The sequence below is a fragment of the Kocuria sp. PD6 genome, from assembly GCF_031844145.1.
Classification (GTDB): Bacteria; Actinomycetota; Actinomycetes; order Actinomycetales; family Micrococcaceae; genus Kocuria; species Kocuria marina.
On sequence record NZ_JAUZUS010000009.1, the window covers coordinates 1 to 57,671 of the forward strand.

Genomic DNA, 57,671 nt, shown 5'->3' on the forward strand with positions numbered 1-57,671 from the left:
CGCTCTTCTAGGCGGCAAGCTGAGCCTCGACACGGTCACTCATACGATTGGCCAGTTCCCGATCACGAGTCATCGTGGAATGCTGGTCGCGCAGCACAACCCGCATATCGGCATGGCCGCCTCGGCGCATCAACTCGGCCAGGGTCGCGCCCTCTTGCGCAAAGAGGGTCAGGCCGGTGTGCCGAAGAGCATGGAATCGGAATCCCAGCGGCACGCTCTTGGCCGTATCGCGGGCGTCACCCCAGAGATGCCCCCACTTGGTGTGTGACAGCGGCACGCTGCCACGGACGCTGGAAGGAACCACGGGAGCCTTCGCCTCGGACGCGACGTTGTCTCGCAGATGCTCCTTGAGACGCTCCACCATGATCCGCGGAACGCTCAGTGCTCGCTTGCCAGCCTCGCTCTTCGGGTCCGACATAGCGCCCGTGTTCGCGTTGAACTGCCGGCGCACATGCAAAGTGGCAGTGCCGTCGTTATGCCACTGGATGTCCCGGCGCTGCAGTCCGAGGCACTCACCACGACGCAACTGGCACCAAGCGGCAAGCAGGACCATGATCGAGTACAGATCCGGCGTCGCCTCATAGAGGGCTTCGACCTGCTCCGGAGTCGCAACGTCATCCTCTGGATCATGATCGTGATCATGCCGCACCGATTCCTGCTTGGGGATCGAAATGGGAGGTGCCGCCGGGATGATCCCGTCTCGAGCTGCCTGTCGCAGGATCATCATGAGCACGATCAGCACCGGACGGGTGATGCCGTTGAACTTCGACTTCGGATTCAGCGGCGCCGGAATCTGATCCAGACGACGGGTCATGACCCGAATGCGAGCCATGTCAATGCGTTGGATCTCCGTGTCGCCGAACTCGGGAATCAGGTATCCGGTGACCTTGCTCTTGTAGGAACGCACCGTGGCGACCGCCCGCTTCTTTCCCCCGCGTGTCGGTTCGAGGCGAATGAACTCGATCCAGCGCTCGGCGTACTCGGCGAAACCGATCGACCTCGCCTCCTCGGCTTCCGCTTCCGCTCGACGCCGAGCCGCGACGACCGAGGGTGGCTCCCATTCTCCCTGCGCGATCTTCGTGTGCACGCTGGCGAGCCACGTGCGAGCGTCGGTCTTGGTGAGGAACGTCAACGGCTTGTCGTCCTCCGTGCGGGCCGAGTGCATCTGCCCGTCTGGGGCCGGGTAGCGCGCCTGCCACCGTCCTGAGGGGAGCTTCCGCAGGCTCCCCCAGGTCTCTCTCTTCGCCGCCGTCTCAAGCTTCTTCGTGGTGCTCATCGTGCCCTCCAGGTGCCGCGAATGGACTCACGCGGACCGTCGTGCCACTCCGTGCCACTAGGTCGTGCAGTCCCTTCGAACCGGCCTCTCACCTGGCCTTTTACGAGCTCCGACGCGAGCCCAATGGCACGCTGTGGCACGCAGCCGGTGGCAGGCTGCCCCCAAATTTCGGGCTGCGAGCCACCCCGCGCTTGGCTGGAAGGTGCGCTCGTGCCACCCCCGTGCCATACCGAACGGATACTGATGTTCATCTGTGCTCTCCTCTGTCCTTCGGATGGACGCACGAAAAAAGGCCCGGACCTGCAGAAACCTGCGGGTCCGGGCCTCCCATCAGCCCTTTCGGGCCTCAAGCAAGCTCTGGGGTCTCAGAAGTCCCAGTCCTCATCCTCCGTGTTCACGGCCTTGCCGATCACGTAGGAGGAGCCGGAACCGGAGAAGAAGTCGTGGTTCTCATCCGCGTTCGGGGACAGCGAGGAGAGGATGGCCGGGGACACGTCCGTCATTTCCCGCGGGAACAGGGCCTCGTAGCCCAGATTGTTCAGTGCCTTGTTGGCGTTGTAGTGCAGGAACTTCTTGACGTCCTCGGTCCAGCCGACCGAGTCGTAGAGCGCCTCGGCGTAGGCCACCTCGTTGTCGTAGAGCTCGTCCAGCAGCTCGTACGTGTACGCCTTGAGCTCCTCCTGACGCTCCGGGGTCTCCTGCAGCAGACCACGCTGGTACTTGTAGCCGATGTAATACCCGTGCACGGCCTCGTCGCGAATGATCAAACGGATCAGGTCCGCGGTGTTGGTCAGCTTGGCGTGCGAGGAGAAGTACATGGGCAGGTAGAACCCGGAGTAGAACAGGAAGGACTCCAGCAAGGTGGAGGCCACCTTCTTTTTCAGCGGGTCGTCACCCTTGTAGTACGTCAGCACGATGTCGGCCTTGCGCTGCAGGTGCTCGTTCTCGCGCGACCAGCGGAACGCCTCGTCGATCTGCTTCATGGACGACAGCGTGGAGAAGATAGACGAGTAGGACTTCGCATGCACGGATTCCATGAACGCGATGTTCGTGTACACGGCTTCCTCGTGCAGGGTCTTGGCGTCCGGGATCAAGGAGACCGCGCCCACGGTGCCCTGGATGGTGTCCAGCAGGGTCAGGCCCGTGAACACCTTCATGGTGAGGTCCTGCTCCTCGGCCGTGAGCGTCTTCCACGACTGGACGTCATTGGACAGCGGGACCTTCTCGGGGAGCCAGAAATTGGACGTCAGACGGTCCCAGACTTCGGTGTCCTTCTCGTCCTGGACGCGATTCCAGTTGATGGCCTCCGCCGGGTGGCGGAGCAGTTCGACCTTCTCGGTGGTCATGGCGCGCACTGGCTCCTTCGTGGATGGGGGTTCCCGCCCCGCTGGATGACGCCGACGGCGCTCGGCGGGCGAGCGCTGCACACCGGTTCTCGCGGGGTCGGCTGGCGCGCGGGACGACTTCCCAGGGTACTCCACTTCAGGCGGGAACGAACGGGGCCCGATTCCTTCCACCCCGGACCCATCGCGTCATGTTCCCTCAGGGTGAACCCCGTGTCGGGGTCCTTCCGTATGTGACGGAAGCCGTGCAGGATGAACGTACCGACCCGACACCGGGCTGGTTCACCTACCGGAAGGACACAGATCATGCCGGATCTCGGAGGACTCGCGGACAAGGCCAAGGACGCCGCCGGAAACCACCAGGACAAGGTCGACCAGGGCATCGACAAGGCGGGCGACGCCGTGGACGAGAAGACCGGTCACAAGTTCGAGGGCCAGGTCGATCAAGGCCAGGACGCCGCGCGCAATCGGCTCAGCGGCAACGAGTGATCTGCACCGCCGACGTGAGAACGGGGTCCCTTCCGATCGGAAGGGACCCCGTTCTCACGTCGGCTCGAGGGTGCGCCCCACGGGCTCGAGGGCTCCTCTCACGAACCGGTCACCCGCGCGGTGGCGACGCCGCGGCGTCGCCACCGCTCTCGCGGGTCTCAGGCCTCGTCCGCCTCCCGGGCGAGTGCCGTAAGGCGGGAGACCGCTCGGTAGTACTTCTTCTGGTAGCCGCCGGCCATCATCTCCTCCGTGAAGACGCGGTCGAACGGCACGCCCGTGGAGAGGATGGGCAGGTCCCGGTCGTACAACCGGTCCGCGAGCACCACGAACCGCAGCGCTACCGCTTGCTGGTCGATCGTGCGCACCCCGCGCCACGCGATCGCGTCCAGGCCCTCGATCAGCGCACGGTAGCGCGAGGGGTGCACGCGGGAAAGGTGTTCCACGAGCGCGTCGAAGTCGTCGATCGCCACACGCCGACCCGCGAAGTGCTGTTCGACGGCGGCGTCGAGCGCGGCGTCGTCGGGCAGGGGCGACGGCGCGTTCGGCAGTCCGCGGTGACGGTAGTCCTCGCCGTCGATGCGCACGACCTCGAACTGGGAGGACAGCACCTGGATCTCACGCTGGAAGTCCTGCGCCGCGAACCGGCCTTCGCCCAGGGAACCGGGCAAGGTATTGGACGTGGCCGCGAGCTTGACGCCCGCGTCCGCGAGTTCGCGCATGAGCCGGGACATCAGCACGGTGTCCCCGGGGTCGTCGAGCTCGAACTCGTCGATGCACACGAGGGTGTATTCCTTCAGGGCGTCCACGGTGCGGCGGAACGTGAGCGCACCCACCAGGTTGGTGTACTCCACGAACGTGCCGAACGCCTTGGGCCCGGGCACGGCGTGCCACAGGGACGCGAGCAGGTGGGTCTTGCCCACGCCGAACCCGCCGTCCAGGTAGATCCCCTGCGCCGCGCCGGAACTCTTCTGCCCGCCGAAGAGTTTGGAGAAGAACCCGCCACCGGAGGCGCCGCCCCCGGACGCGCCCGCCGCGAAGGTCTTGAGCTTCTCGACCGCCTGTGCCTGCGAGGGCTGGGACGGATCCGGGCGGTACGTGTCGAACGACACCTCCCCGAAGCGTTCGGACGGGGTGAAACCGGCCAGCAGTTCATCGGCCGAGACGCGTGGATCGCGCTCCACGAGGTGTTCGATCTGAGTGCTCACGTGACAGGGCCTCCCGACCGGTTCCGGATCGCGCGCCGCGGCGGGCGCGCACCGGGACCGGTCCTGCGGTAAACGGACAGTACGTGGGACGCGCCGGGCGTCCCGTTCTCCCCCGATGCTACCGGTCAGCCCGTGGTGAACACGGCGACCGCGTATGACGGCGCACGCGGGCCGGCATGCGCCGGGTGCGCGCGCACCACTACGCTGGAGAACGAGACGCGCACGGCACGTGCGTGCGCAGCGCCCACGACAGCACAAGGACAAGGACAAGGAGAAGTCTCATGGCTGTAGAAGCAGAGCAGAACGACGCGTTCGCGCAGTACGCGCACCCGGAACGTCTGGTGTCCACGCAGTGGGTGGCCGATCACGTCGGCACGCCCGGCGTCGTCGTCGTCGAATCGGACGAGGACGTCCTGCTGTACGAGACCGGGCACATCCCCGGGGCCGTCAAGGTGGACTGGCACACGGACCTCAACGAACCGGACACCCGCGACTACGTGAACGGGGAGCAGTTCGCCGAGGTGATGTCCCGCAAGGGGATCTCCCGCGACGACACCGTGGTGATCTACGGCGACAAGTCCAACTGGTGGGCCGCCTACGCCCTGTGGGTCTTCACGCTGTTCGGTCACCGGGACGTGCGCCTGATGAACGGCGGGCGCGACAAGTGGATCGCCGAGGGCCGCGAACTGACCACGGACGCGACCCCCGTGACCCCCACCGAGTACCCCGCGGTGGAGCGGGACGACTCCGTGATCCGCGCGTACCGCGAGGACGTGCTGGCCGCGCTGGGCACCACTCCCCTGATCGACGTGCGCTCCCCCCAGGAGTACACGGGCGAGCGCACCCACATGCCCGACTACCCGCAGGAGGGCACGCTGCGCGGCGGACACATCCCCACCGCGGCGTCCGTGCCGTGGGCCCGGGCCGCCGCCGAGGACGGGACGTTCAAGTCCCGCGAGGATCTCGACGCCATCTACCGCGACGAGGTCGGGCTCGGGCAGGACGACGACGTGATCGCGTACTGCCGCATCGGCGAGCGTTCCTCGCACACGTGGTTCGTGCTGACCCACCTGCTCGGCTTCGACAACGTGCGCAACTACGACGGGTCCTGGACCGAGTGGGGCAACGCCGTGCGCGTGCCCGTGGCGCAGGGTGAGGAACGCGGCGAGGCCCCCGGGGCCGCGCGGTGAGCACCCAGGACCTGCCCGAACAGTTGCGGGAGCTGGTGACCGAGTTCCACGAGGTCCCGGAACCCGACAAGCTGCAGTTGCTGCTCGAGTTCTCCCGTTCGCTGCCCGCGCTGCCCGCGCGGCTCGGCGAGCACCCGGAGGAACTCGAGCAGGTCACCGAGTGTCAGTCGCCGTTGTTCCTGACCGTGGAACTGGACGGGTCCGATGCGGACGCACCGGTCGCCCTGTTCTTCTCCGCGCCGGCGGAAGCGCCCACCACGCGCGGTTTCGCATCCATCCTGCACGAGGGGCTCAACGGCCTGCCGGCGTCCCAGGTGCTGGACGTACCCGACGACCTGCCGGAACGCTTCGGGCTGACCAAGCTGGTGTCCCCGCTGCGCATGCGCGGGATGTCCGCAATGCTCGGTCGGATCAAACGCCAGATCCACGCCCGGCTCGGCGAGTGAGCGCCGCGGGCAACCAGTCACGGATGGCCCGCTCGTAGCGTTTGCGGTCGATGTTCCATTCCTTGGTGTGCCGGGCCCCGGAGAACCCCACGAAGTCCACGTAGGGACTGCGATTGGCGAGTTCCACGGACCCGGCCACCGGGACCACCTCGTCGTCCGTGGAGTGAAGGATCAGGGTGGGCGTAGTGATGTCCTCCCAGCGGGAGAGCCAGTCCAGGGCATGCAGGTCCAGGGGCGCGGCCAGCCCGGTGATCCGCGGGCCCATCCGGTGGGAGATCAGGTCCGCCGCCATGCGACCCACGCGCCGCGGGATGCGGTGGATCCGGGTCTGGTGAGCCAGTAGCTCGTACCAGTCCACGACCGGTCCCGTGAGCACCAGCGCTCGGATGCGGTCGCGGTACTCGGTCAGTTCGGTCGTGCGCAACACAATGGCCCCGCCCATGGACCACCCGAACAGCACGATGTCCGACGCTCCGTGGTCCAGCGCATAGCCGATTCCCGCCTGGATGTCCTCCCATTCGGTGAACCCGAGCCCGTAGCGCTGATCCGGGGTGGAGGGTGCCTCCTGGTCGTTGCGGTAGGACAGGATGAGGGAGTGCAACCCCAGTTCGTGGGCCACCCTGGCCCCGCGGATGCATTCCGGGCGCTGGGCGCCGCGGCCGTGCACCATGACCGCCCACGTGCCGGTGTGGTGTGCGGTGGCCGTGTCCCCGTCCCTGGGGATGACCCACGCGGGCGCGGGCCCCAGCGGCGTCTCCACGTGGATCTTGCCGTAGGCCAACCCGGCGTCCGACGGCCGCGCGTACACAGTCCCGGTCCACCACCCGCGCTTGCCCACCGCGAGTTCCCCGCGGTACACGCGCTCCACGAGCCGCGTGACGGTGCCCCCGGTCTGGCGCACGATGAAGCCGATCCGCGCGAGGCCGCGACCGTCGTCGAACCGTAGGGCGTACGTCCCGGCGACCCGGGTGTCCGGGTTCGCGGGCAGCGTGATCAGTTCCTGTCCCGAGTTGGGGTCCTTCTCGAGCTTGAGCACCTGGACGTTGCCGGGCCGGGTGGACGGGGTGACCACGTGGCGCGCGACGAGCGCCGCCAGACCTCCCGACAACGCGAACGTCGCCGACGCCGCTCCGATACTCGCTGCGGCGCCCACCACCGCGCCGCGGCGCCACGAGCGCGCGTTCGAATCCTGCCCGGGGGTGATCAGGGTAGTCATGTCGTCATTCTGGCACGCGCCGATCACGGGGACCTGGATGGCGGGCCGGTCACCGCAGGCACCCCGAATACACGGTGCGCGCGAGCGTCGAACGGCGGCTACGCGACGTCGTACGGGCATAACCGGCGCGAACGCATGGTTGAACAGGGAGGAAGTCACATGACGACGAGAAGGAGGCGCCCCGTGACCACGGAGCCGAACCACGAGACGAGCGCCCGCACCGGCGGAGCCCTGAGCCCGGAGGCCGCCGCGGCGCGCACGGACGCGCAGTGGCGTGAACAACTGAACCCGCTCGAGTACCAGGTGCTGCGCCAGGCGGGGACCGAACGCCCCTTCACGGGCGAGTACGTGGACACCACCACGCAGGGCGTGTACGAGTGTCGCGCGTGCGGGGCCGAGCTGTTCCGCTCGGACACGAAGTTTTCGTCCCACTGCGGGTGGCCGTCCTTCTTCGCGCCGCTCGCGGAGGACCGGGTGCGCTACATCGAGGACACAACCATGGGGATGAAGCGCGTGGAGGTGCGCTGCGCGAACTGCGACTCGCACATGGGCCACGTGTTCGAGGGCGAGGGGTACGACACTCCCACGGATCTGCGCTACTGCATGAACTCGGTGTCCCTGCGTCTGGTTCCCGCGACGCAGGACTGAAGCGTCGATCCGACCCACCCCAGAACGACGCACGGCGATACGCACGAGCGACACGATGTCAAACGCGCGGTGAAGGATAACGGTGTGGTTACTGTGACCTTGTGGGAGCGGTAACCGAGCTGAACAGCACTCCGGACGTGTTTCGCGCAGTCGTGCAAGCCCTGGAGACTGCCCGCTTCCGCCCGGAGATCGCACTGCGCCATATCGTCCCCCCGCACGGACTTGCTCCGCACGCGATCTCCTTCGCCGCGGAAGTCGTCCGGGGTCCCCATCGGCGCGACACCGCACCCGACCGGCCCCGCACCGCGGACGACGCACCGGCGGCCGGGCGTTTCGTGGTGTTGTACGACGAGTCCTGCCCGCAGCCCTGGGAAGGTCCCTTCCGGATCGTGAGCTGGTTCCGGTCCCGCACGGACACCGCCATGGGCCGGGACGACCTGCTGACCGACGTCGGTTGGTCCTGGCTCACGGACACGCTCACCGAGCACGGTGCGCAGTTCACCGCCGAGGGCGGTACGGCCTCCCGCACGGTGGAGCGCCACTTCGGCAGCCTGACCGAACATGCAGACTCCGCCCAGGTGGAGGTGCGTGCGTCCTGGACCCCGGTGCCCCACATCGGCCCGCCGCACTGGGCCCTGACCCACCTGGGTGCGTGGGCCCAGGTGTTGTGCACCGCCGCCGGTCTGCCACCCCATCACGAGGGCGTGACCTACCTGTAACCGGCCCCGTCATCCGTCCCGTCCGGCGGTGCGGATCACCTGCACCGCCGCCGATCCACCCTCCGAGGAACATCCCATCAACAGCAACGCCAAGGACCCCAGGCCCCCTCGAGCTCCGGAGCCACCCGAGATCGTGGTCCCCGGATTCGAGCATCTGCACATTCCCGCGACCGTGCATCTCAACGGCCCCGCAGAGGGGCTCCCCCGCGTGGTGGACACCGCCCGCGGCCTCACGCGCGCCGCGGAGCAACTGGCCGCGGCCACGGGTCCGGTGGCGATCGACACCGAACGCGCCTCGGGGTTCCGCTACGGGCAGCGCGCGTTCCTCGTGCAGTTGCGCCGCGAGGGCGCGGGCACGATCCTGATCGATTCCGAGGCCGTGGGGTCCCTGGCGGTCGTGAACGAGGCCCTGCGCGACGTCGAGTGGGTGCTGCATGCGGCCACGCAGGACATGCCTTGCCTCGCCGAACTGGACATGCACCCGGACCGGCTCTTCGACACCGAACTGGGCGGTCGGTTGCTCGGGCTGCGCAAGGTGGGCCTCGCCTCCATGACGGAGGAGCTGCTGGGATTCACGCTGTCCAAGGAGCACTCGGCGGTGGACTGGTCCCAGCGCCCGCTGCCCGTGGACTGGCTCAACTACGCCGCACTGGACGTCGAAGTGCTCGTGCAGCTGCGCTGGGCCACGGAGGATCGCCTGGTCCAGGCGGGCAAGCTCGACTGGGCTCTCGAAGAATTCGACCACATCCGCACCCTGCCCCCGCCCGCACCGCGCCAGGATCCGTGGCGGCGCACCCACGGCGTGGGCAACGTCCGTGGCCGGCGCAAGCTGACCGCGGTGCGCAATCTGTGGCAGGCGCGGGAGTCGCTCGCGCGGCACAAGGACCTCGCGCCCACACGGTTGCTCCCGGACTCGGCGATCGTGGCGGCCGCCAACGCGATGCCCCGCACCGTGCCGCAGCTCATGGCCACCCCGGGCTTCCACGGTCGCCTGGCCTCGCGCGAGGCCACCCGGTGGCTCACCGCGGTCCAGGACGCCCGCAACACCGAGGAGCCCGTCCCCGCCACGATCCCCTCCAACGCCCTCCCGCCGGTCAAGGGCTGGGATGCCAAGCGCCCGGAGGCAGCGGCGCGGCTAAAGGTCCTCAAACCCGCCGTGGCGGAACTCGCCGAGCACCTGGAGTTACCCACCGAGAACCTCCTGACGCCCGAACTGTTGCGCCGGTTCTGCTGGCAGCCCCCGCGTTCCACCGCCGACGACGCCGTGGCCGCCCGGCTGCGCGAGCTCGGCGCCCGCTCGTGGCAGGTCGAGCACGTGACGCCCGTGATCGGGGCCACGTGGCGTGAACTGCGCTCGCGGCGTCGGGCGGAGAAGACCACTGAGGGGCACGAGTAGATCGAGGGCGCGGAACCGGCCGTGCGCCGGACCGCTCCGGCCACGACACGACAGTGGCCGTGCACCCACGAAGGTGCACGGCCACTGTCACGCGGCGGCGCGGTCACATGACCCGTGCCGCCCGTCGCATCAGTTCTTCATATCCTTGGCGTCCGGACCCGGGTGCGCGGGCTTCATGTCCACCTCGTCCTCGGTCACGGCGGGCTCGGGCAGCTCGGCGCCCGAGTGCTTCGCGGGCGTACCGGAATCCTGACCGCCCTGGGAGGCCTTCTGCTTCACGGCCTCGGCACCGCCCTGCGCCTTGTCCTTGACGGACGCGGCACCCTGGGCGGCCTTGTCCTTGACGGCGGCCGCGCCCTCGGAGGCCTTGGCGCCCACGGTGCCGGCGGCCTTCTGCGCGCCCTCGGCGAGCTTCTCGCCCACCACGGGGACCTCGGACTTGACCCAGTCCGTACCCTCGGAGACCTTGGCCTGGACCTTGGGGTCGTTCCAGGTGTTCAGCGCGCTCTCGCGCAGGGACTCGTAGCTCTTGCGACCGGACGCGGAGCCGACCACGAAGCCGATTCCGAAACCGGCGACGAATGCAAGACGTTTGATCATGGTGCCTTCCTTCCTGTACCGCGGACCGGGATCCACCCGTCCGCTCCTGGTCCCATCGTACTGAGGAAACACCCCGCCCCCGCGCCCCACGCCGCGCCGTGACCGGTCCTAGGATTGGAGCCACCGCGTCGAAAGGATCGCACCGCCATGACCGTCCCACCCCTGCCCGAGGACCCCGCCGCCCGGACCAAGACCCCCTCCCCCGCGTTGTTCACGCGCCGACGCGCCGTGGGTGCCGCTGGGATCGCCACTGTGGGCGCGGTCGGGTTGAGCGCATGCAGTTCGGGCGGCGGATCGGACGACGACGCCACGGCCATCCCCACCGCGCCGGCCACCCCCGTGGACGTGGCCGCCGCCGCGGACATCCCCGTGGGGTCGGGGCTCAAGGTGGACTCCGGGGGTGTGCAGGCCGTGGTGGGACAGCCCACCAAGGGCACGTTCACCGCGTTCTCTCCCGTGTGCCCGCACGAGGGGTGCATCGTCAATCCCGCCAACCGGCAGTACGTGTGCCCGTGCCACAGCTCGGCGTTCGACATGGCCACGGGCGAGGTCACGGGCGGGCCCGCACCCAGGGGACTCACTGAGTACCCGGTCACGGTGCGCGACGGGCGCGTCATCGTGGGCTGAACCGCGCGGATCCGTTCGCCACGCACCACATCGGCCCGGCGGCAAACGGTCCGTGGGTCAGCGCTGGTGGTTCAGCGTCCGTCGCGCGGTCGCTCCCCGGAGCGCGGTACGGTGAGCTGCGCGGCGTCTTCGGCCGCGGGGCGCGCGTACGGGACCTTAGTGCCCAGGACGGACGCGAGCGTGTCCTGGGCGATGCGCTGGGCGGTCAACCCCGTGTGCTGCAGGATCTGCTCGCGGCTCGCGTGCTCGAGGAACTCGGTGGGTAACCCCACCTCGTTGAGCGCGGTGTCCACGCCCTGGGCGCGCATCTCCTGGCGGATGAGCGAACCGATGCCCCCGGCGCGCACACCGTCCTCGATCACCACCACGATCCGGTGCGTCGCTGCCTGCTCCACGACCGCCTGCGGCACGGGCAGCACCCAGCGGGGGTCCACCACGGTGGAGGAGACACCGTGGGCGGCGAGGCGTTCGGAGACGTCCAGCGCGGTGACGCACATGGCGCCCACGCCCACGATCAGCACGTCGCGGTGATCCACGCCCTTGCCGGAGGCCTCGCCGTTGCGGGCGAGGACGTCCACCCCGCCGCTCAGTCGCTCGAGGGCGGGCAGCGGCGCACCCACCGCGCCCTTGGGGTAGCGCACCACGGTGGGTGCGTCGGAGACGGCGACCGCCTCGCGCAGCTCCTCGACCATGGTGGCCTCGTCCCGCGGGGCCGCGAGGTGCAGCCCCGGCACGATCTGCAACAGTGCGAGGTCCCACATCCCGTGGTGGCTCGGCCCGTCCGGGCCGGTGACGCCCGCGCGGTCCAGCACGACCGTGACGCCCGCGTGATGCAGGGCCACGTCCATGAGCAGCTGGTCGAAGCCGCGGTTGAGGAACGTCGCGTACAGGCCCACGACCGGGTGCAGCCCGCTGAACGCCATGCCCGCGGCCATGGTCAGCGCGTGCTGTTCGGCGATCCCCACGTCCACGACGCGCTGCGGGTGTGCCGTCTGCATCTTCTGCAGTCCCATGGGGATCAACATGGCGCCGGTGATGCCCACGATGTCCTCGCGCTCATCCGCGATCGCGGCGATCTCGTCGCGGAAGACGTGCGTCCACGAGCGGGCCGAGGCGGTGCTCGTGGGTTTGCCCGTGGTGGGGTCGATCACGGGCACGGAGTGGAACTGGTCGTTCGCGTCCAGGCGGGCGGGCAAGTAGCCGTGGCCCTTCTCGGTGATGGCGTGGACGATGACCGGGCCGCCGAAGTTGCGGGCATTCGTGAGCGCTTGTTCCATCGCGGCGAGGTCATGGCCGTCCACCGGACCCACGTACTTCATGCCGAGGTCCTCGAAGATCCCCTGCTGGACCACCACGTCCTTGATGCCCTGCTTCATCCCGTGCAGACCGCGGTACACGGCCTGGCCCAGGTGGCCCGAGGACGTCAGCAGGCGCTTAGCCTTCGCGAGGGTCTGCTCGTAGCGGCGGTCCGTGCGCACGGCGTCCACGCCCTGCTGCACGCTGGCCTGCAGCTCGCGCAGGTGGTTCGCGAACCCGCCCACGGTGGGCGCGTAGGAGCGGCCGTTGTCGTTGACCACGATCACGACTTTGCGGTCCCGGTCCGAGGCGATGTTGTTCACGGCCTCCCACGCCATGCCACCGGTCAGGGCCCCGTCCCCGATCACCGCGACGGTGTGCCGGTCGTCCTGGCCCGTGAGCGCGTAACCGCGCGAGATCCCGTCCGCCCAGGACAGGGACGACGACGCGTGGGAGGACTCCACGATGTCGTGTTCGGACTCCGCGCGGGACGGGTAGCCCGCGAGGCCACCCTCCTGGCGCAGGGTGTCGAAGTCCTGGCGACCCGTGACGAGCTTGTGCACGTAGGACTGGTGTCCGGTGTCGAAGACGATCGAGTCCTGGGGCGAGTCGAACACGCGGTGCACCGCGAGGGTGAGCTCCACGACACCCAGGTTCGGCCCCAGGTGACCCCCGGTCGCGGAGACGTGGGTGATCAGGAAGGAACGGATCTCGGCGGCCAACTGCTCCATGGCCGCGGCGTCCAGCCCCCGTAGGTCTTCGGGTCCCTCGATGGTCTCCAGAAGCGTCATAGCCTGCTCTCCGTGGATGTCTCGTCCTCTTCGGGCCCGCACCGGACGGGTGCTCGTCCGGCGGGGGGATCATGATGCGCCCGAATGCTCCGTCCGATCTTACTCGCCCTGGCCGGGGCCCCGTCCCGTCGCATGGCCTGGGCCACGGCGAACGACGCCCGCAACGCCGTCGGCCGGTGACCCCCCGAGCGGGGATCACCGGCCGACGGTACGATCCGAGGATCTATTACTTGGCGATCTGACGCAGCACGTACTGCAGGATGCCGCCGTTACGGTAGTAGTCGGCCTCACCCGGGGTGTCAATGCGTAGCACGGCGTCGAACTCCACGGTGGAACCGTCTTCCTTGGTGGCCGTGACCTTCAGGGTCTTGGGGGTCTGGCCGTCGTTGAGCGCGGTGACCCCTTCGATCGAGAACGTCTCGGTGCCGTCCAACCCCAGGGAGTCCGCGGACTCGCCCTCGGGGAACTGCAGGGGCAGCACGCCCATGCCGATCAGGTTGGAACGGTGGATGCGCTCGTAGGACTGTGCGATGACCGCGCGCACACCCAGCAGGGACGTGCCCTTGGCCGCCCAGTCACGCGAGGAACCGGAGCCGTACTCCTTGCCGCCCAGCACCACCAGGGGAACACCGGCCTCCTGGTATTTCATCGCGGCGTCGTACACGGCGGCCTGCGGGCCACCCTCCTGAGTGAAGTCGCGGGTGAAACCGCCCTCCACGCCGTCGAGCAGCTGGTTCTTGATGCGGATGTTCGCGAACGTACCGCGGATCATGACCTCGTGGTTACCACGGCGGGAACCGTAGGAGTTGAAGTCCTTGCGCTGCACGCCGTGATCCGTGAGGTACTTGCCCGCGGGCGTGTCGCTCTTGAACGAACCGGCCGGGGAGATGTGGTCCGTGGTCACGGAATCGCCCAGCTTGAGCAGCACGCGCGCACCCTCGATGTCCTCCACCGGAGTGGTCTCCATGGTCATGCCCTCGAAGTACGGTGGCTTGCGCACGTAGGTGGACTCGGGGTCCCACTCGAACACGTCACCCGTGGGGGTGTCCAGGTTCTGCCAGCGCTCATCACCGTCGAAGATGGTGCCGTACTCGCGGTCGAACATATCGGTGTCGATCGAAGCATCGATGATCTTCTGGACCTCGGTGGGGTCCGGCCAGATGTCCTTGAGGAACACGTCCTGACCGTTCGAGTCCTGGCCCAAAGGCTCGTTCTCGAAGTCAAAGTCCATGGTCCCGGCCAGCGCGTACGCGATGACCAGCGGCGGGGACGCGAGGTAGTTCATCTTCACGTCCGGGTTGATTCGGCCCTCGAAGTTGCGGTTACCGGAGAGCACCGAGGTCACGGCGAGGTCGTTTTCCTGCACGGCCTGGGAGATCTCGGGCTCCAGAGGACCGGAGTTGCCGATGCACGTGGTGCAGCCGTAACCCACGATGTAGAAGCCGAGCTCCTCGAGTGCCGGGACCAGACCGGACTTCTCGTAGTACTCGGTGACCACGCGCGAACCCGGCGCGATCGAGGTCTTGACCCACGGCTTGGCCTTGAGGCCCTTCTCCGTGGCGTTGCGCGCGAGCACGGCCGCGGCCATCATCACCGAGGGGTTGGACGTGTTGGTGCAGGACGTGATCGAGGCGATCGACACGGCACCGTGGTCCAGCTCGAAGTGACGGCCGTCCTCCATGGAGACCTCCACTCGGTGCTCGGGGCGCTCCCTCATGTCGTCCGCGGAGCTCTCGCGCGGCGCGTCCTGGGGGTCCTGCTCATCGGTCGCGTCGTGGGAGGGGGCGTCGGAGGCCGGGAAGGACTCGACGACGTCCGGGTCCACGTCCACGGACTTGTCCTCGGCCACGTAGTTCACGAGGTCGTCGCGGAACTGTTCCTTGGAGCGGGTCAGCTCGATGCGGTCCTGGGGACGCTTGGGCCCGGAGATCGAGGGGACCACGGTGGACAGGTCCAACTCGAGGTACTCGGAGTAGGCGACCTCGTGCTCGGGGTCGTGCCACATGCCCTGTTCCTTGGTGTACGCCTCGATCAGGGCGATCTGCTCCTCGGAGCGGCCCGTGAGCGCCAGGTAGTCCAGGGTCACCTGGTCGATCGGGAAGATCGCCGCGGTGGAACCGAACTCCGGGGACATGTTGCCGATCGTGGCGCGGTTGGCCAGCGGCACCGCTGCCACGCCCTCACCGTAGAACTCCACGAACTTGCCCACGACACCGTGCTCACGCAGCATCTCCGTGATGGTCAGCACCACGTCCGTGGCGGTCGCACCGGAGGGGATCTCGCCGGTGAGCTTGAAGCCCACCACGCGCGGGATCAGCATGGAGATGGGCTGACCGAGCATCGCGGCCTCGGCCTCGATGCCGCCCACACCCCAACCGAGCACGCCGATGCCGTTCTCCATGGTGGTGTGGGAGTCGGTGCCCACACAGGTGTCCGGGTAGGCGCGCAGCGTGCCGTCAACCTCGCGGGTCATGACCACGCGGGCCAGGTTCTCGATGTTGACCTGGTGGACGATGCCCATCCCGGGCGGGACCACCTTGAAGTCATCGAACGCGGTCTGGCCCCAGCGCAGGAACTGGTAGCGCTCGCCGTTGCGCTGGTACTCGATGTCCATGTTGCGCTCGATCGCGTCCGCGGAACCGAACGCGTCGATCTGCACGGAGTGGTCGATGACCAGCTCGGCCGGGGCGAGCGGGTTCACGCGGGAGGGGTCGCCGCCGAGATCTGCCACGGCCTCACGCATGGTGGCCAGGTCCACGATGCAGGGAACGCCGGTAAAGTCCTGCATGATCACGCGACCAGGGGTGAACTGGATCTCCGTGTCGGGCTGGGCCTCGGGGTCCCAGTTGCCCAGGGCTTCAATGTGCTTGCTCGTCACGTTGGCACCGTCCTCGGTGCGCAGCAGGTTCTCGAGCAGGACCTTCAAGCTGTAGGGGAGCTTCTGGGCTCCCTCCACGGCGTCCAGTCGGAAAATTTCGTAGTCGGTGCCCTTGACGTTGAGAACGTCCTTGGCTCCAAAGCTGTCCACAGTCATGGTGTGGAACTCCTCTCGCCACCGTCGGTTGCGTTCGGCGCGCGCGGCACACTACAGGTGTCCCCCGCGCGTGGAACAGTCCCTGTCAGTGTAGCCCGTGCGCTCCGTCACTCCGGGGATTCCCGGGCGTCCGCGTCACGATGACGTGGGCCGTCGTTCGGCCGCCCGGTTCAGCCCTCGCAGTTGAGCACCGCGACGGCTTCCACGTGGTGCGTGTTCGGGTACAGATCGAATGCCTCGACGCCCTCGATCCGCCAGCCCCGGCGCCGCAACCGCCCCAGGTCCCGGCCGAGCGCGGCGGGATCGCACGCGACGTACACGATCGTGCGCGGTGCGGCACGGTCCACCGCGGCCAGCACCTCCTTGGCCGCACCGGCGCGCGGCGGGTCCAGGACGACGACGTCCGGGCGCGGTGGCCGCGGTGTGGAACCACGACCCCGCCGGGACGACGCCGCTGCGGCACCCCGGCCCCGGTGCCCACCCCGCCCGCCCGGTCCAGTGAGCACGCGCGCCACGTCCCCGCGCACGCTCGTGACGTGCGGGGCGCGGGCGAGGTTGTGGGCGGCGTCCGCGGAGGTCACGGGCGAGCCCTCGACCGCGAAGACGCACCCCGTGGGGCCCACGGCGCGCGCGGCCACCGCGGTGAACAGACCGGCGCCGCTGTACAGGTCCCACACGCTGTCCCCGGGGCGCAGACCGGCGCCGTCCAGTACCGCGCGCGCGAGGGTCCCGGGAGCGCCGCGATGGATCTGCCAGAAGCCCGTGGGACTTATGCGCCAGCGCAGCGGCTCGGGATCGGTAGCGCCGGGCAACTCGAGGGTCTCCTGGACGTGGTCGGTGCCCGCCCACAACTGGGTGTCCCGCTCGTGCGGCGAGCGCGCGGTGACGCTCACCCCGCGGTCCCCCGCCCATGCGCTCAACCGATCCCGCAGGGCGGTGACCTGCTCCGGCGCGGCATCCGGGCGCAGCCCCACGTGCAGCAGCGGTGCCGCTCCCCCTGCCGGCGCGGCGACGTCCACGCGGGCCGCACCGGGGTACTCCAGCGACCACGGGGCCAGGGCGCGGATCGCGTCCGTGGCCAGGGGCATGTCCGTGACGGGACCGAGCTCGGTGCTGCGGTGGGGGTACATCCCGGGTGTGCCGTCGGGGGCCACGTCCAGGTGCAACCGGGTGCGCCACCCGGTGCCGTCGGGGCTCTCCCCTGCGACGGGCTGCACCTCGCCGTCCCAGTCGTGGCCGGCCAGGTGGCCCAGTTGCTCGGCGATCACGTGGCGTTTGAGTTCGCGCTGGGTCGTCAGATCCGCGTGCCCGAACTCGGCCCCGCCCAGCGGTGACCGGTCCGCGCCCGCTGCGACGAGCGCGTCCGCCTGCTCCCACGGGTGTACCTCCCGGCGCCCGGGGACGGGTTCGAGCACGTCCGTGACGTCAGCGCGCCAGAACGACGCCGCGGGGTCCCGGTCGGTGAGCCGCACCCGAACCAGCTCCCCCGGCAGCCCGTGGCGCACGAAGACCACGCGCCCCTCGTCCGTGCGGGCCACCACGTGGCCGCCGTGGGCCACGGCGCCCAGGCGCAGCTCGAGGTGATCGGGGGACTCGGTCATTCGTTGTTCTCCGTGAGTCGTAGTTCGCGCACCGATTCGAGGTGCCAGGGTACGGAGGCGATCATGACTCCGCGTTCGTAGTGCAGCCGCGTCCGCAACGGGCGGATGGCCTGGTTGTGCAGGAAGCGTTCCCATCCGCGGCCCACCACGTACTCGGGCAGGTACACGATCACGAGGTCCCGCGGGGACTTGCGGCGGATGCCGCGGATGTGGGCGACGACGGGTCCCACGGTATCGCGGTAGGGCGAGGCGAGGACCGTGATGGGTACGGGGATCTCCAGGGCCTCCCACTGCTTCACGATCTGTTCGGTGCGCGCGCGGTCCGTGTCCACCACCACGGCCTCGAGGCTGGACGGACGGGAGGCCCGCGCATAGGTCAGGGCGTGCACCACGGGCTTGCGCACCGAGGTGACCACGATGATCGAGTGCACGCGGGACGGCAGGGCCCGCACCCCCGAGTTTTGGTGCACCTCGAGTTCGGTGTCCACCGAGCGGTAGTGGTGCCCGATGGCGCGCATCAACACGGTGATCAGGGCGATCGCGACGATCGTGAGCCACGCGCCCTGGGCGAACTTGGTCACGAGTACCACCACGAACACCGCCGCGCACGCGATCAGGGCGATCACCGCCACGGCCCAGCGCCCGGCGATCCGGCGGTGCGGACTCTGCGACGTGCTCGTGCGGCGCACCCTGGCCCAGTGCCGCACCATGCCCGCCTGGGTCAGCGTGAACGCGAAGAACGCCCCCACCACGTAGAGCTGGATGAGCCCGTTGACGTTCGCGCCGAACACGATCGTGAAGACCGCCGCGACCACGGACAACAGGATGATGCCGTTCGTGAACGCGAAGCGGTCGCCCCGGCTCTGCAACTGCCGGGGCAGCAATGCGGCGGACGCGAGGCGTGAGGCCAGCACGGGGAAGCCCGAGTACGCCGTGTTCGCGGCCATGAACAGCACGCCCACGGTCACGAGAACGAGGATCACGAACCACACGGAATCCGCCCCCGCCACGGCCTGCGCGATCTGGCCCAGGATGGGCACCTGGTAGAAGTCGGGCTCCGGTGCGCGGCCGTCGATCAACAGTTGCCGCGCGGGGTCCATCACGACCACCGCGCCCGTGCGCCGGGTCAGGTAGAGCACCCCGAGCAGCAACACAGCGGACAGCGCTCCGAGCACCGCGAGCGTGCGCGCCGCGTTGAGGGCCTTGGGCTTGCGGAAGAACGGCACGGAGTGCGTGATGGTCTCCACGCCCGTCAGGGCCACGGCACCCGAGGAGAACGCGCGCAGCACGAGCATGGCCCCGGCCAGGCCCATGAGCCCGCCGTCCATGCCCGCGGCCGGGACGACGTCGTAGTCCGCCGACGGCGCGCGCTGCAGTGTTCCCGTGACGTCCTGGACGAAGCCCACGAGCACGAGGATCAGCACGACCCCCACGAACGCGTACGTGGGCACCGAGGACGCGCGACCCATGAATTTGAGTCCGCGCAGGTTGAGCAAGCCCACGAGCGCGATCCCCGCGACGGCCACGACCGTCTGGTGACCCACGAGCCACGGGACGGCCGCGGCGAGGTACTGCGCGGCGGCGGCCATGGACACGGCCACGACGAGCGTGTAGTCCACCATCAGAGCGGCACCCACCGCGGCGCCGGCGGGCCGGCCGAGGTTCTTGGACGCGATCTCGAAGTCCGCCCCGCCCGAGGGGTACGCGCGCACGTTCTGCCGGTACGCGGTGATGATCACCGCGAGCACGGCGAGAACCGCGAGGCCCACCCACGGGGACAGCAGGATCGCCGCGGAACCCGCGAGGGCAAGCGTCAGGACGATCTCATCCGGGGCGTACGCGACCGAGGACAGGGCGTCGGACGCGAACACCGGCAGGGCGGTGCCCTTGGAGAGCACCGTGCCCGCGGCGCGCTCGTTGTGGATCGGTTTGCCCACGAGCGCGCGGCGCAGCATTTGGGACACATACACGTGGGAACACGCTAGTCCCTCGGCCGGGCCTTGTCCCGTGCCGCGGGCCCTATGCTGTGGCTCATGGCGCATTTCGTGATCATGGGCGTGGGCCGGGTGGGGATCACCCTCGCGCACGCCCTCGAGGACTCAGGGCACACGGTTGCCGTGATCGACCAGGACGACCGGGCGTTCCGCAAACTGCGACCCTCGTTCAGCGGCAAAAAGGTCACGGGCCACGGCTTCGACCGCGAGGTGCTGCAACGCGCGGGGATCGCGGACGCCTACGCGTTCGCCGCGGTCTCCTCGGGGGACAATTCCAACATCATCGCCGCGCGCGTGGCGCGGGAGACCTTCAAGGTCAAGCACGTGGTCGCCCGGATCTACGACCCCACCCGCGCGGAGTTCTACCAGCGCATGGGCATTCCCACGGTCGCGTCCGTGCGCTGGAGCGCGGACCAGGTGCTGCGCCGCATCCTGCCCGAACACGCCATCACGGGTGACTTCCGGGAGGCCTCCGGTCGCCTGCAGCTCGGGGAACTGCCCCTGGACGACGCGTGGTCGGGACTGCACCTGGACCGGATCGAGGAGGCCGCCGGTGTGCGGGTCGCGTTCGTCACCCGGTTCGGGGAGGGCATCCTGCCCGCGAGCGACACGAGCTACCAGCAGGGGGACATCGTGCACGCCATGATGCGCGTGGAGGACGTGGAACGCGTGGCCCGGGTGCTGTCCCGACCGCCGTCGGACGAGGTCATGGAGGCCGTGGCGCTCGCCGCGACCCCTGGGACGCGGGGGCGTGACTGATGCACGTGGTGATCGTAGGCGGAGGGTCCGTGGGATCCTCGATCGCTCGGGAACTGGTGTCGCACGGCCACGACGTGGTCGTGGTGGACGCCACCGCGGAGGTGATCGGGCGCTCCAACCTGCGCGGTGCGCAGTGGGTCGTGGGGGACGCGTGCGATCTCCAAGTCCTGCAACGGGCGCGCGCGGAGGAGGCGGACGTGGTCGTGGCCGCGACCGGTGACGACAAGGCCAACCTGGTCGTCTCGTTGCTCGCGCGCAGCGAGTTCGGGGTGCCCCGCACCGTGGGGCGTGTCAACCACCCCAAGAACGAGTGGCTCTTCGACGACGCGTGGGGCGTGGACGTGGCCGTATCCACCCCGCGGTTGATGACGGCGCTCGTGGAGGAAGCCGTGGAGGTGGGCGACGTCGTGCGCCTGCTGAGCTTCCAGACCGGCTCGGCCACGCTGTCCGCCTACACGGTGCCCCGGGAACACCCCGTGGTCGCGAGCACCGTGACCCAGGTGCCGTGGCCCCAGGACGTGGCGCTCGTGGCGATCCTGCGCGACGGCGTGCCGATCGCACCGTCCGGCGACGACGTCCTGGAGAGCGGGGACGAGCTGTTCTTCATCACCACGGCGGAGGGTGAGGACCAGTTGCGGGCCATGTTCACCACGGCCCGGGACGTCAACCTGCAGGCTGCTCGCGGCGAGGGCGGCTCCACAGCCATGCCACCCACAGCACAGCGGCGTACAGCGGGGCCCCCATGACCAAGCGCGCGATCCCGAGCGCCGTGACGTTCTCCGCGACGTACAGCGGGACCTGCACGAGCAACCGGGTCGCGAACATCGCGATGAGCAGACCGTTGACCCGCTGATAGGCCACGCGCCGCAGCGGGTCGCGGCGCCATTCCACGGATTCACCGCGCACGTAGCCGAAGACGACGCCCAGCAGCGGCCACCCAACAGCCGCCGAGATGCTCAACAGGACCAGCGCCGCGACGTTCGTGATGAACCCGGGCACGTAGTAGTCCAGCGCCTGCCCGCCCGCGCGGGCGAACAGCGTGCACACTCCCACGCCCATGAGCCCGGCGATCGCCTGGGTCACGGTCTGGCGCTGCGCCAGCCGGAGCACGGTGAACACGGCGGCCGTGCCCAGTGACGCCAACAACGCCGGGACCAACTCCCCCGTGAGCACCACGCACGCGAGGTACACGAGTCCCGGGAGGATGGATTCGATCACACCGCGCCAGCCGCCCACGGCGCTGAGCACGTCCAGTTGGCCGTTGGCGTCCCGGCGCAGGCCCGAGCGCCGGGCGAGATCCTCGGCGGCGCGGCCCATGCGGTCGCCCGCGCTCTGCGGTGCGGGGTCCGTCGGGTCCGGCGGGGACGTCATCGCACGGCCTTCTTGGGGGTGATGATCTCGTAGCGCGGATTATACATGGTGGCCACCCCGTCCGGGAAGCACACCACGGCGAGGCAGCGCAGCTTGGTGCCGGCGGTGACGCCCGGGACCACGTGCTGACCGTGCCACAGCAGTTCGAGCGTGCACGGCTGCGCCTCTGGGCTCGTCACGCGCAGCAGCGCCCGGTAGTACGGCGGCGCGGCCACGGGCGCGATCGTGACCTCCACGACCACGCCCTCCACGACCGCACGGCGCCGCTGCCGCGCCCTATGCTCCGGGGTCAGGTCCTCCGCGTGGGCCTCGGGTTCGGCGACGACGTCGATCGCGCCCGTGAGCGGGTTGTTGACCACCCGGGTCAGCCGATCTCGGTAATCTCGGGGCCGCGCCGCGGCTCCTGCACCGCGGCGCCTGGCTCCGCCGGGGTCCGCCCCGCGTCCTCGTCCGCATCGGTCGGCGCGCCCGCGGGGTGCACCTCGGCGTCCTCGGGGACCGTGAGCGCGAGCAGGTCGCGCGGCGGGTGCGGGTCCTGGCCGCGGACGACGACGAGCCCGCGCACGGCGTCATCGAGCACCTCCGCGGTGGGCCCGGGCAGCGCGGCGTCGCCTGTGTAGACGCAGCGCAGGAACCAGCGCGGACCGTCGATGCCCACGAAGCGTGCGAGCCGGAACCCGTTCTCGCCGGAGGGCGTGACGCCCGCGAACTGCGCGTTGACCTGCATGCCCAGGGGACCGTCGGAGACCGTGGGGTCGCCCCCGTCCCGCCGCAACCCGGCCACGAGCTCGGCGCGCACCTCGTCCCACAGCCCGGAGGACTTGGGGGCCGTGAAGACCTGCACCTGGACGGAACCGCCCCCGAAGTCCATGTTCACGGCCCGCGGCACCCGGTCCCGCGGATCCAGCTCGACGCGCACGTCCACGCGCGCGACCGGCTTCAGCAGCAGAGCCCCGAGATCCAGGTACTCGGCGCGCTCACCCGGCATCTCGCTCTCGTCCCACGGGCCGTTGGCGCGAGGATCCGGCGCGTCCTGGTCCGGGGCGGCCTCGGTGGCAGCCGACGCGGTCGTGGACTCGGTCGGTGTCTGCTCCGAGGCCTCGCGGTTGCGCTTCTTACGTCCGAACATCAGTTGCTCCAAGAGTGGGTGGGGAATCTGCGGGGGCGAGGGCCGGCGATCAGTGGGCCCCCGTGGACCCGAATCCGCTCGCACCGCGCTCGCTGTCGGGGAGTTCGGTGGTGAGCTCGAAGCGGGCGGTGACCACTTCCTGGATCACGAGCTGGGCGATCCGCTCACCGCGGCGCACCGTGTAGCTCTCATGCGGATCCGTGTTGAGCAGGCACACCTTGAGTTCGCCACGGTAGCCGCTGTCCACGGTGCCCGGTGCATTGACCACGGTCAGCCCATGCTTGGCCGCGAGCCCGGAGCGCGGGTGCACGAGACCCACATACCCCGCGGGGATCGCGAGCGCCACCCCTGTGTCCACGAGCGCGCGCCGACCCGGGCCGAGTTCGACGTCGTGGCGGGCGCGCAGGTCCGCCCCGGCGTCACCGGGACGTGCATAGGCGGGGGCGGGCAGGTCCGGGTCCAACAGATGCAGGGCCACGGTCACCGCGGCCGACTCGCTCATTTCGGTCACAATGCCCCACTGTAACGCGCGGGCCTGACGGCGCGGACGCGGGCGGCGTCCAGGGGGAATGTGTCAAGGTGGGGGCATGAGTTCCCACCCAGATTTCGGGGCGGCCGCGGCGTCCTCACCCGCAGAGCACCCGTCCCACGCCCAGGAGAACGTCCGAGCGGACGTGCAGTACGAGGAGAAGCTGATCGTCGCGTGGTGGGTATGGCTCATCGTGGTCTTCGTGGGCGCGGCCGGATTCGTGGCCGTGGCACCCATCAGCATCGCCGTGGGCGTGATCGTGGCCGTGGTGCTGATGGTCGTGATCGGGCTCGTGCTGCACCTGGGGGCGCCGAGCATCGTGGTCACCGACCAGGACCTGCGCGTGGGCCGGGCGTACATCGAACGGCAGTACGTGGGCAATGCTCGTCCGCTGGTCGGCGCCGAGGCGCGTGCTGCGCGCGGACCCGACCTGGACGGGCGCGCCTTCATGAACTTCCGTGTGTCGATGCCGGACCTGTGCCGGATCGAAATCGTGGACCCGGTGGACCCCACCCCGTACTGGCTCACCGCGACTCGCCACCCCGAGCGGTTGGCCGAGGCGATCAATGCGGGCTCCCGTTCGGCGGGTAACCGCGGCGACCGGGTCTGACGAGCACGATCACGGACGAGCAGAAAGACGACGGGCGCTCACCCGAGGGTGAGCGCCCGTCGTCATGCGGTCGTGGACCCGGGGCTCAGCCCAGGCACTCGTGGCAGTACTTCACGCCATCGCGCTCCTCGGCGAGCTGCGAACGGTGGCGCACCAGGAAGCACGAGCCACACGTGAACTCGTCGTCCTGGGCTGGGAGCACCACGACGGACAGTTCCTCGTTGGAGAGGTCCGCGCCGGGGAGCTCGAAGCTCTCCGCCGCGGTGGCCTCGTCCTCGTCAACGCTTCCGGACTGTTGGTCCGACCGCCGGGACTGGAGCTCCTCGATGGAGTCTTCCTTGAGGTCTTCGTCCTGCTTACGCGGTGCGTCGTAGTCTGTGGCCATGTGTCTATCCGCTCCAACCGGTCTTCACGAAAATCCCTGCGAAAAACAACTCCCGAGCGCTCTACCCCCGGGCCGTGTCGCGTAGATTGTTCACCATGGGCGCGGAAAAAGCCAGTGGCGACGCCGAGGTTTTCTCGCAGAGCAAGATTTCCACCTCGGGCGGTGGATCCGCTCGTCCGGATGACACACGCGGTGCCCGTGCGGGTGGCCGTCCCCCCGGTCCCGGACGGCGCCCGGGCGTGCCACTACACTGACGCTACGAGCGCGCCGAGCGCACCCCGGATCGCGTGGTGCCCCCAACGGCGAGGGAAGGACAGCATGGAGCAGTTGCGCCTGGTAGGAGTGCACGACGACGGTGAGCACCTCATCGTGGAGACCCCCGATTCGACCCGGTACCGGCTGAAGATCGACCAGCAATTGCGTCAGACGATCCAGCACGCGCGCCGCAAGCGCCCCTCTCATGGGCGCGGCGGAGGGTCCTTCGGTCCGCGTGACATCCAGGCCCGCTTCCGCGCCGGCGCGAGCGTCGAGGACGTCGTGGCCGAGTCCGGGTGGGAGGCCGAACGCGTCAAGCGGTACGAATGGCCCATCCTGGCCGAACGCTCCCACGTGGTCGCCGAGGCGTGCCGGGTCACGGTCTCCGGGACCAACCCCTCCCACGAGGGCTACCGTTCCGTGTTCGAGGGCGAGCCCCGTACCCTGCGCGAGACCGTGGACGAGCGTGCCGCCGAGCTCGGGGTGGACCGCTCGTCCTTCGACTGGGACGCGTGGTTGCGCGAGGACCAGTTGTGGACCGTGCAGCTGAGCTTCTCCGCGGAGGACGCCTCGCAGGACGCCCCGGACATCCCGGGTCCCGCCCAGTGGAGTTACAACCCCGCGAACCGGACCGTGCGTCCGGAGAACGACTGGGCGCACGCGCTGGGTCAGGAGCACCAGGAGACCGGCCCGCTCGGCGCGGCCGCCCACGCGCTGCCCCCCGCACCCACCGCGACATTGCGGCAGTTGCAGCACGAGGCGAGCCAGGCGGACGACCTGCTCGACGTCCTGCAGTCGCGCCGCGGACGGCGGATCGGCTCGGACGAGGCGGGCGACGACCGGCTCGCGGAGATCCTCGGCCGCGGCATGGGTCAGGTGGACCAGCGCCCGCGCCCCATCGACGCCCCGGAGGACTCCACGGTGTTCGACCGGCCCATCCAGCCGGCCGCCTCGCAGGTCGCCGAGGCCCAGGCACTCGCCCAGGACGACGGGATCGAGATCGTCGACGATTCGACCCCCCTCGCACACGACGACGCCGCCCCCTCCCGGAACGCAGCTGCCCCCGCCGTGCCGTTCGGGAAGGGCTCGTACGACGACTCCCCCGCAGCCTCCCGGAACGAGAACGTCCCCTCCGCCGTCACGGACCACCAGCCTGCGGATTGCATTTCCGAGGATTCCGCGCCTGAGGACTCCGGGTCGGAGAACTCCGGTGCGGACGAACACGCGGCCACGGAGACCGAAGCGCGCGACACCACGTCGGATAGCGCGTTCGCCGTCGACGCCTCCGGCACGGCCACGGACGTGGCGGACGACGACGAGCCCGCTGCGCAGGACACCGACGAACCGGCCCGTTCCGGCGATGCGGGCACCACGGACGAATCGGGATCGAGCGACCGTCCCGCCCCGGGCCCGCGGGGTCGCACCCCCAAGGCCAAGCGGTCCTCCGTGCCGAGCTGGGACGACATCGTCTTCGGGGCGAACCGGTCTTGACGTCGGCGCTGCGCTCTCACGAGCGGTTGTGCGCGGGGAAGCCGGCACGCGGTAAAGTCACGTGAACGCACCGGGCCCGGGGAGAACACGGTCCGGTCGTGGACACGCACGGGCGATCTCGAGGGAATTTTTGCATGGGCAACTCCATCCAGGACGATTTATTCGGTGAGGACACTCAATCCCCCGAAGGCACCGCGACTCCGGCCCGCTCGGGTGCCCGGCGGTACATGGCCCCCGTCACGCTCGGTGGTGCGGCCCTGCTCGTCCTGGTGGGTGTGGGGGCCGTGGCTTTCACCGGTTTGTCGGGTTCGTCCGACGACGACCCCGCGAACTTCGCGACCGAGTCCCCCACCGTGACCCCCTCCCCCACGCCGAGTGCCACCCCGAGCGTATCTCCGACGCCGTCGCCGCAGATCACGCCGTTGGTGCCGCCCTCGAGGCCCGCGGAGCAGTACTACGTGCCCGCTCCGCCCCCCGTGGTTCCCGCACCCCCGGTCGCTCCCGCACCGCCCGCCGCGCCGGTACCCCCGGCGCCCACGAGCACCCCTCGGCCCGTTCCGTCCACGGCTACGCCAGAGCCCACGAAGAGCCAGGCACCGGAACCGACCCGCGCACCTCGGCCGCCCCAACCACCGGCGCCCACGCGGCCGGCGGCGCCGACCGTCGATCCGGACCCCACGCAGAAGGGGACTAAGCCCGCGCCGATCACCACACCAGGGAAGGGACAAACCTCTCCTGGTCGGTGAGCGACCCGTGCTGGCCCACCATGGCCAGGGGCCGGGTTCCCTGTCGGGAGACGTCGTACAGGGCGATGTCCTCGCGGGCCAGCACCCACACGTCGCCTGCTCGTTCGAGCAATCCTTGATCCGGCTCGGGACCGAAGTACCCGTGCGCCGCAAGGTGCTGCTTGGTGGCCACCCACACGACGTCCCCGTAGTGCGCGCTCCAACGGCTTGCCAGTTCTTCCGGATCGGTGTCCGCGTCCGTGTGCAGTTGCACCGCCCGGGGCTCACCCGCGGTGAGCCGCACCCCGGCCATGAGCTCGGGGACCGCACTGTAGTCCACGCGGTGCTCGGGGGCCACGTCCACCATGCCATGGTCCGCGGTGAGGATCACCCGGGTGTTGGCGGGCAATTTGGTCACGAGCCGCTTGAGCGCGGAATCAAGTTCCTCGAGGGAGCGTAACCAGTCGTCCGAGCGCCACCCCGCTTTGTGACCGGTCTTGTCCAGCTCGTCCCAGTAGAAGTACACGAGCCCGCGCCTGCCCTCCCGCAGTTGCTCGAGGGTGCGCGCGGTGCGGGCGTACACACCGTGGGCGCCCACGAAACGGCCACCACGCAGCACGGCCTTCGTAAGGGCGGAGGACTCGAAGCGTGGTGAGCTCACCGTCACGGCGTCCGCGTGCTGCGCGGCGCGCTCCAGGACCGTGGGCTCGGGTTGCCAGGCAAGCGGGTCCACGTCCGAGGGCCAGTTGCCGAGCATGTTGACCACGCGGTCGGAGGCAGGGTCCACGACGTCGTAGCCGAGCATACCGTGACGCCCCGGTGTGGCTCCGGTGCCCAGGCACGAGAGCGAGACGGACGTGGTCGTGGGGAACGCGGCGTCGAGCTCGCCGAGTGACTGGGCCGCGCGCAGGGTGGGCGCGTAGCTCGCCGTCTCCCTCAGCAAGCGCGAGCCGAGACCGTCCACGAGCACCACCACATAGCGTTGCGCGGACGGCAAGCTGAGGGCGTTGCGGAAACCGGGGATGCCCAGGGCCGCGGCCGCGGAACCCATGACCTCCGCGACGCTGTGCGAACCGTAGCGCGGCGCACGCGGCAGCTCCGGGGCGGCGGGATCCTCCACATTCACGCGTTGCGCCCCGAATCGCGGCCGTTGAACCGGTGACCGAACCGCGGTCGCGGTGCCGGCGGTTCGGGACGGGCCGCGGTGGGGTGCTGCGGCGGGGACTGCGCGATCTGCGCGCCGGAATCCGTCAGCGGTGCCACATTGGCCCGGCGCAGCGTGCGCGCGAACTCGCGAGCGCCCTCCACGGCCTCCTGCCCGTCCGCCTCGGAGCTGATGCGCATGACCACGTCCTCGCTCGCGGCAGTGCCCGTGTAACCGTGGTCCGCCTGGCACTCGGGGTCCTCGCACATCGCGGGATACAGCTCGAGCTGTTGGGTCCCGGTCCAGCTCACGGCCAGGTTCAGCTCCATGATCGCGGTGCCCGGGACGTAGTTCTGCGGCTGGTGGTACGCGTAACTCAGCGTGACCGAGCGGATCTGGGAGATCGGCACGGTCTCGGACGAGACCCGAGCCACGGTGTCCGAACCGTTCTCGTCATACTGTTGGTCGTCCACGTGCGTGATGTGCAGGACGTCCTCCGCGAGCACGAGGGCCGTGATGTGCCGGTGCAACTCCGTGTTGGTGAAATGGGTTTCCAACTGCACCAGGTGGGACACCGGGCGCCGCCCGTCCAGGGAGTCCATGACCACGTCCGTGACCAGTTGCGGATAGAAACCCGCCTTCTCGATGTCCTGGACCAGGCGCGATCCATCGGGTGCTGAGTATGTCATGGCGCCATTGTCCTCCACCGCGCCGCCCGGGGCACATTGCGACCCTCCGCGGTCCGGCACACGGCGTGACCCTCCGCCGCCCGGCGCCTCACGGGGCCACCACACACGAGACCGTGCCGTCCTCGAGCTTCGAACAGATCGGGGTCACGTCCGTGGTGGGCGCCGGTTCCGGGTCCCTCGTGGGAGAGATGGTGGGGGCCGGCGTCTGCGCCGGTGACGGATCACCGCTCCACTGCACCAGCACGGGGCCGAGCCACAGGTATCCCGCGGCGAGGGCCAGGAGCGCGAGCGTGAGCGCTAGGACCCACCACGGCCAGCGGACCGCTCGCCGAGCGTGCGGTTCCCGTTCGTCCGCCGCGCCACCCGGGTCCACGACGCCGCCGGCTCCCGTGTCCGCTTCCCGCCCTCTGGCAGTCAGGCCGGTCGCGGCACCCACGGCAGTGATACCGGTGGGGTTCACGCCCGTGAAGCCCGCAGGATCCACGATCGTGATCTCCTCGGACCGGTCCGGGGTGCTCGCCCCTCCCGAGGTGCCCACGGGGTGCCCTTCGAGCATCGCGGGCGCGCCCTCCACGGGGTTCAGCCGCTCGGTCGTGTCCTGCCCGGCACCGGTTCCGATCGCATGCGCAGCGGTCACCTCGTTCACGGGGGCGAAGGGGCGCAACCGGTCACCGCCGCGCTCGGCCATGGGCCGGTGCTCACCCCCGGCGATCACCTTCCGGTGCACCGCGTGCCACGCGATGGGCGCCTCCCTGGTGCCGCCCGCCCCGGGAGGCAACCGCGCGGCGTCGAGCACCGGGGACAGCTCACGCTCCGTGGTGGGTTCGAGGACGTCGAAGACCTCGAACGGCTCGCCATCCACCGTCTCGCTGGGCCGGTCCCGGCGGGCGGCCGCCGTGGCCGCGAGACTCGCGAGCAGCTGGTCGGCGGCGCGCGTGCGCTCCGCGGGCACGATGCTGAGCAGTCCGGCCACGCCCGCGCGTAACAGCGGGGAACCCCCGAACAAGCCGAGGCGGGCCACGTCCTCCGGGCGCAAGGGGTCGCCACTGAGATCCACCTCGGGCAGGACCATGCGCACCGCCGTGACCCCGGCGGCATAGAGGTCCATGGTGCGAGACGGATTCCCCGGGGCGTACGCCTCGGTCGGCAGGTACCCGGGGGTACCCACCACGGTGCCGGCGTGCGTGAGGCGCGCATCGGTCACGCGCACGGCGATCCCGAAGTCCGCGAGCCGGGCCACGGGGGTCCCCGAACCCGTAGGTTCGAGCAGCACGTTGGCGGGCTTGACGTCCCGGTGCACCCAGCCGTGCTCGTGGACGAAGCGCAGTGCCTCGAGCAGCTGACACATCAGCTCCTCCGCGAGCCAGTCCGCCACGGGACCGTTGTCCTGCAGCGCGGCCTCGAGGGTGCCCCCGGACACGAGCTCCATGGCGATGGCCACGTGTTCGTCCTCCGCGGCCCAGCCGTACGGAGCCACGACGTGCGGGTGCTCGAGGTCCACGGACTGTTCCCGCACGAAGCGCAACAGCTCCGCCGAATCACGCTGCCGCAACACCTTGGCCGCGCATTCCCTGCCCCGGCGCAGGTCGTGGGCTCGCCACACGGCCCCGCTGCCACCCTCGGCGATGGGTGTCAGCAGTTCGAAGCGTCCGGCAATCGTGTCCCGCACTCGGTTCGAGGTCCCGTGCTAGCCCAGCATGGCGCGCCGGGCGCTGTCCGTGCGCTGTCCGGGGTCCCCGATCTTGACCGCGGCCGAGAGCACCGTGACGACGGATCCGGAGAGCACGACCGGGTTCAGTTCCAGGAACGCGATCTCGGGGAAGCGGTCCTTGAGAAAGGCCACACGGTTGATCAGCTGCTCCAGTCCGGTGGTGTCCACGGGCGGGACGCCCTGGTAGCCGAACAGTTTCCGCGCGGCCTTGGGCGCGCGCACCATGCGAGTGATGTCCCGGTCGGTCAGCGGGGGCACGCGGTGGGCCCAGTCGTCCAGCAGGTGCACGGCGTCCCCGGCCATCCCGAAGGACAGTACGGGACCGATGAGTGGGTCCTCCGCGGCGCGCACCACCACGGTCTGTCCCGTGGGCGCCATGGACTGTACCTCGAAATCGCTCGCGTTCCAGCCCGCGAGCGTGCGCTTCATGGTCTCGATCGCGGCACCCAGTTGGTCCGCGTTCGCGATGTTGAGCACCACCCCACCCAGGTCCAGGCGGTGGCGCAGGAACGGGTCCGTGGACTTTAGGGCCACGGGGTAGCCGAGCCGTTCGGCGGCGGCGTACGCGGCCTCCGGGTCCGTGAACCGCACGGACTCGAGCACGCGGATCCCCGCGAGACCCAGCAGCTCGTTGCGCTCGGCGATCTCCAGTTCGTAGAGCGCGTCCCCGCTGATCTTCTCGCGCAGCCGTTCCAGGAACTTCTCGACGCCGTCGGAATCGAACTCCTCGGGCGGCACCATCACGCCCTGGTCCTGCGAGCGCCATGTCATGTAGTCCACGACGCTCGCGAGCGCGCTCAGGGCGGCGCCGGGCGAATCGAAGCACGGCAGGGCGGCGTCGTCCGCGGTGTGCACGGACGTGGTCATGGCCTCGGGGCCGTGCTGACCCGTGAACACGACCACGGTCGTTCGGTCGGCGTCGCGCGCGGCCCGGGCGACGTCGCTCGCGAGCGCCGCGGTGTCCAGGCCGCGCACGGGCATGAGCACGAGCACGACGCTGTCGACCGCATCCGACGAGAGCTGAGCGCGCACGGCGTCCAGGACGGCCTCGTGCGCCCGCTCGGGCCCGTTGGAGGTGTCCATGGTGCCGTCCACGACGGCGGGGTCGAGCCGTAGGCGCAGGGCCGTGTCCTCGGCGAGCTGCGCGAGCGCGAGCGCGTTCGAGACCACGGCCACGCGCGGGGAGACGGGCAGCGGCTGGCTCTCCGCGATCGCGGCGATGTCGAGCAACTGCTCGGCCGTGGTCGCACGGATCACCCCGGCCTGGCGAAACATCGCGTCGAGCGCGCCGGCCGGGGCCTGGGTGACCCGGCCCGTGTGGCCCGGCGGGAGCCGCAGGCCGGTGACCTCGGACTTCGCGACGATCACGGGCTTGCTCAGCGAGAGCCTGCGCGCAATGCGCGAGAACTTGCGCGGGTTGCCCACCGACTGCAGATAGAGACCGCACACCGTGGTGGCGGGGTCGTCCTCCCAGTACTGCATGAGGTCGTTGCCGGAGACGTCCGCGCGGTTCCCCGCCGAGAGGTAGCTGGACATCCCCACGCCGTGGCGCTGCGCGGCACCGTAGAGCATGGTGCCGATCGCCCCGGACTGGGAGAACAGTCCCAGTCCTCCGCGGCGCGGCAACTCGGGCAGAACGGACGCGTTGAGCGAGACCTCCGGATCGGTCGTGAACAGACCCAGGCTCGCTGGGCCCACCACGCGCATCCCCGCGGCGCGGGCGATCCGCACCAGGCGGCGCTGGGCGGCCGCGCCCTGCGCACCGTCCTCGGCGTAACCGCCCGTCATCACGACGACGGCGCGCACTCCCGCCCTGCCGCACTGCGTCACGGTCTCCTCCACCGATTCGCGCGGCACCGCGATCACCGCGAGGTCCACGGTGCCCTCGATCTCGTCGAGGGACGAGACGAAGTGCAGCCCTTCGCGCTCGTACGGGGAATGACCTACGCCGTAGAGCGTGCCCGTGTACCCGCCCGTGAGGATGCCCTCGACCGCGTGGAACCCCGCGTGGTCCCGGTTCGCGGATGCCCCCACGACCGCCACGGTGGCCGGTGTCAGCAGGTCCGTGATGGACCGGGCCTCCGCGCGGTGCTCGCGCGCGGCCATCACCGCGAGCGACTTCTCGGTGGGGTCGATGTCGAAGTCCACGACCACCACGCCGTCCTCGAACTGACGGGAGACGTCGTAGCCGGCCTCCACGAAGACGTGGAGCATCTTGCGGTTCTCGGGCAGCACCTCCGCGGTGAAGCGGTCGATCCCGTTCTCGCGGGCGGCGGCGGCCAGGTGCTCCAACAGGATGGACCCGATTCCCCGCCCCTGGTGGTGATCGGAGATCATGAACGCGACCTCCGCCGAGCGCTGCGTGGTGCGGTCGTAGCGGCCCACACCGATCATCCGCTCCCCCAGGATCAGCACGAAGCACACGCGGTCCCGGTGGTCCACCGTGGAGAAGCGGTCCAGTTCCCGCTGGGACAGGGTCGGTTTGTAGGAGAAGAACCGCAGGTAGATGCTGTCCTCGGACTGCCCGGAGTGGAACTCCTGGAGCAGGTCCTGGTCCTCGGGGCTGATGGGGCGCAGGTGCGCGGTGGCGCCGTCGCGCAGGATGACGTCCGCCTCCCAGTACTTGGGGTAGGTCTGCTGCGGCGCGGCGTCGTCGGTGGTACCCATAGACTTCAGAGTAGCCAACCGCCTGCTCCGGTCACAGGAGCACGCCCTGATTTCAAGGAGTTACCCCTCGATGGCTCGTCGCCGCTCAGCCACGCGTTCTCCCCAGGACGAACTGCCCAAGGACTTCACCGAGCACATCGTGGACGTGGACGTCACGCAGGAGATGGAGACGAGCTTTCTGGAGTACTCCTACTCCGTGATCTACTCCCGCGCGCTGCCGGACGCCCGGGACGGTCTCAAGCCCGTGCAGCGGCGGATCCTGTTCATGATGGACCAAATGGGCCTGCGCCCGGACCGCGGCCACGTCAAGAGTGCGCGCGTGGTGGGCGAGGTCATGGGCAAGTTGCACCCCCACGGTGACGCCGCGATCTACGACGCCATGGTCCGCATGGCGCAGTCCTTCGCGATGCGCGTGCCACTCGTGGACGGGCACGGCAACTTCGGGTCGCTCGACGACGGTCCGGCGGCCCCGCGCTACACGGAGGCCCGGATGGCCCCGGCCGCGCGCACGCTCACGGGTGACCTCGACGAGGACGTCGTGGACTTCGTGCCCAACTACGACAACCAGTTCCAGCAGCCCGCGGTGCTGCCGGCCGCGTACCCCAACCTGCTCGTCAACGGGGCCACCGGGATTGCGGTGGGCATGGCCACGAACATGGCACCGCACAACATGCGCGAGGTCGCGGCCGGGGCCCGGCACCTCATCCTGAACCCCGAGGCCACGCTCGAGGAACTCATGCGGTTCATCCCCGGTCCGGACCTGCCCTCCGGCGGTCGGATCGTGGGCCTCGAGGGCGTGCGGGACGCCTACCGCACCGGGCGGGGTTCGTTCCGCACGCGCGCCACGGTCTCCGTGGAACAGGTCTCGCCCCGCAAGCAGGGCATCGTGGTGACCGAGCTGCCGTACATGGTGGGCCCCGAGAAGGTCACCGAGAAGATCAAGGACGCGGTCCAGGCCAAGAAGCTCGCCGGGATCTCGGACGTCGTGGACCTCACCGACCGCACTAACGGGCTGCGACTGGTCATCGAGCTCAAGAACGGGTTCAACCCGCAGGCCGTGCTCGCGCAGCTGTACAAGCACACACCGCTCGAGGAGTCCTTCGGGATCAACAACGTGGCTCTCGTGGAGGGTCAGCCCCGCACCATGGGGCTGCTCGAGCTGCTGCGGGTCTACAGCGACCACCGGATCAGTGTGGTGCGCCGGCGCACCGCGTTCCGCCTGGCTAAGCGGCAGAACCGGTTGCACCTCGTGGAGGGGTTGCTGATCGCGATCCTCGATATCGACGAGGTCATCCAGATCATCCGTTCCTCCGAGGAGACGGCCGAGGCCCGGGACCGGTTGATCGCGGTCTTCGACCTCTCCCGCGCGCAGTCCGAGCACATCCTGGAACTGCGGTTGCGTCAGCTGACCAAGTTCTCCCGGATCGAGCTCGAGGCCGAGCGGGACACCCTGCAGCGGGAGATCGCCGAACTCGAGGCAATCCTGGGCTCGGAGAGCGCGCTGCGCGGCGTCGTCGCGGACGAGCTCACCGAGACCGCGGAGAAGTTCGGTGACGAGCGGCGCACCGTGCTGCTCGAGGCCGAGGACCTGCCCGCGGTCACCGCGGAGAACGCGCGCGGGAAGAAGAACGCGGCACCGTCCGTGGCGCTCGAGATCAGCGACGACCCGTGCTGGGTGTTCCTGTCCACGACCGGGCGGATCGCCCGCAGTGCCGTGCGCACCCCGCTCGCGGACGGCTCCCGGCGCTTCAAGCACGACGCCCTGACGAGCGTGGTGCCCTCGACGGCGCGCGGGGAGATCGCCGCGATCACGTCCACGGGCCGGATGCTGCGCGTCTCGTGCGTGGACGTGCCCGTGCTGCAGGAGTTCGACGGCGTTCCCCGCCTCGCGGACGGCGTGCCCGCCGCGGACTTCCTGGGTCTGGACAAGAACGAGACGCTCGTGGGACTCGTGCCCAGCAATGCCGTGTTCGCGATTGGGACCGCGGACGGCGTGGTCAAGCGCGTGAACCCCGACTACCCGCTGAACCTGGACCAGTGGCCCGCGATCAAGCTCAAGGACGGGGACTCGGTGGTGGGTGTGGGTGCCGCGCCGGTCGACGCGGAACTCGTGTTGGTCTCCTCGGACGCCAAGCTGCTGCACTTCCCCGCATCCGCGGTGCGCCCCCAGGGCCGAACGGCCGGTGGTGTGGCCGGGATGAAACTCGCGCCGGACGAGCACGTGATCTTCTTCGGGGCGGTGGTGCCGAGCGAGTCCACCGTGGTGGTCACCCAGGCCCGCAGTGACGGTCAGCTGCCCGAGATGGGCGAGGCGTCCGTGAAGGTCACCCCGCTCTCGGAATTCCCCGCCAAGGGCCGCGCGACCGCCGGTGTGCGGGCCCAGCGACTACTCGCGGGTGAGACCGGGTTGACCCTGGCGTGGGTCGGCCACGGGCCGGGCAAGGCCGTGTCCGCGGCGGGCGTCGCGCGATCGCTCCCCGTGGAGTATGGGCGCCGGGACGGTTCCGGTGTGGGCATCGACCGTGCGGTCGCGGCCGTGGGACCCGCGCTCAGAGGTCTCCCCGTGCCGGGGACCACGACGGATGGGGAGTCAGCCGCGGAGGACGAATGACCCGCGGACCGGGCGCCGCGGAGGAGGATGGATCGGCGACGGTCGGCGACCGACCCGCGCAGGGGGCGACGGCGGCGTCGCCCGCGGACGACCGACCGTCCGGGGCGTCGCGCCGCCCGGCGCGTGAGACGGCGCCGCTGCCCGAGCACACCACCTGAGGCGCTCAGGCGTCGATCTGCTCCTGGTTGAGCTGGGCGGCACCGGCCACGATGAAGTCCTTGCGTGGGGCCACCTGCGAGCCCATGAGCAGGGAGAACGCGCGCTCGGCGGCCTCGGCGTCGGACACGCGCACGCGCCGCAGGACACGGTGGCGGATGTCCATCGTGGTCTCCGCGAGCTGATCGGCGTCCATCTCCCCCAGGCCCTTGTAGCGCTGGATGGGCTCCTTGTACCGACGATCCTGCTCCTCGAGGCTGCCCAGCAGCGTGTCGAGTTCGCGCTCCGAATACGTGTAGACCATCTCGTTGGGCTTGGAGCCCGGGTTGACGATCTGCACCCGGTGCAGCGGGGGCACCGCGGCGTAGACCCGTCCGGCCTCCACGAGCGGGCGCATGTAGCGGTAGAAGAGCGTGAGCAACAGGGTGCGGATGTGGGCGCCGTCCACGTCCGCGTCCGTCATCATGATGATCTTGCCGTAGCGGGCGGCGTCCAGGTCGAAGCTGCGACCCGACCCGGCCCCGATTACCTGGATCAGGGCCGCGCACTCGGCGTTCGCGAGCATGTCCGTGATCGAGGCCTTCTGCACGTTCAGGATCTTGCCGCGGATCGGCAACAGCGCCTGGTAGTTGGAGTTGCGGGCGAGCCGGGCGGTGCCGAGCGCAGAGTCGCCCTCCACGATGAACAGCTCCGAGCGGTTCACGTCCGCGGAACGGCACTCCACGAGTTTCGTGGGCATCGACGACGTCTCGAGCGCGTTCTTGCGCCGCTGGGTCTCCTTGTGCACTCTGGCCGAGATCCGGGACTTCATCTCCGCGACGACCTTCTCGAGCAGCTGACCGGCCTGGGCCCTGTCGTCCCGCTTCTTGGAGGTCAGCTGCTTGGTGAGCTCCGCCTCCACGACCTTGGCGACGATCTGGCGCACCGCAGGGGTGCCCAGCACCTCCTTGGTCTGCCCCTCGAACTGGGGTTCGGCCAACCGGACCGTGAGCACCGCGGTGAGCCCGGCCAGGACGTCGTCCTTCTCGAGCTTGTCGTTACCCGCCTTGAGCTTGCGGGAGTTGGTCTCCACCTGCTTGCGCAGGGTCTTGAGCAGCGCATTCTCGAAACCGCTTAAGTGGGTGCCACCCTTGGGCGTGGCGATGATGTTGACGAACGAGCGCACCGTGCTGTCGTACCCCACGCCCCAGCGCAGGGCCACGTCCACCTCGCACGTGCGATCCACGTCGGTGAGCCGGGCGTGGCCGGACTCGTCGAGCACGGGGACCCGCTCGGTGAAACTGCCCTGCCCCTGCAGCCGCCACACGTCGGTGACGGGCGCGTCCGCGGCGAGGAACTCCGCGAACTCCGAGATCCCGCCGTCGTACTGGAAGACCTCCTCCACGGGACCGTCCGCGCCCGGTGTACCCGGCAGGCGGCGTTCGTCCTGCACGGTGATCTTCAGCCCGGGGATCAGGAACGCGGTCTGGCGGGCGCGGCGCACGAGCTCCTCGGTGGAGAAGCGCGCGTCCGGGGTGAAGATCTGATCGTCGGCCCAGTAGCGGATCCGTGTGCCAGTGACGCCGCGCTTGGCTCTGCCCACGACCTGCAGGTGCGAGTCGGTCGTGAACGCCTCGAACGGTGCACTCGGGGACGGCGCCCCCTTGTCCGTGAACGTCCCGGGCTCGCCGCGCTTGAACGACATCTGGTATGTCTTGCCGCCACGGTCCACCTGCACGTCCAGGCGCGCGGACAGCGCATTGACCACCGAGGCACCCACGCCGTGCAGCCCGCCCGACGCCGTGTACGAACCGCCGCCGAACTTGCCGCCCGCGTGCAGTTTGGTGAACACGACCTCCACGCCCGTGAGGCCCGTGCGGGGTTCGGTGTCGATGGGGATGCCGCGACCGTCGTCGTGGACCTCCACGCACCCGTCCCGGTGCAGGATCACCGTGATGTCCTGGCCGTACCCCGCGAGCGCCTCGTCGACGGAGTTGTCGATGATCTCCCACAGGCAGTGCATCAGACCGCGCGAGTCCGTGGAGCCGATGTACATGCCCGGGCGTTTGCGTACCGCCTCGAGGCCCTCCAGGACGGAGAGGTGGCGGGCGTTGTATTCGGAACGGGACGGTGTCACGGTGGTGCTACTCCGGGGTTCGGGGGCGGCCCGCGGGCGGTGCGGGACCATCCCACTGTAGTCGGCACCCGGGGTTTGTGCGCGGTGGGCGAAACAGGGCCTTCGTGGGAAGCATTGACTGCGCGCGTGGGTTGTACTGGTACGTGCGATCGGGGCGTGACACCCCTGATGGCCGTGCGGCGGCTCAGATGAGCGCCGTCGCATTCCGTACCCCGTGAGGAGGATCCCATGAACGCGACACTCGAAGCGCGTGAACTCAACGCGACCCACCGTTGCGACGCCTGCGGTGCCCAGGCATACGTCCGCGTGGTCCTCGAATCCACCGGTGGCGAGCTGCTGTTTTGCGCCCACCACGCTCGTGCGAACGAGGAGAAGCTGCGCCCGTTGGCCGCCACGTGGCAGGACGAGACGCAGCACATCGGCGCCTGAGCGACAGGCCCACCCGCGGCGTTCCGGTCCCCCGCCGGAACGCCCGGACACGAAGGAAGGCGCGCATCCTCGGATGCGCGCCTTCCTTGTCATGTGTGCTTTACATCATGTGTTCCTCACGGGCCGGGCTTGCGGCCCCACAGGATCACGTTGGTGCCCAGGTACTTGGTCTCGAAGTCCACGTCCGTGAAGCCGACTTCGCGCATGAGCTGCGCGACCTGCGCGGGCTGCATGAATCCGAGGGTGGAGCTCTCCAGGTAGGAGTAAGCGTCCTTGTCCTTGGCGACCACCCGTCCCAACAGGGGCAACACGATCCGCATCCCCGCGGTGACCGCGAGCTTGAGCAGCCCCCGGGGCGGTGCCGTCTCCAGGACGACCACCCGCCCCCCAGGCGAGAGCACACGGAACTGTTCGCTGAGTACGCGCGGGACGTCGCTCACGTTGCGCAGCAGGTAACCGTGGGTCACCGCGTCGAAGGATTCGTCCGCGTACTCCAGCGAGTGGGCGTCCGCGAACTCCCACGCGATGCCGTCCGCGCCGGGCTTCGTGCGGGCGCGCTCGAGCATGTTCTCGGAGAAGTCCACCGCCGTGATCTCGGCGCGGGGTTCACGACGCCGCGCGGCCAGCGCGATCTCCCCCGTGCCCGTGGCGATGTCCAGCAGCCGGCCGCCCGGCGTCACGGCCGCCCGCTGGGCCACCTCGCGGCACCACTGGGCGTGCCGACCCAGGGTCATCAGCGTGTTGATCCGGTCGTAGGAGTCCGTGATCCGCTCGAAGATGCCCTGGACCGTCGTATCCCGTTCGGTCATGGAGTGCTTACCGTTCTTGTTCACCGAGGACATCAGTCCAGGTAGTCCCGCAGCACCTGCGAGCGGGACGGGTGACGCAGCTTGGACATGGTCTTGGACTCTATCTGGCGAATCCGCTCACGGGTGACGCCGTAGACCTTCCCGATTTCGTCCAGGGTCTTGGGCTGACCGTCCGTGAGCCCGAAGCGCATGGCCACCACGCCGGCCTCGCGTTCGGAGAGCGTGTCCAGCACCGAGTGCAACTGCTCCTGCAGCAGCGTGAAGGACACGGCGTCCGCGGGGACCACGGCCTCGGAATCCTCGATCAGGTCGCCGAACTCGGAGTCACCGTCCTCACCGAGCGGCGTGTGCAACGAAATGGGCTCGCGACCGTACTTCTGGACCTCCACGACCTTCTCCGGGGTCATGTCGAGCTCGTTGGCGAGCTCCTCCGGGGTGGGTTCGCGCCCCAGGTCCTGCAGCATCTGGCGCTGCACGCGGGCCAGCTTGTTGATGACCTCGACCATGTGCACCGGGATGCGGATGGTGCGGGCCTGGTCCGCCATGGCGCGAGTGATGGCCTGGCGGATCCACCACGTGGCGTACGTGGAGAACTTGAAGCCCTTGGTGTAGTCGAACTTCTCGACCGCGCGGATCAGGCCCAGGTTGCCCTCCTGAATCAGGTCCAGGAACAGCATGCCGCGGCCCGTGTAGCGCTTGGCCAGGGACACCACGAGGCGCAGGTTGGCCTCGAGCAGGTGGTTCTTGGCGCGGCGGCCGTCGTGGATCACCCAGCGGTAGGCGCGGCGGGTGTCCGCGTCCATGGAGTCCTGTTCGTCCGCGAACTTGTGCTCGGCGTACAGCCCGGCCTCGATGCGCAGGGCCAGGTCCACCTCCTGCTCCGCGTTGAGCAGCGCGACCTTTCCGATCTGCTTGAGGTAGTCCTTGACGGGGTCCGCGGTGGCACCGGCGACGACCACCTGCTGAGCGGGAGCGTCGTCGTCGTCGTTGTTGGTCAGCACGAAGCCGCGCGCACTCTTGTCCTGGCGGCCCTTCATGAGCGGGGCCGATTCCTCCACTGAGGCCTGCTGGGACTCCTGGGTGTCCTCCTCCTCGAGGTCCTCCGGGGTGTCCTCGGGCACCAATTCGTCCTCGGCGAGCGCCTCCTCAACGGGATCCGCCTTCTTCCGACCGCGTCCGCCCGCGGGGGCCTTGGCGGCGGGCTTCGCGGCGGTTTTGGTGGTCTTGCGGGTGCCCGCGGACTTGGCGGTGCCCTCCGCGGAGTCCGCGGCGGTCTTGGTGCGGGTCGTGGACTTGGTCGCCGCGGTCTTGGTCGCGGCCGACTTCTTGGCGGCGGTCTTCCGGGTGGCGGTCTTCTTCGCCGCGGGGGCGGCGGTGTCTGACTCGTTCGACGCCCCCGCGTCCGATGTGGCAGCGGTGGTCTGCGACGACGCCGCGGCGGTCCCCCGCGTGGCGGAAGCGGTCTTCTTAGCGGCGGTGCTCTTGCGCGCCACAGTCTTCTTGGCCGCGGCGGCCCTCTTCACGGCGGGCTTCTTGGCAGCGCCACTCGTGCTAGCGCCGCCCGTGCCTGCCTGAGAAGTGGTCTCAGCGGGGTCCGTCTGCTCCGTGGAGGCCTGAGAAGCGGACGCGGTCTTGCTGGCAGCTGGTGACACGGAGAACCTTTCGTTGGACAGATCTACGGGTGCGCACCGCATCAGCGGCCAACACACCTATGACCCTGTCAAGTCCGGCGTGGTGACACGAGGTCCCGCCGAGACTCTGAGGGCCTCATTCGCCCTAACACCGACCCTTCGCAGTTTGTTCCCGCACACCGTGAAAAGTTTTCGCCCGCCCCCGTTACCTCTAGCGACGTGCCCCCATCACCCCTGGTCCGAGGCACCGCGTTCCCACACGCCCCGGCCCGGCCACGCGGTACGCCGGTCCACGCACCACCACGGCGTGGGCTGGTGTCGCAACCGGTGCGCCACGTCGGCCGCCGCGGAACGGCCGGGCATCACGGATCGTTCGGACCCCGCGGCACCCTCCCGGTTCGCGCAGCGTGCGAGCAACCGCGACGCCGTGTGGGCGCGACCCCGGTACACCTCGAGCTGCGCCAAGGTGGCCACGACGCTCGCGGCAGCCGCGGTCAAGGATTGCCGATCGCTCGAGGGGTTTGGGTCACTTGACGGCTCCCGGTCACCCGACGTCTCCCGGGAACCCGACAAGTCTCGAGGACCCAACGACTCCCGCGAGCCCGCCACGATCTCGGTAGGGTCGGCGAGCGGGTCGCGCCCCGCACCCAGAATCCCGTCCAGCACCTGCAACACCCGGTACGCACCGTCCAGGGTGTCCCAGTCCGGCGGGCCGTCCCATTCCCCGGCCACCGCGACCACGCAGCGCAGGGCCTCGTCGATCTCGTCCTCCGAGGGCTCGGACCCCGCGATGCCGCCGCCCAGCCGCACCATGGCGGCCCGCAACCCTGCGAGCGCCGCCGCGGCCCGAGCGGTGCTCCCGCTCAACCACGCGTATAGCAGCGCGTCCCGGACGAGATCGTCGTGCACCCCCTCGATCAGCAGCGCGAGATGTCCGTCCGACAGACCCAGGACGGTATCCACCCAGTGCTGCCTGTCCGCCTGGACGCAACGCACCGCGCGGTGCCACGCCGTCAACGGATGCCGCGGATCGGGGTCGATGGTGGGCGGCGTCGGACCCGGCACCGTGGTCCGCGCAGGTGCGGAATCGCCGTCGTCCGTGCGCAGTCGCTCCCACGCACGCGTGACATGCTGTGCCCTCCGGGCGAACCGGTGCCGCCACCGCGGATGGTGCTCGGGCGCATCCGGTTCGGCAGCGCTACCCAGTGCGATCATCTGGGCGTTGACCGCGCTGTCCCGGATCAGCTCGACGGGCAACGCCCGGTCCGGTTCCGCGAGGTCCCACCAGTGCTGCGGACCCACCACGAGGGTGCGTAACACGGTGAGTCCCGCCCGTTCCACGGCGCACGCCCACCGGGCCGCGGCCACGGCCTCGCGATCCACCCCGCCCTCGAGGGCCTGGTCCGAGTACACCGTCACGACCACCTCCCCGCAGTGACGCACACGCGCGAGGACCTCGGCGAGCTCCGCACCGAGCTCGTACGGATCGGTCTCTACGGTGGGTGAGTTCATGCTCAGGCACAGGGCGCTGCTGTCGGCCACGGGGAAGAACAGCACCGAGGTGTTACGGGGCTGGCGACCCACCTGATGAGGGATCAGCGCGAGGAGGTCCTCGGTGCTGCGGATGCGAACGGTGTCGGCGGCTTCATGGGAAATGGTCATGACGCCACCCTGGCGACCGGACGCCCCTCGGCGGGGTCGGTCCGCGCGCATGTGCACGAGCTCGCTCCCGACACACCCCGGGGCGGTGCTGTGGAGGGCGCTCGCCGCGGTGGGCGAAGTGGGGTGCCGCCTACGGTGGAGCGGTGGGGTGTGGCGAGCCAGTGCCGTAACGGGACGCGCGGCGCGGGTTCCCACTCGCCCAGGGGTCAGACGGAATCGGGGCCGTGCACCCGGCGCACCTTGCGTGTGCAGCGAAGGATCGCGACCGTGCCCACGAGGGCCACGAGGGCCTGGGCGGCGATCGCGGGACGGAACGCATCGGCGTCGTACAGCGTGGGTGAGATCCCGGCGCCGAACAGCAGGTCGAGCACAAGCCCCGTGACGTAGATCGCGAGCAGGGACGCCGCGAACCCGCCCACGTTGGCGAGTCCCGTGGCGGTGCCGTTGCGCTGCGGCGGGTTGAAGGAGCGCACGATGTCGAACGCCAGCATGGACGCGGGCAGGGACAGAGCGATCATGCACACGGCCACGTAGACGACCACGGCGGGGGCGTGGCCCGGCCAGACGAGCAGTGCGGTCCACCCGGCCCAGCTCACGAGCACGCATGCCAGGGACAGTGTGGAGCGCCGGCGCGCGAAGCGCGCGCTGAGTTTGCCGATCACCGGCGCCACCGCCACGTTGAACACCACGTACACGGTCATCACGGCGGAGGCCTGCGTCGGGTCCAGCCCTTGTGCGTTCTGCAGGTACGGGTACGCCCACATGAGCGCGAACGTGTTGCCCACGAACTGCACGGTGAAGTGGACCCAGAAGCCCAGCTGGGTCCCCGGTTCCTTGATGGCCTGCGCCATGGAGGTGCGCACGATCGCCAAGGAGATCGCGTCGTTGAGCTCACGCGCGCCTGGCGGGTTGCTGCGCAGGAGCAGACCGGAGAGCACCGCGGCGAGCAGGGCGATCGCCGCCATGACCACGAAGGACGGCACCCAGCCGACCACGTGGAGCAACGCCGCGAACGGGATCACGGAGAAGAGCTGGCCCAGGTTGCCCGTCATGCCCACGACCTGGGTGAGCATGGGTACCTTCAGCGCGGAGAACCACACGGGGAGCAAGCGCATGACGCACACGAACGTGGCGGCGTCGCCGGCGCCCACGAGGATGCGACCCACCACGCCCTCGGCCACGGACTGCGCCGCGGCCAGTTGCAGTTGTCCCGCCGCCATGGCCACGGCCCCCACGGTGATGAGGATGCGCGGGCCGAACCGGTCCACGAGCACCCCCACGGGCACCTGTAGTGCCGCATAGACGAGCACCTGCATCATGGAGAACAGGGACAGCCCCGAGGCCGCGGTCTGGAACCGGTCGGCGGCCTCCACCGTGGCCACGCCGAAACTCGTGCGCTGCGCGACCGCGGAGAAGTACGCGAAAACACCCACCGCGAAAATCAACCATGCGGTGGCTGAGTCCTTGTACCGGGACGGACGGGCTGCAACCGGTTCGGGCATGCGGCTGGGCCTCCCACGGGCTCGGTGACGGAGGCCCGTGCATACCGGGTGCGGGGCCCTACTCTCGGTGGTCCTCCGGGTCGCTCTGCGCGGCCAGGAACGCCTCCGCAGCGGCACCGAGGTCGTCGGCGTCGGGCAGGTCGGCGTCGTCGGGCCCGGCGAGAATCGAACGACGGGCGGACGCGTCCACCACGTCATCGTATCGCCGTTCCATGTTCTGGATGACAGCCTGGACCTCGGGCGAGGAGTTCGCCTGCGCGTCGATCTGACGGATCACGTCCCGGGAGGCCTCCCGTAACTCGTCCGTGGGCAGAGTGCGCCCGGTCACGGCACTGAGATACTCGAGGGCCGCGACGGCCGCCTGCGGAAGGTAGGACTCCGCGAGGTACTGCGGCACGTGCACGGACAACCCCACGTGATCGATCCCACCCTCCTGCAATCGCAGTTCGAGCAGGTGCGAGGCGGATGCGCTGACCTCGAACGTGGGCTTGTTGCCGTCGATCCGGGGCAGCAGATCCGCACGCGGACCATGGGCGGTCACCAGGATGGGCCGCGTGTGCGGCACGGGCATGGGGATCCCTCCCACGAGCGCCACGAGACTCACCCGCAGTCGTTGCGCGAGCCCCACCACGGCGGAGCTGAACCGCTCCCACTGGGTGTCCGGCTCGGGTCCGGTGAGCAACAAGAAGTGCCGATCCAGCCCGTCGGTGACCACATGCAGGTTCAACTCGGGCGCCTCGAAGTCCTCGAAGTGATCCTCCGAGAACTTCACGTGGGGGCGCCGGGAGCGGTAGTCGTAGAGCTGGTCCAGGTCGAAACGGACCACGGTCTCGCTCGGCATGGAGTCGAGGATGACGGCCTCGATCTGACCGGCCAGGTGGCCGGCCTCCACGTATCCGGACAGCGCCACGATCATGGGCAGCCCACGCAATCGCTCGTCTCCCAGCAACGCGGGATTCCCCAGATACAGGGCCGTGGGATCCAGCACACTTCCTCCTCGTCGAATCATGGGCGCGGCACAGGGGCGCCGACGCTCGTGAGAAGGGAACGCCCGGAGCGACCCCGCCTATTCCCCGCTTCCCCGGGGCTGTGCTGGCTAGGATCGGAGTCGTGCGCGCCACACGAACGCCGCGCACGTCGCGGCCATCCGTACCGCGCCGCATCGTCGTCAGCCACCCGTGAAAGGACACGACAGTGACCACACCGCAGGACATCCTGGCCACCCACGAGGTACGCCTCGAGACCAGCACCAAGCCCCTGGGCACCTCCGCAGACGCCCTCGTGCTGGGGGTACGCCACGACGGCGAGCTCGCGGTACCGAGCGACGTCAAGGCGGGCGTGCGGCGTCGTCTGACGGAGCTCGCCGAACGGGCCCGGGTCTCCGGCGGGCTCGACCGCGTGCTCGTGGTGCCCGCCCCGGACGAGGTGGACGCGCGGTCCGTCGTGTTCACGGGACTGGGCCGTGGTGAGGACGACGAGCGTGGCGAGAACCTGCGCCAAGCGGCCGGTGCTGCGGCGCGGACCCTGCGCGGAGCGGCCGAAACCGCCGTGTTCGCGCTGCCCGTGGCCTCCGAGACCGAGGTCCAGGCCGTGGCCGAGGGGATCGGGCTGGGCGCGTTCAACTACGTCACGCAGAAGTCCCGCACGGCCTCCGAGGCCGACGTCCCGCTGAGCGCGGCGACCGTGGTCGTACCCAAGAACCTCGGCAAGACCGCGAAGGACGCCGTCATCCGGGCCGCCCACGTGGCGCGCGCCGTGCGCCTGACGCGCACCCTCGTGGACCTCTCCCCCGACACCGCGACCCCCGAGTTCGTCGCGGCCGTGGCGACCACTGCGGCGAAGGGCACAAAGGTCTCGGTCGAGGTGCTCGCCGAGAAGGAACTGACCCGCGGCGGCTACGGCGGACTGCTGGGCGTGGGGCAGGGCTCCGTCAACGGGCCGCGCCTGGTCAAGCTGCAGTGGTCCCCGGCCCGTGCCAAGAAGCACGTCGCGCTCGTGGGCAAGGGCATTACGTTCGACTCCGGCGGCCTGTCGTTGAAGCCGCCCGCCTCGATGATGACCATGAAGTCGGACATGGCCGGTGCCGCCGCGGTGCTCAGCACCGTCCTCGCGGCCGCTGCGCTCCAGTTGCCCGTGACCGTGACGGGCTGGCTGTGCCTCGCCGAAAACCTGCCCTCCGGCTCCGCGACCCGTCCGGGTGACGTGTTGAGCATGTTCAGCGGTCACACCGTGGAGGTGTTGAACACGGACGCCGAGGGCCGCCTGGTGCTCGCGGACGGGCTGTGGGCCGCGGGTCAGGAGAACCCGGACCTGTTGCTGGACATCGCGACCCTGACGGGCGCGCAGATGGCCGCGCTCGGCGTGCGTACCGCGGGCATCATGGGCGACGACGCCGCTCGCGAACGTGTCGTGCGCGCCGCTTCCCGCGCGGGCGAACCCGCGTGGCCCATGCCGCTGCCCGAGCACCTGCGTCCGTCCCTCGACTCGTTCGTGGCGGACCTGAAGAACATGGGCGACAAGTACGGCGGGATGCTCGTGGCCGGGCTGTTCCTGCGGGAGTTCGTCCCCGAGCAGCGTGGCCGGCGGATCCCGTGGGCGCACATCGACATCGCGGGCCCCTCCTTCAACGAGTCGCAGCCCTGGGGGTACACCCCCAAGGAGGGGACCGGCTTCGGGGTGCGCACCATGCTCGCGGTGGCCCAGGACCTCGCCGAGTAGGCTTCCCCCGATCGTGCGCCACGCTGCGGGGGTCCACCGGGATGCAATGTCTGGTGAGCCCCCCGGGGTGGCGTTAGGCTGGACCCCAACCGTGACCGCCCCACACACACCCAGGATCGGGACCCGGGCGGGCATCAGAAACCAAGAACTCGAACCCCGAGGGAGCCAACGTGGCCGACAACCAATACGACATTCTGGTCCTGGGCGGAGGATCCGCCGGGTACTCCGCCGCACTGCGCGCGGTGCAGCTGGGTTACAGCGTGGCGCTGATCGAGAAGGAGAAGCTGGGAGGTACGTGCCTGCACTGGGGTTGCATCCCCACCAAGGCGTACCTGCACTCGGCCGAACTCGCCGAAGGCGCCCGGGAGTCGGAGAAGTACGGCATCAAGGCCTCCCTCGAGTCCATCGACATGGCGGCCGTACGCGAGTACAAGAACAAGGTCGTGCAGGGCAAGTACAAGGGTCTCACCGGGCTCATGAAGATGCGCAAGGTGGACGTGATCCAGGGCAACGGCAAGCTCACCGGCCCCAACACCATCGACGTGGACGGCACCACCTACACGGGTGAGCACATCATCCTGGCCACTGGTTCCTTCTCCAAGACCCTGGGCATCGAGATCGGCGGCCGCGTGATGACCTCCACCGAGGCCCTCGAGATCGACTTCGTGCCCAAGTCCGCGATCGTGCTGGGCGGCGGCGTGATCGGCTGCGAGTTCGCCTCCATGTGGCGCTCCTTCGGCGTGGACGTGACCGTGATCGAGGGTCTGCCCCACCTCGTGGCCAACGAGGACCCGGCCATCGTGAAGATCGCTGAGCGCGAGTTCAAGAAGCGCGGCATCAAGTACAACCTGGGCACGTTCTTCGAGAAGGTCGAGCAGAACGACGACGGCGCCAAGGTCACCCTCGCGGACGGCAAGGAATTCGAGGCCGAGATCGTGCTGGTGGCCGTGGGCCGCGGCCCCAACACCGAGGGCATGGGCTTCGAGGACCAGGGCATCCCCATGGACCGCGGTTTCGTGACCCCCGACGAGCGCCTGCACACGGGCGTGGCCAACATCTACGCGATCGGTGACATCGTCCCCGGCGTGCAGCTCGCCCATCGCGGCTACCAGCAGGGCCGCTTCGTGGCCGAGGAGATCGCCGGGCTCAACCCCGTGGTGGTCCCGGACATCAATGTCCCCAAGGTCACGTTCACCGAGCCCGAGATCGCCTCCGTGGGCTACTCCCAGCCCAAGGCGGAGGAGAAGTTCGGCAAGGACAACGTGGAGACCTTCGAGTACAACCTCGCTGGCAACGGCAAGAGCTCCATCCTGGGCACCGGCGGCATCATCAAGCTGGTGCGCGAGAAGGACGGACCCATCGTGGGGTTCCACGCGATCGGGACCCGCATCAGTGAGCAGATCGGTGAAGGCCAGCTCATGGTGAACTGGGAGGCCTACCCCGAGGACGTGGCGGCATTCGTCCACGCCCACCCGACCCAGAACGAGGCCATCGGTGAGGCAGCGATGGCATTGGCCGGCACTCCGCTGCACGGCTGATCCACTGCACCGGGTGCCCGCCCCACGGGGTGGGCACCCGGCCCCTCACCACCCCGGGACCGCACGGACCCGGGACACGTTGCACATTTTCCGATCTTTAGAGAGGGACGGACGACACAATGTCTGAAACCGTTAACCTGCCCGCGCTGGGCGAGTCTGTCACCGAAGGAACCGTGACCCGCTGGTTGAAGCAGGTGGGCGACGAGGTGGCCGTGGACGAGCCCTTACTCGAGGTCTCCACCGACAAGGTCGACACCGAGGTCCCCTCCCCCGTGGCCGGCGTCGTCGAGAAGATCCTGGTCGACGAGGACGAGGACGTGGAGGTCGGTGCCCCGCTGGTCGTCATCGGTGACGGCTCCGGTTCGGGTTCCGATGACTCCTCGGACGCTTCCGCCGAGGAGGTCGAGGACGCCGCGACCGAAGCCGACTCCGGTGAGAACACCGAACAGGCCGCAGAGACCGAGACCGAGCAGGCTCCCCAGGCCGACACCAAGCAGTCCTCGGGCAACTCCGTGGAGGTCACCCTGCCCGCGCTGGGTGAGTCCGTGACCGAGGGCACCGTGACCCGCTGGCTCAAGGAGGTCGGCGAGCAGATCGAGGTCGACGAGCCCCTGCTGGAGGTTTCCACCGACAAGGTCGACACCGAGGTCCCCTCCCCCGTGGCCGGGACCCTGCTGGAGATCAAGGTCCAGGAGGACGAGGACGCCGAGGTCGGCCAGGTCCTGGCGATCGTGGGCGACGAGTCCGCCGCCGGCTCCGGTGACTCCGACTCCGACTCCGACAACGGTTCCTCCGACGAGTCGGGTGAGACCAAGGCCGAGCAGCTCGAGGACGCCGCGACCGAAGCCGATTCCGGTGAGAACACCGAACAGGCCGCCGAGGCCAAGGCTCCCCAGAAGAGCTCCGGCTCCGAGGAGAAGCCCACTCCCGCCAAGCAGTCCGAGTCCGGTGCGTCGTCCGATTCCGGTGCCAAGTCCTCGGACTCCGGCGCCAAGGACGTCCCCGGCTACGTGACCCCGCTAGTGCGCAAGCTGGCCCGTGAGAAGGACGTGGACCTGTCCACGATCACCGGCACGGGTGTGGGTGGGCGCATCCGCAAGCAGGACGTGCTCGCCGCCGCGGAGGAGGCCGCCAAGCAGTCCGAGGCTCCCCAGGTCCAGGACACCGGCGCCAACATGGCACCGGCCGTGTCCCGCCAGGGCTCCGAGGCCCAGCCGGCCTCCACCCCCGCACCGGACGCCAAGCGCGGCACCACGGAGAAGGCCCCCCGGATCCGGATGACCATCGCCAAGCGCATGCGCGAGTCCCTGGACGTCTCCGCCCAGCTCACGCAGGTGACCGAGGTGGACATGACCCGCGTGGCCCAGCTGCGTCAGAAGGCCAAGGACCAGTTCCAGAAGCGCGAGGGCGCCAAGCTCACGTTCATGCCGTTCTTCGCCAAGGCCGTGGCCGAAGCATTGCAGGCGCACCCCGTGCTCAACGCCACGTTCAAGGAAGAGTCCAAGGAGATCGTCTACAACGCCTCCGAGGACATCGCGATCGCGGTGGACACCCCCCGCGGGTTGCTTGTGCCGGTCGTCAAGAACGCCGGTGACCTGAACCTGGGTGGTCTGGCCAAGCAGATCGCGGAAGTGGGTGCCGCCGCCAAGGACGGTTCCATCTCCCCGGATCAGCTGACCGGTGGGACCTTCACCATCACGAACATCGGTTCCTTCGGTGCTCTGTTCGACACGCCCATCATCAACCAGCCGCAGGTCGCCATCCTGGGCACGGGCACGATCGTCAAGCGCCCCATGGTGCTCACGGACGCGGACGGCAACGACACCATCGCCATCCGCCACATGTGCTACCTGTCCCTGACCTACGACCACCGTCTCGTGGACGGCGCGGACGCCGGCCGGTTCCTGGGCACGCTCAAGAAGCGCCTGGAAGCGGGTCAGTTCGAGTCGGAGGTCGGCCTGTAAGGGTTGCCCCGTGACCCACCGCGGTCAACCGTTCGGTTGATATCCCGGCCGCCGGGATGTGTTCTGGATCACTCAGGACGCATCCCGGCGGTTTCGCGTGACGGGCTCCGATAGGCTCGAATCATGTCTTTTCTCTTCAGCCTCATGTTGTTCCTCCACTTCCTCGGTCTGGCCGTCATCATCGGCACGTGGCTCTTCACCATGAAGCGCCCCACCGTCACGTCCGGTCAGTTCTGGGCCGCGATCGTGATGCTGCTGACCGGTCTGGTCATGGTGGTCTTCCGCGAGATGCAGGACGGTTTCGCGGTCAACCACATGAAGATCGGCGTCAAGCTGATCATCCTGCTCGTCGTGGCCGTCGCGGCGTTCATCGGGATGCGCAAGACCAAGCGTGGTGAGCCCGTATCCACCGGGCTGGCCCACGCGGTCGGCGGTCTGGCCGTGATCAATGCCGCCGTCGCCGTGTTCTGGTGAGCCACCCGCTTCCCTGAACGTCCCCCGTTCCCACCGCACGCCCCGGTGCCGCGCGTTCCCTTGGGATCGCGACGGCACAGGGGCTTCGCGTTGCGCGGGGGCCGTCATGTGCCGCCTCTCACGGGGCGGCCTCGACCGGTGTGACGTCGGCGAGCCGCCACCCCCGCGGGGTGTGGGTCACCGAGATCCGCAGGGTCTGCAGGGCCTCGTCCCCCTGCCGGGTCACGTGGGAGCCCGTGGGTAACTCGCCGTGCCAGCCCCGCGTCCGAACCTCGGCGTCGTAGGTGCGAGTGCGGGCCGCCTCGGCGGGCGTGAGACCCGACCCGGCGCGGGGCCGCTGTTCGGTCAACCGGGCGACGTCCATGCTCACACCGGACAAGGCCGTGAATCCCGATCCCGAGATGTCCTGGGCCTTCGCGCGCCGGATCAGGTCCCGATCCCGCGCGGCGAGTCCCGAATCCGCGACGTACACTTCCGCGAGGGCCGTCTCGTCCCCGGCCGCGAGCGCCGCCGCGCGGGCGGACACGAGGCCTTCGACGGCCCTTCGCGCCTCACCGTCCTTGTCCTGCATGGTCTCTCCTGGCGCGGTGGCCGATCGCTCGGTGGCTTCCCTGGACGCCCCCGCAGCGTCCGGCACGGGGGTCGCCCCAGGGGACCGCGAGCTCGTTCCGGAGGGTGTCCCGGCGGCCGCATCCGGGGGCGAGGACGCCGTCCCCGCCTCGGCTGCCGACGTCGCACCGGATTCGGCGGGCCTGGCGACGGGCCCGCCAGCGTCCCACGCGAGGAATCCCCACGCCAGGGCCGCTGCACCCAGGACTCCGGCGGCCGCGAGCCACGCCCTGCGCCGCACGGACGTGTCCACCCCGGCCACGGCGACGCCGCCCGGACTCATCCGAATCCGACGCGGGGGAACGGGGCGCAGGGGCACGAGGCGGCGGGGCCGCACCACGGTGCCGTCCGCGCGGATGACCTCCGGGGTCATGCGTTCGGGTGGCCGGCCGACCGGTTTGCTCCTCGGTGCGGAGGCCGAGAAACCCGCGGCGAGTTCCTGCGCGGAGGGGCGCGCGGCGGGGTCGTCAGCCAGGGCGGCTTCGAGCATCAGCACGAGGTGACGCGGCGCGGCGGGACACATGAGCGTCAACGGCACCCGGTGCGACTCGGGGCCGGGATGGCGGCCCGTGAGCGCGAGCCACCCCAGCACGCCCAGGGCATGCACGTCCTGCACCGCGGTGTATGCATCCTCCGCGGGGCCGAGCGCCACCCCGGGGTGCGCGGGCCGATCCGCGACACCCCATGGCACGGGCCCCACCGAGCTGCCCGCGGGAACGCCGTAGCCGTCCACGAGCGCGCGCTCGTCCAGCGTGAGGAGGACGTGATGCGCCGCGAGGTCCCCGTGCACCCAGCCACGCTCGTGCAGGTGCGAAAGCGCACGAGCGACCGCCGCGAGAACCGGCGCGGTGTCCTCCGGCCGCAACCGTCCCCGGTCGCGCATGGTGTCCTCAAGGGTCTTGCCGCGAACGTGGTCCGCCACGAGCGCCCGGGATGCGCCGTCCCCGCCGAGGGTCGCGCGCACGCTCACGAGCTCGGGATGCGGTGACTCCGCCCATGCCTCGACGAGGGCGGCGATCTGCTCCTCGCCGGCCCGCCGGTGTTCTCGGTCCTCGGTCACGACGAACGTGACGGTGTACTTCTCATGTGTCGTGCGTTCCCGGGCCAGCCACGTGCGGGACCCACCGCCCTCCCCGAGCTTTTCCACGAGTTCGAGACCGTCGCGCTCGACCGTCTCGGCGGCCGGATCGCTCATCGACTCGGGCGACTCCGCTCGGTCGGCGGGCTGCACACGGTGGGCGGGTACCGAATGGCCGGCGGATACCGCACTAGCGGAGGGGACCGCACCCGGGGCCGCCGCGGCGTCGTCGTACCCCTCGCGGCCGTGACGACGCCGCTCACCCGCGCGCACGGCCCGCACGCGGTCCCGCGCGCTGTGCCCACGCGACGGCGCGGACGCGTCACGGGTCCTGGACGGCGCCTCGAGCTGCTCCGGTTCCTGCTCTGCGTTCATGACCCCACTGTGCCGGGAAACACGGCGGCCCGCTCGCGTTATCCACAGACGGGCGGAAGGGATAGGCTGGCGGAATGGCTCTGCACTTCGAACGCATCGGTCTGGCACCGGACTTCGTGAACTACCGCGAGTGCTTGGACCTGCAGCGGGAGGTCCATGGCGAGGTCGTGGCCGGAACCCGCGGCAACACGGTGCTGATGGTGGAACACGAACCCGTCTACACCGCCGGGCGCCGCACCGAGAAGCACGAGTACCCGTGGGACGGCACGGACGTGGTCCCGATCGGCCGGGGCGGGAAACTGACCTACCACGGCCCCGGGATGCTCGTGGGTTATCCCATCGTGCGCTTGCCGATCCCCTTGGACGTGGTGCGCTTCGTACGTGTCCTGGAAGAGGTCATCATCGCCGTGGTCCGCGACTTCGGCGTGCCCGCGACCACCGTGGAGGGCCGGTCCGGTGCGTGGGTGCTCGCGGACGAGCGGGGCCCCGATCGCAAGATCTCGGCAATCGGTGTGCAGGTCTCCAAGCGTGCGACGATGCATGGTTTCGCCTTGAACTGCTCGAACGACCTGCGCCCGTTCGGCAAGATCATCCCGTGCGGGATCACGGACGCTGGCGTGACCTCGATCAGCCAGGAGACCGGGAATCGGATCGACCCGGCGGACGTTGTGCAGCGTATGGAGCAGGAACTCGCGGCCCGTGAGGCGGACCTGTGCGTCGCCTTCGAACCCGATGTCCCGGCACCGCCCGTGCGACTGCCGCACACGGGTGACTCCCGAGCGAGGGACGCCACACCCACCGCGGTGTCCTGACCGGGCCACAGCCACCGCACGAATCGCGGATCGTCGAGAACAGACCCCTGAGAACGGCCCGACCCGCTCATCCGCGTGGACCGGGCCCCGCCAGCGCCACCAGCGAGGAGTACTCATGACCATCGCCCCCGAAGGCCGCAAACTGCTGCGCGTCGAGGCACGCAACGCCGAGGTGCCCATCGAGAAGAAGCCCTCGTGGTTGAAGAACACCGCCAAGATGGGACCCCAGTTCACGGAACTGAAGTCCATGGCCCGGGGTCGCGGGCTGCACACGGTGTGCGAGGAAGCAGGGTGTCCCAACATCTACGAGTGCTGGGAGGACCGTGAGGCCACGTTCCTGATCGGCGGGGACACGTGCACGCGCCGCTGCGACTTCTGCGACATCGCCACGGGCAAGCCGGGCATGGTGGACGTCGCCGAGCCTCGCAAGGTCGCCGAGTCCGTGCGTGACCTGGGACTGCGCTACGCGACCGTGACCTCGGTGGCCCGTGACGACCTCGCGGACGGCGGCGCATGGCTCAACGCCGAGACCATTCGCGCGATCCACGCCCTGAACCCGAGCACGGGTGTGGAGATCCTGATCCCCGACTTCAAGGGTCAGCCGGACGCCCTGCAGCAGGTCATCGACGCCCAGCCCGAGGTCTTCGCGCACAACCTGGAGACCGTCCCCCGCATCTTCCGCCAGATTCGTCCCGCGTTCGCGTACGAACGGTCCCTGGACGTCCTGACCCAGGGCAAGGAGAACGGGATGATCGTGAAGTCCAACCTGATCCTCGGCATGGGCGAGACCGACGACGAGGTCTACGAGGCGCTGTGCGACCTGCACGACGCCGGCTGCGACATCATCACCCTCACCCAGTACCTGCGCCCCGGCCCCACGTTCCACCCGATCGACCGCTGGGTGAAGCCGGAAACCTTCGTGGAGCTGTCCAAGCAGGCCGAGGAGATCGGCTTCCTGGGCGTGATGGCTGGGCCCATGGTGCGTTCCAGCTACCGCGCGGGCAAGCTGTGGGCACGCGCCATGAAGAAGATGGGCCGCGAGATCCCCGAGCACCTGTCCCACATCGACGACTCGGGTTCCGCGAGCCAGGAAGCTTCCTCCCTGCTGGCCCGCCTGGGCTGACGCCCGCATCAACACCGCTCCGCGGACGACGCCGCCCGCTTCCGGGCGGCGTCGTCCGTTCCGGGTGCCGCGCGGGACCCGGGAGGGCTTCCCTACGGACGAGACGCCGCGTCGACGGGCCTCAGCGGATAGAATGGCGGAGATCCCCTGTGTCAGCGAGTGCGAGGAAGAACTGTGTCACCAGCCACGTCCACCAAGGCCAAGGCCGCCGAACGCGACCGTAAGCGCGAGGAGAAGCGCCAGCGCAAGGCCGCCAAGGGCCCGGGCATCTTCGCGCAGATGAAGCAGGTCTTCCAGATGACTCGCGAGCGCGAACCGAACATCCTGTGGTGGATGATCCTGCTCGGCCTAGGCGTGCTGCTCGTGTTCCTGCTCATCGGTGTGCTACTCGGCAACTGGATCACGTGGTTGCTCATCGGCATCCCGTTCGCGGTGCTCGCCGCCGTGATCCTGCTGTCACGGCGGGCCGAGAAAGCCGCATTCTCGCGCATTGAGGGACAACCCGGTGCCGCGGGGGCCGCGCTGTCCACCCTCAAGCGCGGGTGGATCGTGGAGGAGGAACCCGCCGCGATGGATCCCAAGTCCAAGGACCTGCTGTTCCGCGCCGTGGGCCGCCCCGGTGTCGTGTTCATCACCGAGGGCCCGGTCAACCGCGTGGACAAGCTCGTGAAGAAGGAACGCCGCCGCATCGGCCCGGTGATCCAGAACGTCCCCATCCACGTGCTCAAGTCCGGCAACGGCGAGAACCAGATCCCCCTGAGCAAGCTCACCAAGGAGATGAAGCGCCTGGAGAACAAGCTCACCAAGCAAGAAGTTCAGGTGGTCCACCGCCGGATGAACACCCTGAAGAACAAGCTGCCGATCCCCAAGGGCGTGGATCCCATGCGTGCGCGCCCAGATCGTAAGTCCATGCGCGGTCGCTGAACCAGCGCCCGCGGGCCGTGGGGCGATCCTGCTGATCAGCGCACGCGCACCAGGACGGTGTCGACCGCGCGATCGTGCAGACCCCGTTGGTCCTCGTCCGCGATCAGCGCGGGGATCACCAGACACAACAGCAGCGTGCGAAGGGCCGCTCTGCCGAAACCGGCGGGGCGGCCCTTCATCGTCTGGACCTGCAACCCCATGATCCAGTGCCCCGGGGTGCGCCCGAAGAACCCGACCATGAGCACGCTGATCACGAAGAACACCACGAGGTTCATCAGCCCCGACCCGTTCCACTGCGCCAGGAACAGCCCCGCGAGAACCACCGCAAGCACCCAGTCGATCACCAGGGCCACCAGGCGCGCAGGGAAGCGAGCGATCGAGCCCGGCCCCTCAGCGGGGCGACCCAGACGACGACCGGGGTACGGCTGGCTTCCCTGGGGGGCGCCGTCGAGCCACGCGCCCATGTCCTGGCGAGAAATCATGACTTCACCCTAACGGGCCGACGTGGGAGCTCGCGCACCCGCCGGTAGACTGGGGCTCGTACTGACCGGTCGGCGAGCCCTCCGTGCATCACGCTCCGGGCGTTACACGGACGAAACATTCGTGTCATGGACGGGCAACGCCAGGTTCCTACGCTGGACATCAGAACCGAACGACCGCGGTGGTCCCTGCCACCGCGGCCTCGATCGGACGCCCACACAGAAGGAGAACAGGTCCATGTTCCAATCAGCCGAAGAAGTGCTCGCGTTCCTCAAGGACGAAGAGGTCATCTTCGTCGATCTGCGTTTCACGGACATGCCCGGTGTGCAGCAGCACTTCAACCTCCCGGCCAAGGCGGTGGACGAGGACTTCTTCACGGACGGGCAGTTGTTCGACGGTTCCTCCATCCGTGGTTTCCAGGGCATCGCCGAGTCCGATATGCAGCTGATCCCGGACCCCCAGTCCGCGTTCGTGGACCCCTTCCGGCTCGAGAAGACGCTCGTGGTCACGTGCTCGATCGTGAACCCGCGCACCGGCGAGCCCTACCACCGCGACCCGCGCGGTGTGGCCGAGCGCGCCGAGGCGTACCTGGCCTCCACCGGTATCGCGGACACCGCGAACTTCGCGTCCGAAGCCGAGTTCTTCGTCTTCGAGGACGCCCGCTTTCAGGTCTCCCCCGAGCACACCTTCTACCGGATCGACTCGGATGAAGCCTCCTGGAACAGCGGCCGTGAGGAAGAGGGCGGCAACCTCGCGAACAAGACCCCCGTGAAGGGCGGCTACTTCCCCGTGTCCCCCGTGGACAAGCAGGCGGACCTGCGCGACGCCATGTGCGTGGCCCTGGACGAGGTGGGCCTTGAGGTCGAGCGCTCCCACCACGAGGTCGGTGCCGCGGGTCAGGCGGAGATCAACTACAAGTTCTCCACGCTGACCGCCGCCGCGGACGACCTGCTCAAGTTCAAGTACGTGATCAAAAACACCGCGGACTCGTTCGGCAAGACCGTCACGTTCATGCCCAAGCCCGTCTTCAACGACAACGGCTCGGGGATGCACTGCCACCAGTCGCTGTGGAAGGGCGGGGAGCCGCTGTTCTACGACGAGAAGGGTTATGCGGGCCTGTCGGACGTGGCGCGCTGGTACATCGGCGGCCTGCTGGAGCACTCCTCCGCGGTGCTCGCGTTCACCAACCCCACCGTGAACTCCTACCGCCGCCTGGTCAAGGGCTTCGAGGCCCCCGTGAACATGGTCTACTCGCAGGGCAACCGCTCCGCGGGCATCCGGATCCCCATCACGGGCACCAACCCCAAGGCCAAGCGCCTGGAGT

General features: G+C 69.5%; 47 protein-coding genes (1 of these 47 running past the window's edge). 21 read left to right on the plus strand and 26 right to left on the minus strand.

Annotation, left to right across the window (positions count from 1 at the left end):
- Positions 1–7 precede the first annotated feature (7 nt).
- Positions 8–1,276 carry a tyrosine-type recombinase/integrase gene (locus Q9R22_RS09505; RefSeq protein WP_131333041.1) on the minus strand — a complete coding sequence of 423 codons (1,269 nt, stop codon included), beginning with the start codon at positions 1,274–1,276 and terminating at the stop codon, positions 8–10.
- Positions 1,277–1,641: 365 nt separating this feature from the next.
- Positions 1,642–2,622, minus strand: coding sequence for a class 1b ribonucleoside-diphosphate reductase subunit beta (gene nrdF, locus Q9R22_RS09510; RefSeq protein ID WP_085105975.1), 981 nt, complete (start codon positions 2,620–2,622; stop codon positions 1,642–1,644).
- A 303-nt stretch (positions 2,623–2,925) separates the two neighbouring features.
- Between nrdF and Q9R22_RS09515 the strand changes: the two genes are divergently transcribed.
- A complete protein-coding gene (locus Q9R22_RS09515; protein ID WP_064846974.1) occupies positions 2,926–3,108 on the plus strand; it encodes an antitoxin in 183 nt (60 codons plus the stop codon).
- A gap of 158 nt (positions 3,109–3,266) precedes the next feature.
- On the opposite strand, the gene zapE is transcribed toward Q9R22_RS09515, so the two are convergent.
- Positions 3,267–4,313 (minus strand): cell division protein ZapE, encoded by a 1,047-nt coding sequence (zapE, locus tag Q9R22_RS09520; protein ID WP_064846785.1) that lies wholly within the window; start codon positions 4,311–4,313, stop codon positions 3,267–3,269.
- A 281-nt stretch (positions 4,314–4,594) separates the two neighbouring features.
- On the opposite strand from zapE, the gene Q9R22_RS09525 reads away from it, so the two are divergent.
- Entirely contained in the window at positions 4,595–5,503 is a 909-nt protein-coding gene (locus tag Q9R22_RS09525) for a sulfurtransferase (RefSeq protein WP_085105973.1), read from the plus strand.
- Complete coding sequence (locus Q9R22_RS09530) at positions 5,500–5,949, plus strand: SufE family protein (RefSeq protein ID WP_131333042.1); 450 nt, start codon at positions 5,500–5,502, stop codon at positions 5,947–5,949. The genes Q9R22_RS09525 and Q9R22_RS09530 overlap by 4 nt, the downstream gene beginning before the upstream one ends.
- Here the strand turns inward: Q9R22_RS09530 and Q9R22_RS09535 are convergent.
- On the minus strand, positions 5,915–7,165 hold the full coding sequence (locus Q9R22_RS09535; protein ID WP_131333043.1) for a S9 family peptidase: 1,251 nt from the start codon (positions 7,163–7,165) through the stop codon (positions 5,915–5,917). The genes Q9R22_RS09530 and Q9R22_RS09535 overlap by 35 nt on opposite strands.
- Positions 7,166–7,396: 231 nt before the next feature.
- Between Q9R22_RS09535 and msrB the strand changes: the two genes are divergently transcribed.
- The 3 genes from msrB to Q9R22_RS09550 all read left to right on the plus strand — a co-directional run bounded on the left by msrB (position 7,397) and on the right by Q9R22_RS09550 (position 9,928).
- Positions 7,397–7,813 carry a peptide-methionine (R)-S-oxide reductase MsrB gene (gene msrB / locus Q9R22_RS09540; RefSeq protein WP_369795628.1) on the plus strand — a complete coding sequence of 139 codons (417 nt, stop codon included), beginning with the start codon at positions 7,397–7,399 and terminating at the stop codon, positions 7,811–7,813.
- 137 nt (positions 7,814–7,950) lie between these two features.
- Complete coding sequence (locus tag Q9R22_RS09545; RefSeq protein ID WP_242670428.1) at positions 7,951–8,532, plus strand: DUF3000 domain-containing protein; 582 nt, start codon at positions 7,951–7,953, stop codon at positions 8,530–8,532.
- A 28-nt stretch (positions 8,533–8,560) separates the two neighbouring features.
- A complete protein-coding gene (locus Q9R22_RS09550) occupies positions 8,561–9,928 on the plus strand; it encodes an HRDC domain-containing protein (protein ID WP_311254181.1) in 1,368 nt (455 codons plus the stop codon).
- 129 nt (positions 9,929–10,057) lie between these two features.
- Here the strand turns inward: Q9R22_RS09550 and Q9R22_RS09555 are convergent, their stop codons facing one another.
- Entirely contained in the window at positions 10,058–10,528 is a 471-nt protein-coding gene (locus tag Q9R22_RS09555) for a hypothetical protein (protein ID WP_131333045.1), read from the minus strand.
- Between the two features lie 147 nt (positions 10,529–10,675).
- On the opposite strand from Q9R22_RS09555, the gene Q9R22_RS09560 reads away from it, so the two are divergent.
- Positions 10,676–11,155: a Rieske (2Fe-2S) protein gene (locus tag Q9R22_RS09560; RefSeq protein WP_131333046.1), complete on the plus strand. Its 480-nt coding sequence runs from the start codon at positions 10,676–10,678 to the stop codon at positions 11,153–11,155.
- Positions 11,156–11,226: 71 nt separating this feature from the next.
- On the opposite strand, the gene dxs is transcribed toward Q9R22_RS09560, so the two are convergent.
- From dxs to Q9R22_RS09580, 4 genes are all read right to left on the minus strand, one after another.
- The gene (gene dxs / locus Q9R22_RS09565; protein ID WP_131333047.1) at positions 11,227–13,242 is read right to left on the minus strand and encodes a 1-deoxy-D-xylulose-5-phosphate synthase; all 2,016 of its coding nucleotides are present in this window, start codon (positions 13,240–13,242) and stop codon (positions 11,227–11,229) included.
- Positions 13,243–13,468: 226 nt separating this feature from the next.
- Positions 13,469–16,276, minus strand: coding sequence for an aconitate hydratase AcnA (gene acnA / locus Q9R22_RS09570; protein ID WP_131333048.1), 2,808 nt, complete (start codon positions 16,274–16,276; stop codon positions 13,469–13,471).
- Positions 16,277–16,446: 170 nt separating this feature from the next.
- Positions 16,447–17,877, minus strand: a complete 1,431-nt coding sequence (locus Q9R22_RS09575) for a class I SAM-dependent RNA methyltransferase (protein WP_131333049.1) — start codon at positions 17,875–17,877, stop codon at positions 16,447–16,449.
- Positions 17,874–19,832 carry an APC family permease gene (locus tag Q9R22_RS09580; protein ID WP_131333943.1) on the minus strand — a complete coding sequence of 653 codons (1,959 nt, stop codon included), beginning with the start codon at positions 19,830–19,832 and terminating at the stop codon, positions 17,874–17,876. Before Q9R22_RS09580 ends, Q9R22_RS09575 begins: the two co-directional genes overlap by 4 nt.
- Positions 19,833–19,910: 78 nt before the next feature.
- On the opposite strand from Q9R22_RS09580, the gene Q9R22_RS09585 reads away from it, so the two are divergent.
- The gene (locus Q9R22_RS09585) at positions 19,911–20,630 is read left to right on the plus strand and encodes a TrkA family potassium uptake protein (protein ID WP_064846787.1); all 720 of its coding nucleotides are present in this window, start codon (positions 19,911–19,913) and stop codon (positions 20,628–20,630) included.
- Positions 20,630–21,376 carry a TrkA family potassium uptake protein gene (locus tag Q9R22_RS09590; RefSeq protein WP_131333050.1) on the plus strand — a complete coding sequence of 249 codons (747 nt, stop codon included), beginning with the start codon at positions 20,630–20,632 and terminating at the stop codon, positions 21,374–21,376. The genes Q9R22_RS09585 and Q9R22_RS09590 overlap by 1 nt, the downstream gene beginning before the upstream one ends.
- On the opposite strand, the gene Q9R22_RS09595 is transcribed toward Q9R22_RS09590, so the two are convergent.
- The 4 genes from Q9R22_RS09595 to dut are packed head-to-tail and all read right to left on the minus strand — an operon-like array spanning position 21,294 to position 23,632.
- Positions 21,294–22,001, minus strand: coding sequence for a DUF3159 domain-containing protein (locus Q9R22_RS09595; protein ID WP_131333051.1), 708 nt, complete (start codon positions 21,999–22,001; stop codon positions 21,294–21,296). The two genes, Q9R22_RS09590 and Q9R22_RS09595, sit on opposite strands and share 83 nt — an antisense overlap.
- Positions 21,998–22,360 (minus strand): hypothetical protein, encoded by a 363-nt coding sequence (locus Q9R22_RS09600; protein WP_131333052.1) that lies wholly within the window; start codon positions 22,358–22,360, stop codon positions 21,998–22,000. The genes Q9R22_RS09595 and Q9R22_RS09600 overlap by 4 nt, the downstream gene beginning before the upstream one ends.
- Positions 22,361–22,365: 5 nt before the next feature.
- Positions 22,366–23,130 (minus strand): DUF3710 domain-containing protein, encoded by a 765-nt coding sequence (locus Q9R22_RS09605; RefSeq protein ID WP_131333053.1) that lies wholly within the window; start codon positions 23,128–23,130, stop codon positions 22,366–22,368.
- Between the two features lie 49 nt (positions 23,131–23,179).
- A complete protein-coding gene (gene dut, locus Q9R22_RS09610; protein WP_131333054.1) occupies positions 23,180–23,632 on the minus strand; it encodes a dUTP diphosphatase in 453 nt (150 codons plus the stop codon).
- Between the two features lie 85 nt (positions 23,633–23,717).
- Between dut and Q9R22_RS09615 the strand changes: the two genes are divergently transcribed.
- Entirely contained in the window at positions 23,718–24,269 is a 552-nt protein-coding gene (locus Q9R22_RS09615; protein WP_242670429.1) for a DUF3093 domain-containing protein, read from the plus strand.
- Positions 24,270–24,354: 85 nt separating this feature from the next.
- Here Q9R22_RS09615 and Q9R22_RS09620 read toward each other — a convergent pair whose 3' ends face one another.
- A complete protein-coding gene (locus Q9R22_RS09620; protein ID WP_064847393.1) occupies positions 24,355–24,654 on the minus strand; it encodes a DUF4193 domain-containing protein in 300 nt (99 codons plus the stop codon).
- Between the two features lie 318 nt (positions 24,655–24,972).
- On the opposite strand from Q9R22_RS09620, the gene sepH reads away from it, so the two are divergent.
- The gene (gene sepH / locus Q9R22_RS09625; protein ID WP_131333055.1) at positions 24,973–26,400 is read left to right on the plus strand and encodes a septation protein SepH; all 1,428 of its coding nucleotides are present in this window, start codon (positions 24,973–24,975) and stop codon (positions 26,398–26,400) included.
- Positions 26,401–27,105: 705 nt separating this feature from the next.
- Here the strand turns inward: sepH and Q9R22_RS09630 are convergent.
- The 4 genes from Q9R22_RS09630 to Q9R22_RS09645 all read right to left on the minus strand — a co-directional run bounded on the left by Q9R22_RS09630 (position 27,106) and on the right by Q9R22_RS09645 (position 33,336).
- A complete protein-coding gene (locus tag Q9R22_RS09630) occupies positions 27,106–28,176 on the minus strand; it encodes an alkaline phosphatase family protein (RefSeq protein WP_131333945.1) in 1,071 nt (356 codons plus the stop codon).
- A gap of 71 nt (positions 28,177–28,247) precedes the next feature.
- Positions 28,248–28,958, minus strand: a complete 711-nt coding sequence (locus tag Q9R22_RS09635; protein ID WP_035961403.1) for a DUF5998 family protein — start codon at positions 28,956–28,958, stop codon at positions 28,248–28,250.
- Positions 28,959–29,046: 88 nt separating this feature from the next.
- Complete coding sequence (locus tag Q9R22_RS09640) at positions 29,047–30,627, minus strand: serine/threonine-protein kinase (protein ID WP_131333057.1); 1,581 nt, start codon at positions 30,625–30,627, stop codon at positions 29,047–29,049.
- Positions 30,628–30,645: 18 nt separating this feature from the next.
- The gene (locus Q9R22_RS09645) at positions 30,646–33,336 is read right to left on the minus strand and encodes a GNAT family N-acetyltransferase (protein WP_311254182.1); all 2,691 of its coding nucleotides are present in this window, start codon (positions 33,334–33,336) and stop codon (positions 30,646–30,648) included.
- A 70-nt stretch (positions 33,337–33,406) separates the two neighbouring features.
- Between Q9R22_RS09645 and Q9R22_RS09650 the strand changes: the two genes are divergently transcribed.
- The gene (locus tag Q9R22_RS09650; protein WP_131333059.1) at positions 33,407–35,947 is read left to right on the plus strand and encodes a DNA topoisomerase (ATP-hydrolyzing) subunit A; all 2,541 of its coding nucleotides are present in this window, start codon (positions 33,407–33,409) and stop codon (positions 35,945–35,947) included.
- A 163-nt stretch (positions 35,948–36,110) separates the two neighbouring features.
- On the opposite strand, the gene Q9R22_RS09655 is transcribed toward Q9R22_RS09650, so the two are convergent.
- A complete protein-coding gene (locus Q9R22_RS09655; protein ID WP_131333060.1) occupies positions 36,111–38,219 on the minus strand; it encodes a type IIA DNA topoisomerase subunit B in 2,109 nt (702 codons plus the stop codon).
- Positions 38,220–38,447: 228 nt separating this feature from the next.
- Here Q9R22_RS09655 and Q9R22_RS09660 point away from each other — a divergent pair, with 228 nt between their 5' ends.
- The gene (locus tag Q9R22_RS09660) at positions 38,448–38,648 is read left to right on the plus strand and encodes a hypothetical protein (RefSeq protein ID WP_035961388.1); all 201 of its coding nucleotides are present in this window, start codon (positions 38,448–38,450) and stop codon (positions 38,646–38,648) included.
- Between the two features lie 116 nt (positions 38,649–38,764).
- On the opposite strand, the gene Q9R22_RS09665 is transcribed toward Q9R22_RS09660, so the two are convergent.
- From Q9R22_RS09665 to Q9R22_RS09685, 5 genes are all read right to left on the minus strand, one after another.
- Positions 38,765–39,490, minus strand: coding sequence for a ubiquinone/menaquinone biosynthesis methyltransferase (locus Q9R22_RS09665; protein WP_242670430.1), 726 nt, complete (start codon positions 39,488–39,490; stop codon positions 38,765–38,767).
- Complete coding sequence (locus Q9R22_RS09670; protein WP_239320150.1) at positions 39,490–41,109, minus strand: RNA polymerase sigma factor; 1,620 nt, start codon at positions 41,107–41,109, stop codon at positions 39,490–39,492. Before Q9R22_RS09670 ends, Q9R22_RS09665 begins: the two co-directional genes overlap by 1 nt.
- A gap of 207 nt (positions 41,110–41,316) precedes the next feature.
- A complete protein-coding gene (locus Q9R22_RS09675; protein WP_131333061.1) occupies positions 41,317–42,750 on the minus strand; it encodes a DUF4192 family protein in 1,434 nt (477 codons plus the stop codon).
- Positions 42,751–42,956: 206 nt separating this feature from the next.
- Entirely contained in the window at positions 42,957–44,252 is a 1,296-nt protein-coding gene (locus Q9R22_RS09680) for a nitrate/nitrite transporter (RefSeq protein WP_131333062.1), read from the minus strand.
- Positions 44,253–44,310: 58 nt separating this feature from the next.
- Positions 44,311–45,240 carry a proteasome assembly chaperone family protein gene (locus Q9R22_RS09685; RefSeq protein ID WP_193519420.1) on the minus strand — a complete coding sequence of 310 codons (930 nt, stop codon included), beginning with the start codon at positions 45,238–45,240 and terminating at the stop codon, positions 44,311–44,313.
- 206 nt (positions 45,241–45,446) lie between these two features.
- Here Q9R22_RS09685 and Q9R22_RS09690 point away from each other — a divergent pair, with 206 nt between their 5' ends.
- The 4 genes from Q9R22_RS09690 to Q9R22_RS09705 all read left to right on the plus strand — a co-directional run bounded on the left by Q9R22_RS09690 (position 45,447) and on the right by Q9R22_RS09705 (position 50,946).
- On the plus strand, positions 45,447–46,970 hold the full coding sequence (locus Q9R22_RS09690) for a leucyl aminopeptidase (protein WP_144996824.1): 1,524 nt from the start codon (positions 45,447–45,449) through the stop codon (positions 46,968–46,970).
- Between the two features lie 170 nt (positions 46,971–47,140).
- Positions 47,141–48,508, plus strand: a complete 1,368-nt coding sequence (gene lpdA / locus Q9R22_RS09695; protein WP_064845175.1) for a dihydrolipoyl dehydrogenase — start codon at positions 47,141–47,143, stop codon at positions 48,506–48,508.
- Positions 48,509–48,627: 119 nt separating this feature from the next.
- The gene (gene sucB, locus Q9R22_RS09700) at positions 48,628–50,472 is read left to right on the plus strand and encodes a 2-oxoglutarate dehydrogenase, E2 component, dihydrolipoamide succinyltransferase (protein ID WP_131333064.1); all 1,845 of its coding nucleotides are present in this window, start codon (positions 48,628–48,630) and stop codon (positions 50,470–50,472) included.
- 123 nt (positions 50,473–50,595) lie between these two features.
- Positions 50,596–50,946, plus strand: coding sequence for a hypothetical protein (locus Q9R22_RS09705; protein WP_035961358.1), 351 nt, complete (start codon positions 50,596–50,598; stop codon positions 50,944–50,946).
- Between the two features lie 118 nt (positions 50,947–51,064).
- Here the strand turns inward: Q9R22_RS09705 and Q9R22_RS09710 are convergent, their stop codons facing one another.
- Positions 51,065–53,008 carry a protein kinase domain-containing protein gene (locus tag Q9R22_RS09710; protein ID WP_131333065.1) on the minus strand — a complete coding sequence of 648 codons (1,944 nt, stop codon included), beginning with the start codon at positions 53,006–53,008 and terminating at the stop codon, positions 51,065–51,067.
- A gap of 74 nt (positions 53,009–53,082) precedes the next feature.
- Here Q9R22_RS09710 and lipB point away from each other — a divergent pair, with 74 nt between their 5' ends.
- The 3 genes from lipB (at position 53,083) to Q9R22_RS09725 (ending at position 55,867) form a co-directional block, all read left to right on the plus strand.
- Positions 53,083–53,820 (plus strand): lipoyl(octanoyl) transferase LipB, encoded by a 738-nt coding sequence (lipB, locus tag Q9R22_RS09715; protein WP_064845172.1) that lies wholly within the window; start codon positions 53,083–53,085, stop codon positions 53,818–53,820.
- 115 nt (positions 53,821–53,935) lie between these two features.
- A complete protein-coding gene (lipA, locus tag Q9R22_RS09720) occupies positions 53,936–54,943 on the plus strand; it encodes a lipoyl synthase (protein WP_064845171.1) in 1,008 nt (335 codons plus the stop codon).
- A gap of 174 nt (positions 54,944–55,117) precedes the next feature.
- Positions 55,118–55,867, plus strand: coding sequence for a DUF4191 domain-containing protein (locus tag Q9R22_RS09725; RefSeq protein WP_131333066.1), 750 nt, complete (start codon positions 55,118–55,120; stop codon positions 55,865–55,867).
- Positions 55,868–55,902: 35 nt separating this feature from the next.
- Here the strand turns inward: Q9R22_RS09725 and Q9R22_RS09730 are convergent, their stop codons facing one another.
- Complete coding sequence (locus tag Q9R22_RS09730; protein WP_131333067.1) at positions 55,903–56,349, minus strand: RDD family protein; 447 nt, start codon at positions 56,347–56,349, stop codon at positions 55,903–55,905.
- Positions 56,350–56,584: 235 nt separating this feature from the next.
- Between Q9R22_RS09730 and glnA the strand changes: the two genes are divergently transcribed.
- Positions 56,585–57,671, plus strand: partial view of a type I glutamate--ammonia ligase gene (glnA, locus tag Q9R22_RS09735; RefSeq protein WP_131333068.1) — the 5' portion only. It continues 338 nt past the right edge of the window; only the first 1,087 of its 1,425 coding nucleotides appear in the window; its start codon is at positions 56,585–56,587; its stop codon lies off the right edge, out of view.

Bases quoted from the DNA above. Each gene is read 5' to 3' on its own strand.
- Q9R22_RS09505 (WP_131333041.1), bottom strand. From the start codon at position 1,276: ATGAGCACCACGAAGAAGCTTGAGACGGCGGCGAAGAGAGAGACCTGG.
- nrdF (WP_085105975.1), bottom strand. From the start codon at position 2,622: ATGACCACCGAGAAGGTCGAACTGCTCCGCCACCCGGCGGAGGCCATC.
- Q9R22_RS09515 (WP_064846974.1), top strand. From the start codon at position 2,926: ATGCCGGATCTCGGAGGACTCGCGGACAAGGCCAAGGACGCCGCCGGA.
- Q9R22_RS09525 (WP_085105973.1), top strand. From the start codon at position 4,595: ATGGCTGTAGAAGCAGAGCAGAACGACGCGTTCGCGCAGTACGCGCAC.
- Q9R22_RS09535 (WP_131333043.1), bottom strand. From the start codon at position 7,165: ATGACTACCCTGATCACCCCCGGGCAGGATTCGAACGCGCGCTCGTGG.
- Q9R22_RS09555 (WP_131333045.1), bottom strand. From the start codon at position 10,528: ATGATCAAACGTCTTGCATTCGTCGCCGGTTTCGGAATCGGCTTCGTG.
- Q9R22_RS09560 (WP_131333046.1), top strand. From the start codon at position 10,676: ATGACCGTCCCACCCCTGCCCGAGGACCCCGCCGCCCGGACCAAGACC.
- dxs (WP_131333047.1), bottom strand. From the start codon at position 13,242: ATGACGCTTCTGGAGACCATCGAGGGACCCGAAGACCTACGGGGGCTG.
- acnA (WP_131333048.1), bottom strand. From the start codon at position 16,276: ATGACTGTGGACAGCTTTGGAGCCAAGGACGTTCTCAACGTCAAGGGC.
- Q9R22_RS09575 (WP_131333049.1), bottom strand. From the start codon at position 17,877: ATGACCGAGTCCCCCGATCACCTCGAGCTGCGCCTGGGCGCCGTGGCC.
- Q9R22_RS09580 (WP_131333943.1), bottom strand. From the start codon at position 19,832: ATGCTGCGCCGCGCGCTCGTGGGCAAACCGATCCACAACGAGCGCGCC.
- Q9R22_RS09585 (WP_064846787.1), top strand. From the start codon at position 19,911: ATGGCGCATTTCGTGATCATGGGCGTGGGCCGGGTGGGGATCACCCTC.
- Q9R22_RS09590 (WP_131333050.1), top strand. From the start codon at position 20,630: ATGCACGTGGTGATCGTAGGCGGAGGGTCCGTGGGATCCTCGATCGCT.
- Q9R22_RS09595 (WP_131333051.1), bottom strand. From the start codon at position 22,001: ATGACGTCCCCGCCGGACCCGACGGACCCCGCACCGCAGAGCGCGGGC.
- Q9R22_RS09605 (WP_131333053.1), bottom strand. From the start codon at position 23,130: ATGTTCGGACGTAAGAAGCGCAACCGCGAGGCCTCGGAGCAGACACCG.
- dut (WP_131333054.1), bottom strand. From the start codon at position 23,632: ATGAGCGAGTCGGCCGCGGTGACCGTGGCCCTGCATCTGTTGGACCCG.
- Q9R22_RS09615 (WP_242670429.1), top strand. From the start codon at position 23,718: ATGAGTTCCCACCCAGATTTCGGGGCGGCCGCGGCGTCCTCACCCGCA.
- Q9R22_RS09620 (WP_064847393.1), bottom strand. From the start codon at position 24,654: ATGGCCACAGACTACGACGCACCGCGTAAGCAGGACGAAGACCTCAAG.
- sepH (WP_131333055.1), top strand. From the start codon at position 24,973: ATGGAGCAGTTGCGCCTGGTAGGAGTGCACGACGACGGTGAGCACCTC.
- Q9R22_RS09630 (WP_131333945.1), bottom strand. From the start codon at position 28,176: ATGGGTTCCGCGGCCGCGGCCCTGGGCATCCCCGGTTTCCGCAACGCC.
- Q9R22_RS09635 (WP_035961403.1), bottom strand. From the start codon at position 28,958: ATGACATACTCAGCACCCGATGGATCGCGCCTGGTCCAGGACATCGAG.
- Q9R22_RS09645 (WP_311254182.1), bottom strand. From the start codon at position 33,336: ATGGGTACCACCGACGACGCCGCGCCGCAGCAGACCTACCCCAAGTAC.
- Q9R22_RS09650 (WP_131333059.1), top strand. From the start codon at position 33,407: ATGGCTCGTCGCCGCTCAGCCACGCGTTCTCCCCAGGACGAACTGCCC.
- Q9R22_RS09660 (WP_035961388.1), top strand. From the start codon at position 38,448: ATGAACGCGACACTCGAAGCGCGTGAACTCAACGCGACCCACCGTTGC.
- Q9R22_RS09665 (WP_242670430.1), bottom strand. From the start codon at position 39,490: ATGTCCTCGGTGAACAAGAACGGTAAGCACTCCATGACCGAACGGGAT.
- Q9R22_RS09675 (WP_131333061.1), bottom strand. From the start codon at position 42,750: ATGACCATTTCCCATGAAGCCGCCGACACCGTTCGCATCCGCAGCACC.
- Q9R22_RS09680 (WP_131333062.1), bottom strand. From the start codon at position 44,252: ATGCCCGAACCGGTTGCAGCCCGTCCGTCCCGGTACAAGGACTCAGCC.
- sucB (WP_131333064.1), top strand. From the start codon at position 48,628: ATGTCTGAAACCGTTAACCTGCCCGCGCTGGGCGAGTCTGTCACCGAA.
- Q9R22_RS09705 (WP_035961358.1), top strand. From the start codon at position 50,596: ATGTCTTTTCTCTTCAGCCTCATGTTGTTCCTCCACTTCCTCGGTCTG.
- Q9R22_RS09710 (WP_131333065.1), bottom strand. From the start codon at position 53,008: ATGAACGCAGAGCAGGAACCGGAGCAGCTCGAGGCGCCGTCCAGGACC.
- lipB (WP_064845172.1), top strand. From the start codon at position 53,083: ATGGCTCTGCACTTCGAACGCATCGGTCTGGCACCGGACTTCGTGAAC.
- lipA (WP_064845171.1), top strand. From the start codon at position 53,936: ATGACCATCGCCCCCGAAGGCCGCAAACTGCTGCGCGTCGAGGCACGC.
- Q9R22_RS09730 (WP_131333067.1), bottom strand. From the start codon at position 56,349: ATGATTTCTCGCCAGGACATGGGCGCGTGGCTCGACGGCGCCCCCCAG.